Here is a 57671-nt window from a genome sequence, read left to right on the forward strand (position 1 = left end):
CAAATAAAAACCCAAGGCGCTCGTCCTCTACTTCAGGATAATAGGCCTCCTTTAAGGACATGCCTTGTTCAAAATAGCCTTCACTGTAAAAACTAAAGATGAGTTCCTCAATACTTAGACTTAGCTGATCCAACTTGATCTCTCCTTATCCAAAAGAAAATGCACCCTTAAAGAAATCACCTGCACCCTTTATGAGCGAATCTGCGGTTTCTTTTGTTTTTTCTATCCCTTTATGTATCACCTGATTTGCCTGATCAATGGTATCATTCACTGCTTTCACACCTTGACCCGCCAGTTCGAATGCTTTTTTCCCTTTATCCACGACCGCATGAATCGGGTCCTTTAATTTCACTGCCATCTGTTCAGCAAAACCGGATGTCAGCTTGGCGACTTTTTCTCCAATAAATCCACCTACTGCTGAACCAATGGCTCCGCCAACAACGGTTCCAATCGGACCTGCAAAGCTGCCAAGAGCACCGCCGACAACGGCACCTGCGACAGAACCGCCAGCGATAAAGACCGTATTGTTCACTGCATTTCCAACAGCCTTTGCATTTTCACGCTTAAGGACTTCGGGCTGATCGCCGAATTCTGCATAGTTCTCGGCAATTTTCAATCCACAGCCAACCGTTTCTGTTGCACCAGTGACAACCGTTGCAATGATGGCATTTCCTTTCGCAAATCTTGCACCATTTTTCAGAACAGACTTAATCGCAGCCGTGTCCTTCCAATTAATACTTCCTTTTGTAAAATCACGAACGCTGTTTGTGAACGCAACTGTATCGTCAGGATAAAATTTCGTGAATTTCTTATGGACCAAGTCAGCCATCGGCCAATTCGATCGTTTTAATAATTCTTTTTTACTCAGCCAAATCCTTGCTAACCGGTCAAATCTCGTTCCTTCTACCCGGCTGGTCAGATCAAGCAGCAGCTTTGAATGCTGCGCTGCATATCGGCCATTCTCTTTAATGAAAGTCGTCATCCCAAGCCCGTAATATTTCGCCTGCATCATCACGATACCAGCTAAGCTCGTGAGTGTACCATATTGATCATAGATGCTGTACAATTTCCGCAATATATCATCTGCTTCGACCATTTTATCCGCTGCATGACGAATGGCAATATCATCACTGCTCAATTTGCTGATTAATGCCTGTCCTGCTCCCCATGCATCCCCGACACCAGAAAAACAGCTTCTATACCGAGGATCGCAGCCTAAAATCAGCCCGTCCAGTTCACTATGTAAATCGCGGTGCTTCGTTTCAATGGCTGACAGCTCGCCTACAAAATCATTCGCCAGCCCTGTCAGCTGATCTGGATCAACCACAATGTCACGTGCCATCACATCATCTCCCTTCTCGGTTTCTTTCTCTCCGTTCTTCTCGTCTCTTTCGCTCAAGCTCTTCCATTCTGGCAATTTCAGCTTTACGCTCCTCAATTTTAACCGCTGCATCCCGCAGTTCCTGACTTGTTTCAAGCAAATCTTTTTCAAATTGATCGTAGCGTGCCGTTGTTTCTTCAAAGCTTTGATCAAATTTATCCCTTGCTTCTCCCTGCCAGCCTGATCCTACTGCCTTCAGCCGATTTTCCAGCAGCTGCTTGGACTGCCGAATCTCATCAGCCGCTTCCTGAAACTTTTGAGCGAGCGCCAGCGTTTGACTAGAATCCAACTTTCGCACCCCTTTCTCCCAATTTAACGTACAAATGGATGATTTTATATGTCCTAATTATAAATAAAAAGACACCCAAAAAAATCACCCTAAAGAACCATTCAGCACATTACCTAATGAAAGTAGGCCTTTTTCCTCTCTAATTGCCAGAGAAAGTCTTTCTTGTTATGAAGCGCATTCAAGACGTGATAAAATGGACGTATTCTACAAAAGGAGTGACGTATAAATGAAAGAGGAAATGATTCAGCGTTTCACAAGTTATGTGAAAGTAGATACGCAGTCAGATGCAGAAAAGGAGAGCTGCCCATCTACTGAAGGACAATTGAACCTGGCGAGACAGCTTGTTGAAGAGATGAAATCCATCGGGATTCAAGAAGTGACAATGGATGAAAACGGCTATGTCATGGGAACGATCCCTTCTAACACAGACAAAGACGTGCCGACCATTGGCTTCCTGGCTCATATCGACACAGCCACTGACTTCACCGGAAAAAATGTAAAACCGCAGCTTCATGAGAACTATCAAGGCGGCGACATTACCTTAAATGAAGATCTACATATCGTTTTATCTCCACAACAGTTTCCAAATTTACAAAAGTACCAAGGACATACGCTGATCACAACAGATGGCACAACCCTGCTTGGTGCAGATAACAAAGCTGGTATCGCAGAAATTATGACAGCTATGCATTACCTCATCGAACACCCAGAAATCAAGCATGGAAAAATCCGCGTCGCTTTTACGCCAGATGAAGAGATTGGCAGAGGGCCGCACAAGTTTGATGTTGATGCCTTTGGCGCTTCCTATGCGTACACAATTGACGGCGGACCGCTTGGCGAGCTGCAATATGAAAGCTTCAACGCAGCAGGCGCGAAAGTATCCATTAAAGGAAACAATGTCCATCCAGGAACAGCAAAGGACAAAATGGTCAGCGCTGCGAAAATTGGGATGCTCTTTCACAATAAACTTCCTTCTGACGAATCTCCAGAATATACAGAAGGCTACGAAGGCTTTTTCCACCTGACGAAATTTGTAGGGGAAGTAGAAGAGGCTGAGCTGCAATATATTATCCGTGATTTTGATAAAGAGAAATTCAACAATCGCAAGGCACTGTTTGAAAAAATAGCAAATGACTTAAAAGCCACATACGGAGAAAACAGCATCACCCTCAGCATTCAGGATCAATATTATAATATGAGAGAAAAAATTGAGCCGGTGAAACATATTGTGGACATTGCTCATGAAGCCATGGAAAATCTCTCAGTAACACCGGTCATCGAACCAATCCGCGGCGGCACAGACGGCTCCCAGCTTTCATATAAAGGTCTCCCAACGCCAAACATCTTTACTGGCGGGGAAAACTTCCACGGTAAATATGAATTTATTTCCGTTGAAAACATGGTGAAAGCAACCGAAGTTATCGTTGAAATTGCCCGTTTATTTGAAGAAAAAGCATAAACTTGTTTACAACCGTTCCTGTTCGGGAACGGTTTTTTAATAAAAGTTTACAATTTTCTGAAACTTTTATGACACTTATCCGTACTAATAGAGACACCCCCAGAAAAAATTCTTCTTGACGAGTGAAATAACTGGAAATATAATAGTTAAAAACAACCAGTATTTTAGGCCTAAAATAGCAGATCGAATGAACCTTAAGAACTAAACCAAGTCTGCTGCTTATTTTCAGTTATAAACATCACTCACCCTGTCTACACTTAAAGAATAGGATGAATTGGAGGAATGTCATATGATGATTTTATTGATTATCGCTTCACTTTGCTGCTACTTACTATTCTCTTTCAAAAAAGATAACCGCACCCAAAAAAGAAAAAGCGCAGAGCTTTCGGAGTTTGAAATCTTTCGTATGCGCCGCCACTACAACGGAAAACGCCGTCACCCACTAAACAATGCACCTAAACAAGTATAAATCCAAATAAAAGAGCCTCATGAGGGGCTCCTTTTGTTTGCATAAACAGCAAAAAACGACCAGATTCAATGGTCGTTTTTCTTTTTATTTATATACCTTCGCAGGAACTTGAATCATAGGAATTCCAACATAGTAAGGTGAAATCTCATATGGCTGGAAGACAACAGCAATTCCCTTTTTCGTAAAGTAATACTGCGTGTTGTAGTTGATTTGAATGTCACTTTTTTTCAAGTTCGCATGGAATTTGCTTTTATGTTTCTTTGTGTAGTTATAAATATAATCTCTTACTTTCGTACGCTTTTTCTTTGTTTTCACAACGTCTGTCAAGAACAGCTGCTTTGTTTTCTTCTTTGTTAACACATAGTTCATGCTGGAAACCATCGTGTCTCCGTGCATTCCCCCATCATTCATGTAATCATAGTTTAAGATACTTAATTTCTTCCCATTGTTAAATTTCGTTTGAAACGATCTCTCGTACGTGATCTTCCCAAAGCCTTCTTTTTTCGCTTCGTCCTTTAAGTACAAGTAAGTAGAATAAGAAAAGGCGATATCTTCTTTTAAATCACGATTGATGGTTTTCATATGCGTCTTGCTTAGATTTTTCACCTGTGCATATTTGAACGTTTTTTTCTTCTTATAATAGTGTGTGCTTACTTTTGCTTTTTTTGCTTGTTTGGCATCAGCAGATCCAACTGGCGCAAACAAGGAAACAATCAGTGAGAAAATGAGCAGGCTGATCGTTAGGCCTTTTTTCATTGTCATAGTAAAAACCCCCATTTTTGTCTATTACCAAATGAGTATACCATGACAAAAGAACCAAAAGAAGTATTTTTTCCATATTATTCTTCATTTTTCCACATCGGGTTTGTTTACCGTTTTCATAAGTTCCTGTATGCTTAATGTAGAATGCTAGATGAAGTGTGGTGTTTATCATAGAAGAGAATATTTTTAGTCACATTCGGACAACGTTTCATAGTTTGTCCCCAACCCAGAAAAAGATTGCCAATTACATTTTACAAAACCCTCAGAAAGTTGTGCTTCATTCTATAAGTGCACTCGCTGCTGAATGCAGCACAAGTGAAACGACGATCTTTCGGTTTCTAAGGAAAATTGGCTATGAATCGTATCAAGTGTTTCGTGTTCATGTCGCACAGGATATCGCGACCAATACACCTCAATCCATATACGGTGAGATCGAGGCAACCGATAGTGTAGCTGACATTAAACATAAGGTCATAGAGTTAACAACAAACTCTATACAAGATATGAAGCATATTTTAGAAGATCATGCCGTCACACAATTCATTGAACACTTGAAACAGGCACATAAAACCGTCTTTTTTGGAGCAGGCGCGTCCAGCTTTATTGCTGGGGATGCTTATCATAAGTTCCTGCAGCTTGGTTTTGAAGTGAGCCTATGCAGTGATCCGCATATGATGAATATGATTGCAACACACGCCACAGAACACGATTTTATCGTCGCAATCTCCCATTCAGGAGAGAGCAGAGAAATTCTTGACGCCGTACAGTTTGCAAAAGAAAAAGGGGCAAAGGTTGCTTCTATCACCAGCTATCCGAAATCTGAGCTCGCAAAGCGGTCTGACTTTCATCTGCTTAGTTCTTCAAGAGAGACAACCTATCGATCAGACTCCATGATCTCCCGTATCAACCAGCTTGTGATCATTGATGTACTATACGTTGCCGCTGTTTTAGAGCTAGGATCAAATGCCATTGAAAACGTGAAACGATCTCGATTAGCCGTAGCTAAAAATAAAACATAAACACAAAAGACCGGAGCTGATTCCGGTCTTTTTTTGTGACTTTTTTCATATTTTCCGTTGACACGTTCCTATCACGTCATGTACATTAAATGAACAATAGTTTATTTCCTACTATTAAATTTAAAAGATAGTATATATACTAACAAAATGAAAAGAAAGCGCTTTTTGTAAGGGTTTTCTATATAGGAGGCGGACAACGTGACAAAGAAGATTGGATTCATTGGACTAGGTATTATGGGAAAACCTATGGCACTCAATCTATTAAAAGCTGGTCATGCTTTGACAGTTTTTGACCTAAATGAGGAAGCGATTCGATCGTTACAAGAAGCCGGAGCAAAAGGTGCTGTTTCAGCAGCTGAGGCAGCTTCTGAAAGCGACATCATCATCACAATGCTTCCTAAAGGAGAGCATGTAGAGGCAGTCGTTTCAGGTGATCAAGGTATTTTAACGACAGCTGCACCTGGCACTGTCATCGTAGATATGAGCTCAATTTCTCCTGTCACCTCCAGGGCTTTAGCTGCTCTTGCCAAACAGCATCAGGTGGAATTTATCGATGCACCTGTCAGCGGCGGAGAACCGAAGGCAATAGACGGAACACTTGCCATCATGGCTGGCGGCGAAGAATCCATCTTTGAGCAAGTGAAGGATGTCCTGCTTTCAATGGGCACTGAAGTCGTATTAGTTGGGGCAAATGGCAGCGGGACAACAGCGAAGCTTGCCAATCAAATCATCGTCAACTTAAATATTGCGGCCATGTCCGAGGCGCTCGTTCTAGCTGCTAAATCAGGCATTGCCATTGATAAGATGTATGAAGCCATCCGCGGCGGACTGGCAGGAAGTGCCGTGCTCGATGCAAAAGTTCCTCTCATCTTAGAACGAAATTTTGAACCTGGCGGACGCATCGACATCAACTTGAAGGATTTAACCAATGTCATGGAAACTGCTCATGATATCGGTGTTCCTCTTCCGCTTTCTAGTCAGCTGCTCGAAATCTTCCACGCCCTCAAAGCGGACGGAAAATCCGGGCTTGATCATGGCGGCATCGTTCAATATTACGAAAAAATGGCTCATGTCCAAGTAAAGAAAGGATGAGATGGTCATGAAACAAAGCACTGACATACTGAATGCCATTCCGAAAGCAGATTCAAAGGCCATTCAATCAGCATACGAACAAGCACTGAGCAGCTTTCAGCATAAAGTTATTGTATTAGACGATGATCCAACAGGGATTCAAACCGTACATGGCGTCTCTGTTTTCACCGATTGGTCAGAAGAAAGTATTGAGGCTGGTTTTCTTGAAGACAGACGCATGTTCTTTATTTTGACCAATTCTCGCAGTATGACAGAGAAAGAAACTGCCGCTGTGCACGAAACAATCGCAGCAACCATTGTAAAGGTGGCTGAACGTCTTAATCAGGACTTCGTCATTATCAGCCGAGGGGATTCTACTCTTCGCGGACACTTTCCGCTTGAAACCGAAGTACTCAAAATGACCATTGAACAGCAAAGCTCCCGCCATTTCGATGGTGAAATCCTTCTTCCTTTTTTCCAAGAAGGTGGACGCTTTACGATCGACAATATTCATTACGTACAGGAAGGACATGAATTAATTCCTGCTGGTGACACAGAATTTGCAAGAGACCGCACATTCGGCTTTCAATCATCACATCTTGGAGAATGGATTGAAGAAAAGTCAGAAGGAATGTTCACAAAAGAGAACACGACCTACATTTCGTTAGCTGATCTGCGGGCTTTACGCATTGATCAAATCAAACAACAGCTCATGAGTGTGAAGGATTTCAAAAAGGTGGTTGTAAACGCGGTGGATTATGATGATGTCAAAGTCTTTGTCACCGCTCTCATTGAAGCCATTCAAGCAGGACAGCAGCTGATGTTCAGAAGTGCGGCGGCGCTCGCAAAAGTACTTGGTGGTATAGGGGATCAAGCCTTATTAACAAGAGATGACTTGATACAAGAAGAAAGCCCGCATGGTGGTCTTATTATGATCGGTTCTCATGTGAAAAAAACAACAGAACAATTACAAGCGCTTGAGCAAAATAAAAAGATGGCTTTTATTGAATTTAATACCCACCTCGTGTTAAAGCCTGATGCCTTTCGCGAAGAAATTAACCGCGTCATTCAACAAACTGAAGCACTGTTGGCAGCTGGTCAATCTGTGGCTGTTTATACAAGAAGAGAACGGCTTGATCTTGGAGATGATCGCCAAGAGGAAGAATTAAAGCTCTCTGTACAGATTAGTGATGCTGTGACAAGTATTGTCCAGCGTCTCACCATTCGTCCTAAGTATCTTATTGCCAAAGGTGGGATTACCTCCAGCGATATTGGGACAAGAGGCCTTAGCGTGAAACGTGCGACCGTGGCAGGTCAAATCAAACCAGGTATCCCTGTTTGGCAAACGGGAGAAGAAAGTAAATTCCCTTTCATGTCTTATGTGATTTTCCCGGGAAATGTTGGGGCAAAGGATACGTTAAAAGAAGCTGTAGACATACTTGAAGGATAAGGCATAGGGGGTGTTGCACCCCCTTATGCACCACAAAGGAGGAAAGATCATGTCATTAGTGTTTATTGGACTTGGCGTTTTGTTATTGCTGTTACTTATGGTTGTCTTTAAGTTAAACGCTTTCATTTCTTTGATTATTGTCTCTTTAATTGTTGCTGTGTTAGAAGGGATGACACCACTAGAAGCGATCGCTTCCGTCGAAAAAGGACTTGGCAGTACGCTCGGACATCTGGCACTCGTTCTCGGTTTTGGAGCGATGCTTGGGAAATTGATGGCTGATTCTGGCGGAGCTCAGCGGATCGCGATGACACTTATTGACCGATTTGGCATCGGAAAAATCCAATGGGCGACGATGCTGACTGGGTTTGTGATTGGAATTGCTCTATTTTATGAAACCGGATTCATTATCTTAATTCCATTGGTCTTTACGATCGCTCAGGCTGCAAGACTTCCTGTGCTGTATGTGGGTATGCCGCTCGTCGCTGCACTCATCACCACACATGGCTTCCTCCCTCCTCACCCAGGACCGACTGCCATTGCGAATGTCTTTCAGGCAAACATGGGACAAACCTTATTGGTTGGGATTATTTTAGCGATTCCTGCTGTTTTAGTAGGCGGACTTCTTTTTACGAGACTATTTAAAAAAGAGCAGTTGCACGCACATATCCCAAAGAACTTATTTAATCCAAAGGAATTCACAGAAGAAGAAATGCCTAGCTTCGGCATTAGCATTTTCACCGCTGTTTTGCCTGTATTACTTATGACATTCAGAGCATTTCTAGAAATTTTCTTCCCATCCTCCCCATTGCTGCCAACTGCTGAGTTTTTAGGCGAACCGGCGATTGCACTATTAATCTCAGTGCTGCTTGCCATCTACACGTTTGGGCTTGGAAGAGGAAAGAGCATGCAGGATGTGATGAAGTCCATCACGGATTCTATCGGCTCTATTGCTATGATTCTATTAATTATTGCAGGCGGCGGTGCCTTTAAACAAGTGCTCATTGATAGCGGCGTCGATCAATACATTGCAGGGATCATGCAAGGAAGCACACTTTCTCCCCTGCTTCTGACTTGGCTCATTGCTGCTGTCCTTCGTGTCTCTTTAGGATCAGCCACTGTCGCCGGTCTCACGGCGGCTGGTATTTCTGCACCACTGATTGGCCTGACGGGTGTCAGCCCTGAATTAATGGTGATCGCAACAGGTGCCGGCAGTATTACGTTCTCTCATGTGAATGATGCAGGTTTCTGGATTTATAAAGAATACTTTAACCTATCAATGGCTCAAACCTTTAAAACGTGGACATTGATGGTCACTGTGCTTTCACTTGTCGGACTAGCTGGTGTTCTTGTTGCTGATTTGTTCATGTAGGAAATTAAATTGTAAAAACCATTGACTTTTCCCTGAAAACGTTGAATAATTGTGTTTATTAAGAAAATTGAATCAAAAGGTAACCTTATTAAGAGTGGTGGAGGGACTGGCCCTGTGAAACCCGGCAACCGCTGTTCCTAGGAACAGAATGGTGCTAATTCCTTAAGCAAGCAGATGCTTGTTTGAAGATAAGGCAGAGTTCTCACAGTATATGATGCTCTTCCTTATCTAAGGAAGAGCTTTTTTATTTGATTTTTTAACCTGAAGAAAGAAGGGATTCAGCATGACACAAGTACAAACCATTGGAAAGAAAACAACAAAACCGCCATTCCGCGCAGATCAAGTAGGAAGTTTACTTCGTTCAGAGCGCATCAAGGAAGCACGCAAGCAAAAAGCAGACGGTACGCTGACAGCAGAGCAGCTCCGACAAATTGAAAACGAAGAAATTACACGTATTGTAGAGAAGCAAAAAGAAATTGGGTTAGAGGTTGTCACAGATGGTGAGTTCCGACGTGCATGGTGGCATTTTGACTTTCTTGAAGGACTCGATGGAGTTGAAGGATTTGAAGCAGATCAAGGCATTCAATTCCATAACACAACGACAAAAGCTAGAGGTATCAAGGTAACAGGCAAGATCGATTTTACAGATCATCCAATGCTGGAGGATTATCGTTTCCTTCACAGCATCGCTGGTGATCATACGGCTAAAATGACGATTCCAAGTCCGAATATGCTCTTTTTCCGTGGAAAGCTTGAAGAAGGAGTGTATGACAGCTTAGAGGAATTCCACCATGATGTGGCACAGGCATATAAGAAAGCAATCCGTGCTTTTTATGATGCAGGCTGCCGCTACTTGCAACTGGATGATACGGCATGGGCAGTGTTCTTTTCTGAAAAAGGCCATGAACAAATCAAAGCCTTTGGCCGAAAAGAAGATGAACTTCGTGAATCGTTTGCGAAGACAATCAATCAAGCTGTTGCCGACCGCCCAGAGGACTTGGTGATTACGATGCACATTTGCCGCGGTAACTTTAAATCAACTTGGGCAGCTGAAGGTGGTTACGAATCAGCAGCAGAAACAATTTTTGCCGGCTTAGATCTTGATGGTCTCTTTTTAGAGTTTGACGACGATCGTTCTGGCGGATTTGAGCCCCTTCGATATGTGAAGAACCCAAACCTTCAAATCGTACTAGGCCTTGTCACTTCAAAATACGGAGAGCTTGAGCCAGTTGAACAGATTAAAAAACGTATTGAGGAAGCTGCTCAATATGTAGACATTAACCAAATCTGTTTGAGCCCACAATGCGGATTCGCCTCAACAGAGGAAGGCAACCTGTTAACAGAAGAGCAACAATGGGAAAAGCTGCGTCATGTGATTGAGATTGCTGATCAAGTGTGGACTTCGTAGTCCCTCAAAGACAAAAAAAGACAAACCACAGTATGAGCGGTTTGTCTTTTTCTTTTATGCATCCAAATGTTCCCCATTTGTCGCAATCACTTGTTTATACCAGTCGAAGCTTTTCTTTTTCTTTCTATCTAATGTACCGTTTCCTTCATTATCACGGTCAACATAAATGAAGCCGTAGCGTTTTTTCATTTCAGCCGTTGATGCGCTGACAAGGTCAATTGGGCCCCAGCTTGTATAACCGATCAGGTCAACTCCATCTGCGATCGCTTCTCTCGCCTCTAGCAAATGGCTTCTGAGGTAATCAATTCGGTAATCGTCTTGAATGGATCCGTCTTCTTCTACTTGATCGACAGCACCCAATCCATTTTCTACGATAAACAATGGCTTTTGGTAGCGGTCATACAGCTGATTCAGTGTTGTACGAAGTCCTTTCGGATCAATTTGCCAGCCCCAATCACTTGCTTCTAGATAAGGGTTTTTCACACCTTCAAATAGGTTACCGCCAGTCACTTGTTCAAGGATCTTTGGATCTGTACTCGTTACAAAACTCATATAATAACTGAAACCAATATAGTCCACTGTATGGTTTCTTAAAATGTCTTCGTCCCCTTCTTGGAACTCGATGTTGATGTCATTTTCAAGGAAATAACGTTTCATGTAACTTGGGTAATAACCTCTTGCCTGTACATCTGAGAAGAACAATGTTTTACGGTCTTGCTCAATTGCAGCAAACATATCTTTTGGTCTTGAGCTGTACGGATAAGTTGTCATCGCCGCAATCATACAGCCGATTTTCGCATCAGGAATGATTTCGTGTCCTGCTTTGACAGCCAAAGCACTTGCAACAAATTGGTGATGCGCTGCTTGATATTGAATACTTTTCTCGTCATCACCCTCTTCAAATACAAGTCCGCCGCCAGTGAAAGGCGCATGTAATACAACGTTGATTTCATTGAAGGTCATCCAATATTTCACTTTATCTTTAAAGCGAGTGAACAATGTTTTCGCGTATGTTTCATAAAGATCCACAAGCTTACGGTTTCTCCATCCGCCGTAGTTTTTCACAAGTGCGAGCGGCATTTCATAGTGAGAGATGGTGACAACTGGCTCAATTCCATGCTTATGCAGTTCATCAAATACTTTTTCATAAAAAGCGAGGCCTGCTTCATTCGGTTCCGCATCGTCGCCATTTGGGAAAATACGCGGCCAAGAAATGGATAATCTGAAGCACTTGAATCCCATTTCTGCAAAGAGTGCAATATCTTCTTTATAGCGATGGTAGAAATCGATTGCATCATGATATAAGTTAAGGTCTTTCATTGATTCATCGAATGGGTGCATAATACCATTTGGTGATACATCAGCTGTCGATAAGCCTTTTCCATCTTTATTATATGCGCCTTCAACTTGGTTCGCTGCAACAGCGCCGCCCCATAAGAAACCTTTAGGAAATGTTTTTTCTAACTTGTTCATGTTGAATACCCTCCTCTTTTTCTTCTACACTGACTGTAAGCAGTGTCTCTTTCACTGTAATCGTTCCATCTGTTTTCGCATCAACTTGTGCAAAATCGTTTGTGTTGGTGACAATAACAGGTGTGGTGACATCATAGCCTTCTTGCTGAATGCCCTCGATATCAAAATCAATGAGCACATCTCCTGCTTGAATCAGATCACCTGACTGCACATGACTTGTGAAATACTTTCCGCCAAGTTTTACCGTGTCAATCCCGACATGAATGAGAAGTTCTGTACCCTGTTCACTTTTCAAGCCAATGGCATGTTTTGTATGGAAAATGGTTTCAACCTTGCCGTTGAATGGTGCTACAACACGTCCAGCTGTTGGTACAATGGCTGCTCCTTTACCCATGATTTCATTAGAGAATGTTGCATCATTTACTTGATTGAGCGGCTTTAGTTGACCTTCAAGCGGGCTTTGTACCACTTCATTTTGAAGTGATGCTGTGTCTTTCTTATCTTCTGGTTTGTCTGCTTTTGTATCATCTTTCACTGGTACATCTTTGAATCCTAGAACAAGTGTCATGATCGTTGCTACGACAAAGGCGATTACTAAGCCGATGATAGAGTAGACAAATGTTGGTCCAATGAATGTCGGGAGACCTGGGAGACCTGCTGATCCAGATACCACATATGATTTTACTTTGAAGATCGACATGAACACGCCGCCTGCTGCTGCACCAATGAGGGCTGCAAAGAACGGTTTTTTCAATCGCATGTTCACACCATACATAGCAGGTTCAGTAATACCCATTAAGGCTGTGATGCTTGTAGACATCGCCAATGATTTGAATGTTTTGTTTTTTGATCTTAAGAAGACACCGAGTGCTGCGCCTGCCTGTGCCATATTCGCTACAAACATCATTGGGAGAATGAAGTCAAAACCGTTTAATGTAATGTTGTTGATCATGATTGGAAGCAGTGCATAGTGCATGCCCGTAATGATCAATGGTGACATGAATCCGCCGATCAAGAGTCCTGCTAAAATACCTGCATGTTTAAACAATAAATCAATTCCACCTGAAAGGCCATTTCCGATAATCCCGCCAAGCGGTCCAACCGCGATGAGCATAATTGGTACAACGACAAGAAGTGTGACCGTTGGAACAAGGATGATCTTTAGTGATTTCGGACTATATTTTTCTGCGAATCTTTCAACATATGAGCCGAGCCAGATGGTGAGTAGAATTGGAATCACCGATGAAGAGTACACAACGGCAACCACTGGCAAGCCTAGAAACTCTGTATTTCCCGCGCCTAGTAAAGCGGTTAACTGCGGGTGCAGTGCTGCTGCTGCAATGGCAGCCGCGATATACTGATTTGTGCCAATTTTTTTGGCTACGCTTACAGCAAGCAGAATCGGTAAGAAGTAAAAGGCTCCATCTCCGATGGCTGTTAAAATCGCATACGTACTGCTTTTATCTGATATCCACTGGAATGTGAGCATCAATGCCAAAATCCCTTTGATCATACCGGCTCCAGCGATGGCTGGAAGAATCGGTGTGAAGACACCAGAAATAAAATCGAAAAGCTTTGATATCACATTTTGTTTTGACGCTTCTTCTGTACCGCCTGACTTTACATCAGATGATAGACCTGAGTCAGCGATCATCGCTTGATAGACATTTGAGACATCATTGCCGATAATGACATGATATTGGCCTCCGCTTTGATTCACGCCCATGACGCCGTCTGTTGATTGCAGCTTCTCTTTATCCGCCTTGCTTTCATCGTATAAGTTGAAGCGAAGTCTTGTCATACAATGCGTGACGTGCTTAACATTCTTTTCACCGCCGACAAGTTCTAGCACTTCTTTTGCTGTTTGTTTGTGGTTCATTGTGTTACCCTCCAATCGTTGATTTAATCTTGATATAGAAAAAACCTAAACATCCATTAATGTCCGAGAAATAGCGATTCAGACATTAATCGATATTTAGGTTTTGCCTGCTTAACCAGTAACAATCCTTCATAGCGATTGATCGTTATTTAATTTTTATAAGTCTTTAGATATAAAAAAACCTAAATCACGCCTTATCAAAGATAGGGACAATGATTTAGGTTTTGCCTGCTTGACCAGTAACAATCCTAAAAGATTGTGGGTTATTTTGTTTATAGTTATAAATTATCATGTTAATTTTGTGATGTCAACGCTTTCTTTTTTAATTTATTTTCTTTTTATTACTCTGTCTATATGCAAAGTTAAATATAGCATTTCATCTTCTATGAGACTTCGGTTGTATTCTTTTTGAACATAATCGTTAATTTTTTCTGCGCACTGAAAAGCTGCGGTGTTTTTCTCTTTTACCACTTCATACAGAAACTCATTTTGATTTTCCATTTGTGTTTCGTTAAACAGACGCTGACCAAAAAACTTCAAATGCGTAACAAAACGGAAATAATTTAATGATTCTTCGTCCAAATCAATTTGGAAGTGATACTTAACGATGTTTAAAATGTCTTGAATGAGTTTGGTGATTTGAATAACGTTTGGCATTTCTTCATTGAGCTCTGCATTGACAATATGCATGGCAATAAAGCCGGCTTCATCCTCAGGAAGATGGATGCTCAGCTTGTCCTCAATGATCCGAATAGCTTCTAAACCGCATCTGAACTCATCTTTATACAGCCGTTTGATTTCCCAGAGCAAGGCATTTTTGATGTCCATTCCTTTTTGATGACGTTCAATGGCAAAGGTGATATGATCCGTCAGCGTCACATAGATGCTGTCATTTAAATTTTTGTTAAGAGTTGTTCTCGCATGCTCAATAATCGCCTCACACACTTGCATATACTCGATTGGAATATCATAAAGCAGGGTTTTGAATTTTTCTGATATATCTTTATTTTGAATAGAAAATACTTTTTCGATTCGTTCTTCATCAATCGGGTCTCCGCTTTTCTTTTGAAAGGCGATCCCTCTGCCCATAATGACCAGCTCATGCTGCTCGTCATCATACGCACTGACAACATTATTATTGATTACTTTAGAAATGATCAATTGATACCCCCCAGTACTTCCGCTTTTTCGAGCATTTTATCGTTGATTCATATGTCATTTTATTATTATTTTCAAAAAAGAGGACTTTAAGATGATTTTACATTTTTTTTTGATACGGTCAACTAGAAAGAATGACATATTACCTCTCAAAAATGACGAAATGGGGGCAAAAAAGTCTAAAAACACACTTTAAACACTCTAAAAAGAGTGTTAAAGTGTGTTTTTTACAAAATCAGGAGCAGTCCCAATTATAGACGACATTCTCGAAATTTTTTCGTTTAAGGTCTTCCGGTTTGATAAAAAAGTTGGCAATACCGCAATCTCCCCACATCAAATCTACTTCATCATCTGAGTCAATTTGTAATAACAGAACGGTATGTTCTTGATCTACATAGGTACGCGGGTCTTCTTGTGTAAACCCTGGATACCCGCCCAATTTGTGACCAAAGCCACTCGCTGTTTCATAAAATTCATCTAACAAATCATCTGCTTCATCACCATCAATACCATCTGCATCTTTGAATAGGTCCCAGCTTCGCTTTCCTGTAACTTTTTCAAAGCGGAAATCTTCTAAACTGATCGTTTCGCTTGATAATTCACCTGTAATCGCGCCTTCCTTCGTCACAGGAAAATAAAAATCGTCTGGAATTTTCACAAAAGAAAAATCAGTCATTAACTCTCCTTCTGACAAGAAAGGTTCCTCAATAAATTTGATGCGAAAATCTTTTTGCTCTGTTTTATGGTCAATATTCATCCCATAAAGATCATCATGCACAGAAATAAAAACTTGCAAAAGTCCTGTTTCGGGATAATCCTTCAGCTTCGGCAGCTGGCCGAAATTAATTTGTGCCAAAAGTTTCATAGGATGTCCCTCGCCGTCAACTGGATATTCGTCGCTCTTCGGGAAGTAAGGATCACCAGCTATTTTGCTGTCGTATGGCCCTGTTTTTCCTTGTTTCATCTGCAATTGAATCATTGGTTTTTTAGTTTCATCTAACAACGGACGGTAGGGTGCAAGTATCTCCTGCAGCTTCGCTGATTGTGTCACGATGATCTCCTCCTTATGTATAGGTCTAATGACAAAACTTGTCTCTCTTTTTCTATCATACAGAAGTGTACACTGCCTGTCAGTGATAAATCGGTCAATATCCTAACAAGTTTCTCCTCTTAACATGTAAAAAAACCTCCGATTCAGCTGGAGGTTTTGTCTTTTTTTATTTTACTTGGTAGTTTACTAAGTCGTTTGCTAATGCTCTCATCGTTTCGTTTGTTTCGTGAAGACCTTCAATAATTTTTGTGAAAGTACCTACTAGCTCTGCCTGATGCTCAGAGGAAGCGACAATTTGCGCAATTTCTTCTTCCATTCCTTTGATCGATCCCTGCACATCTTTTAGGGCTGTTTCAATATCAGTCGTCGCCTGTTTCGCGTGAGTTGACAGCTTTCTCACTTCTGTTGCGACCACTCCAAAGCCTGCTCCTGCTTCCCCTACTCTTGCAGCTTCTATTGATGCGTTGAGCCCAAGTAAGTTCGTTTGATCAGAGATACCTTTGATGAGATTGGACACTTGATTGATTTTAGAGGAATTTTCGACAGTAGTTTTCGTATTTTGTAGAATTTGTTCACTTGTCGCTTGTAGTTCCTCTGAATGTGCGGCAACCTGCTGTACCATAGCAACTAGTTTTTCGGAAGCTTCGTTGCTTTCCGTCATGATGTGATCTAATCGTTGTTGATTCGTTTGGTCATAGGCCACACAGAAGGCAGCAACCACTTGACCTGATTCATCAGTAATTGGAACGGCTACGATATCCATTGGAAGCCCGTATACTTCTTTCGGAACTTGGAAAAACGACGGTTCTCTTCCATTTTTCAACATGCCAAAGTTGTGGAATCCAGCATCTACTGGATCACCAGCTTTAAATCCTAAATTAATATTCCCATGCTGCTGATAATAAAGAACCTTCTCTTTCCCTAAAACAGAAAAGGTTAGCTGCTCTCTCATAGCAAGTCCAATGATTGGTAAAGCGTCTATTATGTTATCAATTCTCTGTGACATTCGCTCACGTTCATCCTCTCTTTTTCTCAGTATACCTTCTTTATCGGTTCGTTATATGATCCATTACAGCCTGTAATGTGTACTAATATCAATCAAATGACCTAAGACATATAAAAAGCCCACATTCTATCAAGAGAATGTGGGTGTTTTTCAGACAAAGTAAATGCACATAAAGACACTGATACCGATGAGAAAAAAATACATATAGTCAATCCATGAGGTGCTGATAATATGATAATACGTTCGCTCTCTCGTCCCTGTGAAGCCCCTGGCTTCCATTGCAATTGCTAAGCGTTCTGATTTTCGTACGCCTTGTGTAAAAAGGGGCAAGGCATAACGCATAAAGGCTTTCCAGCTATTTTTTTGCTTGTATCCTCTGATTTTATGTGCAGCTTTCATTTGTTTTAATTCACTTTGAAATAACGGAATAAATCGGAAGCCGGCAAGCATTCCATACGCCCATTTCGGGGACACTCGGCATTGATGAATCAGACTCATCATAAATGCCGTCAAATCTGTTGTGGACGTAAAAAGGAGACCAAATGTCACAAATCCAAGCATTCTAAAAGAGATGGTGAGTCCATTTCTTAAACTCTCCTCTGTGATATGAAACCATGCCCACTTCCAAATAGTATGATCCCCCTTGCCGAAGGCCGCCATCATCCAGAACACGAGAATAAAAAAGAGGAGATATGGGACAAGCCTTGTAACGAGATACTTCATATTCCATCCACCTAAAACAAGTCCAATGCCAAGAGCAAACAGCCAGATGATAAAGGTTGTTTTAGGATCAGATATCGCCATGAGGCAGCCCATCGCAAGCATGTGAGCGAGTAATTTCATGACTGGATTCACAGTGGAAAGAAAGGAGTGATTACTTTGCAATCGTCAGCACGTCCTTTCTTTCTGCCACATAGCGATAATGTAAAGGAACTCTCAGCTGATAAGCATCGACAAGTTCTTGATTTGAAAATAAATCATAAGGGCTGCCATCATACACATGCTTCCCTTGATGAAACAGAAGCACTTGATCGGCACACTCATCGACAAGCTCCATATCATGTGTGACCATCACAATGGTAGTGCCTTGGCGCTGACGCTCTTTTAAACGAATCATTAATTCCTTCGCCGTTTTTTCATCCTGCCCAAAAGTCGGTTCATCTAACAGCAATACATCTTGATCAAAAAGGAGCATCGTGGCAACACTCAATCTTCTTTTTTGCCCTAAACTTAAGGTGAAGGGATGTGCTTTTGCATGCTTCTCTAAACCGAACTCTTTCAGCAGCTGTACCGTTTTTTCTTGTACGACTGATTCTGGCCAGTTTCGTTGTCTGCCGCCAAAGGCAATTTCATCGAATACTGTGTCTTGAATAAATTGAAGCTCCGGATTTTGAAACACAAAGCCTGCTTTTTCATAGAGTAGTCGGTCAGACCATTTTTTAAGGTCTATTTCTTTTAAGAATATATGACCTTTTTTAGCTGGCTCTAAGCGGATCAAATGTTTGAGACATGTACTTTTTCCGCTCCCATTTTCTCCAATAATCGCCACCCAATCTCCTGCTTTGATATCCAGCTGAAGGTTACTCATAATCCTTTTTTTCCCGTAGCTTAATTGAAGATTTTCTGTACGAACCATTGTCTTTCGTGCAATTGATGGCACTTTTTCACGCTGCTCTTTTCGTGCTTCAAAGGTTTGCATAAAAGTTTGACTCAGTGGATGAAATGGATCTTGAATGATCGTAGACCATTTCTCGGGAAATAATTTGGGCCGCCAAATGCCAGCCTCTTTCATTTCTTCCTCATATGCCGCGAGCACATCTTTTGGAGCTCCATCTGCTAAAATGCTGCCTTGATCATCTAATAAAATCACCCGGTCCATCCATTCGATGACACCATCAAGCACATGCTCTACAAAAATCATGGTCTGATGCTGATCAGCTGCAAGCTGCTGCAGCAGTTGAAATATGTCCATTCTACCTGCCGGGTCAAGCTGTGCGGTCGGTTCATCAAAGAATAGAACATCCGGCTGTAATGCGAGTAGACAAGCAAGTGCCAATCGCTGCTTCATGCCGCCAGATAAAGTATGAATCTCTGTTTGCGGATCGACATTCAGTTGGACTTTTTGCATGAGCTCCTGAATGATGTCATCCATCTCTTCACGAGGGACAGAACGGTTCTCTAAGCTAAAGGCAATTTCTTCATTGACGCGGTGCATACAAAACTGAGAGTCTGGATCTTGAAACATGACGCCTGTATGTCTTTGCAGCACCACTTCACCCTGCATGTCTGCTTCCACATGCTCTGGAATGATTCCAGCCAGAACCGAAATGAGCGTGGATTTCCCGCTTCCGCTCGGTCCTAAAATAAGCACCCTTTCTCCTTTTTGTACCGTAAGGGAGATTTGATGCAAAACGGGCTTAGGCTGTTCATAAAAACGGACAGAGAGTTCATTGCACGCGAGAAATGAATTCATGCTGTTCACCTTTGTTTCGTTTTTCTTTCATGATGGCATATTGATTTAGTACACCTGTTTTGGATAGTGCGTCCACCACCACTTTCGCAAGGCAGCCGCCAAGTATCATTCCACTGATAATTTGAGTCACAAGAGTCATAAGTAAAACTTGAGGCGTGTAATAACCAAAGCCATTTGCCACGAGACTGTACGCCATCGCTCCGATAGCGGCAAAGGCACCAGACAGCATCAGTGTCCACATGCGATATCGTTTATAACCAAAAAGAGCGAAGGCGATTTCTGCCCCAAGCCCTTGGCATACACCAATCAGCAGAGCTGAAAGTCCAAAGTGGCTGCCTGTCAATAATTCCACAGCCGCGGCGGCTGTTTCCGCAATCAGAGCAGCCCCTGGCTTTTGAATGATATATGCAACGATTGGACTGGCAATGACCCATATTCCAAACATGATGTTGCCTCCTGCTGGGCCCACAAGTGCTGTAATCGGTAAGTATAGCGTGGACCATCCTAAATAGATCACACCACACGCAACGGATAAAATGACCGCAAGGACGACTTCTTTCATCTTCCATGTCATGATGAATGCACCTCCAGTTGAACTGGCCACTCTTCAATAGTAAAGGCCATTTCCCAAAACTTGTACTCGAGCTGGCAGCTTAAGATAAAGTGCTGTTTCATTTTTTCCTTTTCCTTCTCACTTGCTGCTTCCGCCAATTGATCGAGCCGCTTGCAAAGCTCACCTGTGACAGAATCAGTTAATCCTCCATAAAACGTGATCCACTCATAAAACGGATGTGACGGGTCTGGCTGCACATCTGTAAGCATTCGTTTCCCTATTTCCCAATATGTCCAAGGACATGGAAGCAGGACAGCGATGATTTCACCAAGCGTGCCCTCTTGCGCAACTTGCAGCATGTGATGAATATAGTGGTGAGCACTCGGAGCCAAAGAAGCACCTTGGAGCTCATCATATGCGACTCCTGCCACTCGGCAAAGGTTTTGATGAGGGTGCGTCTCACTATCTAGTACAAACGCAATCTGCTGATGGAAAAACGCAATATCCTCTCTGTCTGTACATCTGCTGAGTGCTGCTGCATAAATTTTAATGAATGCTTGTAAGTATTCTGCATCTTGTTTGACGTAATGAATGATCTGTTCCTTTTCCAGCTTTCCTGCTGCCAAGCCTCTGACGAACGGATGCTGATAAATGGCTTCAAATAACGGTTCTGCTTCTTTCCTTAATTGCGTAGAAAATGTCATAAAAAAAGCCTCCTCTTCTTCAGTTGAATAAATGAAAAAGCCACCCCAAATGGAGCGGCCTTCTTATCGATTCAATCATGAATAAGACAAGGTCCAGCTCCACTTCCCTCCGCTAGTACGAACTAGATCAGGTTCAAAGGGTCCAAGATTTTCTCTTGTCTCAGTCATACATGACTCCCCTAGTGGACTTTTGTCATTTAATTATCTTTACTCTACACATGTGGCGATTTGATGTCAACCGCCTTTCTTAATTCAACGTTCTGATTGTTGGCAGCTTCTCGATCCCTGCAGCATAGTAGAAATTCAGCACACTGAAGAAATCAATCGGCTTTCCTGTTTTTAAATCTACAGCTAAAATATGATCACCGTAATTTGTCATATCATCAATATCTAAGCGTCTTGGTGTTGTCTTCCCGAGTGTATCAACAAAGCTACTATGGTAGTACTGCCCGCTAGCAAACGATGATTCATGATACATAAATAAAGTCTCCACATCTAAGTAGACGAGAATGGCCTCAGAGGAACTGGCATATGGAGCGGAGCAGAATGAGTTCTCTGTTCATATTTTCCATCATATGAGAAGTAAAACACACGCTCCCATTTATAATCGGCGGTCTTTGTTTGCTTATTGTATACTTTTGTACCATTTGCGAAAACATCACCGTTTGCATACTCAGCTACAAAATATTGCAAGGTGGACGAAAGGGATACAGCCCCCGTGAAATTGGGCGGGTTTTTTGCATTCACTTGTATCGTGTAGGAGTCTCCAAATTCTCCGCCGCTTGTAATACCGAATGCATAATCACCTGCTGGTAAATTGGTCAATCCAAGCAGGCTGCCTGCCGGTTGAATTAAATCTGTCGGGTAGGCTTGTCCTGTTTCATAATCAACAACAAATAATTGAACAAAATAATCAGGGTTTGAAGAGGTAATCCGGCTGATGAGTGCCTGAGGTGAAGATGTGCTTAAAAACCATAAATCAACTGGGTCGTCCTCTGTTAAGACAGCCGATTGATTAATAGCTAGTCCATCAATGGAGCGAACGGCAGACGTGCGCATTTTGCCTTCTTTAGCAGCTTTTCGTTTGATACTGATTCCTTTCTTCTTATTCACTTTAAATGATTTTTTCACTTGCTTCTGTTGAATAGCGGTTCCTTCATCCTGCTTCAAAAACGATTCTTGCACTTGCTGAATCGCTTTTTCTGTCAGTGGTGATATTTTCCCTTCTGATTTCGGTGCTTCTTCTGCTTTTAATGCTGGTGAAAACAAACCTGTTGCGACGAGTAAAACAGACAGTAAAGCTGCGGTGATTTTGACATAAAATGCTCTCACAGGAACATCCCCTTTTTCCTCATTTGGTTTTTTTACCCTGTGATTATTTTACCATTATTCTAATTATTGTTTTGGTCTTTTTTGGGACATTTTTATAACAAAAAAACCAGCCGCATGAGTTACGACTGGTTTTTGATCGTTTTATGCAATGGTTTTGACAAACAAGCGTGCTGTTTCTGCACTTGATCCCGGGTTTTGTCCAGTGATGATTTGTCCGTCAACGACAGCAAATGGCGCAAAGGCATCTCCTTTTTCAAACGCTGCCCCCTGCTCACGAAGTTTTGTTTCCAATAAAAATGGAACTTTTGATGTCAGCTGCACGGCTTCCTCTTCTTCGTTTGTGAAGCCTGTGATTTTTTTGCCTTTGATAAATGATTTGCCATTTTGGTCCTTCACATCAACGAATGCTGAAACACCATGACAAACGGCTCCGATCGCACCATTTTTATCTGAAACCGCTAAGATCGCATCCGCTACCAGTTGATTAGACGCAAAGTCGATCATAGGGCCGTGCCCTCCAGCAAAGAAAATGCCGTCATAATCTGCGGGATTCACATCTGTAAGCGCCTTTGTGTCTTGAAGTAATTCATATACATCTTGATATTGCGCTGGGACACCTTCAGGAATTGAATTTTTGTCAATTGGTACAGTGCCACCTTGAATAGAGACAATTTGTACTTCTAGTTCATTTTCTTTAAAAATATGAAATGGCTCTGCTAACTCTTCTAGCCATAAGCCTGTTGGATGTCCATTCATTTCCGGGCTGCTTGTCGATACTAATAACACTTTCTTACTCATCTTGATCATCCTTTCGATTTATCCTGTGGCTATTTTATATTTTGCACAATTAAATATCAAGCAATATGACTTTAGGCCAGCTCATTATGTTATACCCGATTTTCTAAAAAATATGGTATGACTCCAAATCTAATCAATATGTCACATTCTATTGGTAGGGAATTTCATGTAAAATTGTCATTGAGTGATATAATATGAGGAAAGATTGACAGTTCTCTCGTCACATGAGGGGATTTTTAAAGGAGTGGAAAAGAGATGAAAACCTATTCGATTGTGATGATCATCATCACGCTCTGTATTATATTGGCCGTCTTTTTGATGAACCTAACGGGGGTCATGTACGGAAAAATCATTTTGGCCGTTGCCGTAGCCCTTTGTCTAACATCCATTATTCGTTTGATGGGTCTTCGAAAAAGATAAAAGCCGCCCTCACTAGGGGCGGCTTTATTTAAGATTAGATCGCCAGCATCAGTGCAATGAGTGCAAGCAGTGCTGGTACTCCTTGTTTGATGATAATTGATTTATTGGATGTTACACCGCCAAATACTGCGGCGATGAGCACACAAAGAATGAAAAACAGCTGAATCATATATCCAACGTTATTCGATCCAAGAATGAGCCCCCAAATGAGTCCTGCAGCTAAAAACCCGTTATAAAGCCCCTGATTGGCAAACATTACTTTGACATTTGGATCTTTTTTCAAGTGTTCTGGCAGTTTAAAAGACCGCTTCGCCATCTTTGATTCCATAAAAAACATTTCTAATAACATGATGACAATGTGTTCTAATGCGACAATTCCTACTAAAATGATTGCTAAAATATTCAATTTAGTTAATTCCTTTCTGATAGACGTTCACGAATCTCTATTTTGTCCGTGTATAAATCAAAGTCTTGTATCAATTCTAGCGCTTCTGTAAAGCGACTTTGTGGAATGTCTTTCATTTTTCTCACACCGAATTCCTTTTTAATAAAAGCCATGATGGTATTGATATGAAGCTTACCGTGGCCAGCATACTCCAAATGGCTGCAAAAAGTCTGCATCGTCCCTCGAATCACCTTTAATTGCTTGGCAGTGACACAACTCATTGGTAACGCTCATCCTTTCCTTTGTTTTAACAGCTAAAAAGAATCATGGTTGAAAGAAAAACCTTCCAGTGTCTATTATATAATGGTTTCATTCGGATATCAAAATAAAAAAGAACAGACATTCGATTTAAAAAACAATCGTGCCCTCACAATCCTTTTCTCACATATCAAAAAGCCGGATTCAATGGTAGAATCCGGCTTTCTATTTAGTTACTTTTCGAAATTAACACCTTTCCAACAGAACGATCCTTACTTTGTCCAACGACTTTAAAGGATAACCCATATGTCGGTACATCGCGTCCTGCATCTGGGTTGTTTGGATTCACATAGTTCTTTTTATCACTAAATGTACGAGCCGGGCGAATGTAGCGATCTTGCAAAGTTAAGCCCGTTGTTGCTGTATAATCTATATTCAGCTTCGTACTTGGATTCAAAGAGAATGCTGCATCATGTACTTGGAACCCTGTTGCGGCAATGGAACCGTCACTCCATTTTAATACTTGCTGATCTGCATCTACTACGCCAAGGAAGCCGTTCCCCGGATGTTTTCCTACCCAGTTATCACTGTATGATTGATCGACATACCAAACGACCAACCCGTTATTATAGCTCATCAGACTTGCCCCGCGTTTAATATGCTTTAAGCCTTTATCGACATCAGCATAAGAGCGCCACTCTAGTAAATAGTATTGTGCTGCATATTGTTTTCCATTAGATTTTGAGAATCCATTAAAGGTAAAAGTAGACGTGCCCTCGGCATCATCTGACCATACTTTCGTTCCATCTGCCGTGATGTTCAGGTCATCTACGAATAAGCCTGGAAGTGAATAGCCTGCATCAGTTGTGTAACGGAATTGCAGGTCGATTTTCTTCCCTGCATAAGCAGACAGGTCAAAGGCTGCATCTACCCAGCCGTCTGATTTTCCGTCGATGCCATTGCCTTCGTTTGCACCTGCTTCATTTCGATCATTCGTGATGTTACCCGCGATGGTCTTCCATTGATCAGTCCCTGTTTCACGCACTTCGACATACGCATAATCATAATCTTCTTCAATATCGTACCATGCTTTAAATGTCAGCTCTGCTTTGCCTTCTTTTGACAAATCAATACCTGTTGTCGTCATGGTTGCATTCAAATTGTCACCCGTTCCGCTGAAGTACGAATATTTCCCTTGAGCAGGTGTCGTGACGACAATCTCTTTATCTGGTAAATCGACTCGAACGGCATCATGATTCGTTCCTTTTGTTGCTGCTTCATCAATTAATACTGTTTTGCTTTTCTTTAATGTTTTACCATCGATGGTTTGTCCAGAAAGCCAGTTGCCTCCATGCAAATTTTGAAGCATTTCTTTCGCATATGGGCTAAAGCCTGTTGGTTCCGTACCAGGAACTTTACCTGCCCAGCTTCCGCTTGACATGATCGACCAGTAAGAAACGGGCTCTCCTCTGCCTGTGTACTGTGTATCGTACTCGTCAGGAAGACCAAGATCATGTCCGAATTCATGTGTGAACACACCTGCTGCGCCATCTTCAGGCTCGATGGTGTAATCCAACGCGCCTAATTTCCCGCCTTGACCAACTTCAGATTCAGTATCCGGAATTTCAAATACATCACCAAGTGACCAGCGGTGTGACCAAATCGCATCAGCGCCAAGTTGTCCACCGCCTGCTTCTTCACCTACGCCGGCGTGAACGACCATCAGATGGTCAATGATGCCGTCTGGCTCATTATAAACACCGTCGCCATCAATATCATAGCGGTCCCATTGATCATACTCGCTTAGATCAATATTCGGATCTTTTGCTGCTGCTTCGAGTGCTTCTTTCACCAATTCGCGCGGTCTGCCGTCACTGCCTGAATCGTCAGGTACGTTCCCGCCGTAATAAGCTGCTTCATGCTTCGCTGTATACCATCCTGCAACTGTTCCACTAACTGTGTAACTGCCGCCGGACTGCTTTTCATAGTATTGCTTCATGGATACTTTCCGTTTCCCATCTGGACCGATGTAGCCATTTTTTCCGAAAAGCATATCTTGATAGTGCTGTTGATCGTACTTGTCATAGTACATATCAGTCTCTTCTTTTTTGATACTATTATGCTTATAATCTTTAAAATCTACTAATAAAACCAATACTTTATCATTGCGGACGTCACCTTTATACTTTTCCTTTTTGACCGGTTTTACTTGATTGCTTTCTTTTCCTTTATGCTTCTTTAATTTTTTCTTTTTGGCAAGTTTGTTATGTACCTCTTGTTTGTATTCTTTCAGGAATTCAGGCTCTTCTGTTAAGGTGCTGGCACTTTGTTTCATTGCTGATTCTTCTTTTTTCTTTAGATAGTTCTTTAATGCTTTTTGGGTTTCTGCCTCATTGGCATTCTTTTTGATCTTTCCTTGTTTTTTCAAGGCTTTGACAAGACGGTCTTCATTCACGACACTTGAGTCAAATGGAATACCTGAATAATGACCGCCATCAGAGGATGTTGATTTTTCTGTGGTGTGGGCAGATAGAGGGGTGCTGAAAGCTGTCAATGTGCCTAAACTTAGGACAGCGGTTAGTGCCATTTTCGTCCATTTCCCTTTTTTCATATTGGTTCCTCCCTATTTTGGTAATAAATAATATCTAATTCTAGCATATTCCAATATAGTTAAGTCGAAAAACATTTTATTTTCAGAAATTTTGTGGAAAATGCACAATACGTGAATGAAATGGGTGGAACCATGTGTCGAAAATAAAAGAACCCTAGGCGTTAACCGCCTAGGGTGTTTGTTGTTTTTCTATGAAAGCTGCTGGCCTTGAAAGGCAACCACGTCAAGTGGAGCGGCTAAGAATTCTTTTGCCTTCGCTACGAAAGCCTGGAAATGAGCACTTGCATTATGGCTCTGAACCGCAGCGTCATCTTTCCACACTTCTACCATTAAAAAGGTATTTTCCTTTTCTGTATCCTTGAACAGCTTGTAGGAAACATTGCCTTCTTCAGCCTGTGAAGCTTTCATTAACTCATTGATTTCTTCTAAAAATACGTTTTCTTTTTCTGGATGAATGGTCATTCCTGCATGAATAATAATCATTTGATCGTCTCCTTTTGAAAAGATATTATTTCCACTCAGCAATACGATCAACCGGTAAGCGGTAAGATGCATAGCCTTCGTCGGCTGCTTTCCCAATTGATAGCAGCATGACTGGTACATAACGTTCTTTATCCCATCCAAATGTTTCAGCGATGACTTCTTTATCATATCCGCCAATTGGATTTGTATCATAACCGTGTGCACGTGCAGCAAGCATAAGCTGCATAGACACAATCCCACCGTCAATTAAGATGGTTTCGCGGTTCACTTGCTCTGGAAGAACCTCAAAGTGTGCAGTTAATGCAGCAATTTGTCTTTCTTTCACTTCTTGCGGCATGTAGCCATGCTCTACTGCTTTTGAATAAATTTCTTCTAAGTATTCATTGCTTTTCATATCTGCAAATACTGCAATGACAGCTGCTGATGTTGACACTTGAGTTTGGTTGAATTTTGCAAGTGGTGCAAGCTTTTCTTTTCCTTCTGGGCTGTCAATAACCATGAAGCGCCAAGGCTGTGCATTTACTGATGATGGTGCAGTTGTTGCTTCTTCTAAAATCTCTGTCATTTCTTCTTTGCTGATTTTCACAGATGGATCATAGTTACGAATAGAGCGGCGCCCTTTCATAATTTCCATAAAATCGTTTGTTTTTAATGTTGTAGCCATGTGTAACACTCCTTTAGGTTGTTTGAATCTTTTCGATGTTTTGTTGTATACGGATGAGCACATCAGTGAGAAGCCTTCGTTCTTCTTCACTTACGTTTTCAAGCATTTCTGAGATAAATCGTTCTTTTTCTATTTTAGAAGCTTCGATTCTCGTTCTGCCTTCTTCTGTTAAGCGGACAAGTGTGACTCGATTATCTTCTGGTTTTCTTCTGCGTGTGACCATTCCTTTTGTTTCCAGCTGTTTTAAATGACGCGTCACAGCTGCACTATCAATATTTACTTTTTTCTGCAAATCTGATTGGCTGATTTCATCGGCTTGGAATAACAGCGATAGCAACTCAAGTCTTGATTGGCTGATGCCCGTGCATGCTTCGAACTTCACGCCCATCATACGGTTCACGCACTGCAAACGATATAATACCTCTGCCTCTTCAGAGCAAAATGCAGTCAATGCCATCCCCTCTTTTCTATTCAGAAATCAATTACTTGATATATCAATCATTGACTCGTCAATTAATATACACCCATTGTTTGATGATTGCAAGAGGTTTGTTTCATAAAGTGAATTTTTTTATTTCAATAGAAAATGACAAGCATAAAAAAAGACAAAAGCGACGAATCACTTTTGTCCTTTTTCTTTATTCAGTAATGACTGTGTGGATCAATGTTGGTGCATCGGCATGATCAGCAATGCGGATGTTGTCATAAATTTTCTCCATGACATTTGCAACATCTTCACGATTCGCATGCAGAGTCACAAGTGAATCTCCTTTTTCAACACGATCGCCCACTTTTTTGTTCAGCATGATGCCGACAGATAGGTCGATATCGTCCTCTTTTGTTGCGCGTCCTGCTCCAAGGATCATCGCTGCAACACCGATTTCGTCCGCGACGATTTCAGCTACGACACCTGACTCTTTTGCAGGTACTTCGATTTTGTAAGGTGCTTGCGGCAGTTTTTCAGGCTGATCCACAATTGAGCTGTCTCCACCTTGGTTTTCTAAGAATTCCTTGAATTTCTCAAGCGCTTTGCCGTTTTTCATCACTTCAATCAGCTTTTCTCTTGCTTCATCAAGTGTGTCTGCTTTTTTCGCAAGAACGACCATTTGACTTCCTAATGTGAGCACAAGCTCGTTTAAGTCTTCAGGACCTTCGCCTCGAAGCGTATCAATCGCTTCTTTCACTTCAAGAGAATTTCCAATCGCTAATCCTAGCGGCTGAGACATGTCAGAGATGACCGCCATTGTTTGTCTGCCAACGTTGTTTCCGATGCGAACCATTGCTTTTGCAAGCTTTTCTGAGTCTTCTGGTGTTTTCATGAGAGCACCTGCGCCTGTTTTCACATCAAGTACAATCGCATCTGCACCAGCAGCAATTTTCTTACTCATAATGGAGCTTGCAATAAGCGGAATTGAGTTAACAGTTCCTGTCACATCACGAAGAGCATACAGCTTTTTATCAGCTGGTGTCAGGTTGCCTGATTGGCCAATAACTGCTACTTTATGACGATTCACGAGCTCGATGAATTCGTCTTTTGTTATTTCTACGTGGAAGCCTTTGACCGCTTCAAGCTTGTCCACTGTACCGCCCGTATGCCCAAGACCGCGCCCTGACATTTTCGCAACAGGTACATCTAGTGCCGCAACAAGAGGAGCGAGTACAAGCGTTGTTGTATCGCCTACACCGCCTGTTGAGTGCTTGTCTACTTTAATACCGTCAATGGCAGACAGGTCAATTGTATCTCCTGAGTTCGCCATAGCGAGTGTTAAGTCTGCACGTTCTTGATCCGTCATATCTTGGAAGAAAATCGCCATAGCCAAGGCACTTGCTTGGTAGTCAGGAATTGTTCCGTCCGTATAACCTTTGACAAAGAAAGAAATTTCCTCTGAAGTTAATTCTTTTCCGTCACGTTTTTTCGCAATGATATCTACCATTCTCATTGTTTTCACCATTCCTTTTTTTAAATTAGTAAATCAAACCGACAACGCCTGCTGTTAAGAAGCTGACAAGAGTTGCACCGAATAACAGCTTTAATCCAAAGCGTGCGACTACGTTTCCTTGCTTTTCGTTTAAGCCTTTGACTGCTCCAGCAATGATACCGATAGAAGAGAAGTTCGCAAATGATACAAGGAATACAGAAATGATCGCTTCTGTACGAGCACTGAATTGGAAAGCATCACCGGATAGAATTTGCATTGCCACAAATTCGTTAGATACCATTTTGGTCGCCATAATGCTTCCTGCTTGTACCGCCTCGCTCCAAGGAACACCAACAATGAACGCGAATGGAGCAAAGACATATCCAAGTACATCTTGGAAAGAAACACCGATGGCAGCTGTAAAGATACCGTTAATCATCGCAATTAATGCAACGAAGCCAATTAACATTGCAGCAACAACAATCGCTACTTTGAAACCATCCATAATGTATTCGCCAAGCATTTCGAAGAAGGATTGTCTTTCTTCCTCGACGACTTCAAGCATGTCTTCATCCTTAGAGACTTCATATGGATTGATGATTGATGCGATAATAAATCCACCAAATAGGTTCAGCACAAGTGCTGTAACCACATACTCTGGTTTAATCATTTGCATGTACGCACCAACAATCGACATCGATACCGTCGACATTGCAGATGCACATAATGTATAAAGACGCTGCTGAGGTAATAATCCAAGCTGTTTCTTAATAGAAATAAAGACTTCTGATTGACCTAAAATCGCTGACGCTACTGCGTTGTAAGATTCTAGTTTTCCCATACCGTTTACTTTACTTAGCAAATATCCGATTCCGCGTACGATAAGCGGAAGAATACGCCAATGCTGCAGGATACCGATTAACGCCGAGATAAAGATGATCGGCAGTAAAACATTGATGAAGAAAGTGGACGCATTATCATTCATTAACCCGCCAAATACAAAGTTGATTCCTTCGCCGGCATAGCCTAGAAGCATTTGGAATCCTTTTGCAAAGCCTCCGACTAGAAAGTTTCCAACACCTGTATTGAGCAGAATATAACCTAATATAAATTGCAGTACAATCATAACAATTACTGGACGGAATTTCACTCGTTTTTTCCCATTACTAGCCAGCCATGCAATGGCGAGAATCACTAGCAAACCGATGATACCAATCACGTATTTCATGTTTTTCCTCCTTGAATGAATTCGTTTACATTAATGCGCTTGTATGGGACAAACCCTATTTCGCAAACAAAACGCGGAAGAAATTCCCAGAAGTGAGTTCCTTCCGCATATGACTTTTTCATCATTTATGAGTCATGAATGTTATCCTACCATAGGATCGTATGAATTAATAGTCTTTCGAAGGAGCTGATTGATCCCCTTTGATAATGGAAACGCCTGCACTTGCGCCAATACGGGTAGCACCTGCAGCTGTCATTGCCTCAACGTCTTCTTTTGTTCTCACGCCGCCTGATGCTTTCACACCGATGTCAGGTCCTACTGTTTTACGCATTAATGCGATGTCCTCAGCCGTTGCACCGCCTGTACTAAATCCAGTCGATGTTTTCACAAAATCAGCGCCTGCTTTCACTGAAAGCTCACAAGCTTTGACTTTTTCTTCATCAGTAAGTAAACATGTTTCAATAATGACTTTCACTAATGCTTTGCCTTTTGCTGCGTCTACAACTGCACGAATATCTTGTTCCACCACATCATGTTCGCCGTCTTTCAATGCCGCAATATTGATGACCATGTCCACTTCTGTTGCACCGTTTTCAATGGCATCCTTTGTTTCGAATGCTTTCACCGCTGTTGTGTTGGCGCCTAACGGGAAACCGATGACTGTACATACATCAACACCTGTTCCTGCTAGTTCTTTCGAAGCTAGAGATACCCAAGTTGGGTTTACGCAAACAGATGCAAATTGATGAGTCTTTGCTTCTTCAAGTAACTGCATAATTGCAGCTCTAGTTGTATCTGGTTTTAGTGCTGTATGATCAATGAGCTTTGCTATCGTCATGCTTCACACTTCCTTTGAATTATGATACTTTCATCATATATGACGGATGAACAATTGTAAACATGGTTATGAAATTTTGTTCATCTATTTTGTGACATTTAAAAGAGCCCTCGCTGTGTGCTGATCGATGATCAATACATTCGCATATTTTCCTCTTAGTGCGCCGTGTATAGAAGCCACCTTTCGATGACCGCCCGCGACAAGAATGGATCGTTCTTTTGCCCTTAAATCATCTAGCTCCACGCCAATTGTGCGATTGTTAATGGCTTCACTGCAAATGCGTCCATCTTGATCATAAAAACGCGAGCAAATGTCTCCAACACTGGATTCCTTGAGGAGCGCTTTTTCTTCTTCACGGAAATAACCTAGTCTAAACAAAAGTGCCTCATCTCTTACCGTTCCAACAGTAAACACAGCGATATTCGCCTGCTTGCCCATTTCGATAATTCGCTGAATATGTCTGTCCTGCTCAACCATCTCCTTGACGGCAGCACTATCAAATACAACAGGAAGCGGCAAATAGCGCGGTGCTGTTTGAAAGGCCTCAGCAAACAGCTGGATGGTTTCCGCAGAATATGTATTCACATGAGAATGGCTGATTCCGCCCTTGAGCTGGACAACCTCTACACCTTTTACCTGTTTAGGTTGCATCTTTTGTGCGATTTGATACATAGTCGTTCCCCAGCTCACGCCAACGATATCGCCGTCTTTCACCGTCTCTTGCAAGTAATCTGCACCAAATCGGCTCAAATAATCGGTGATGGTTGGATAGTCGTCCTTTGGTGAAAACACCACATGAGCTTCGAGCAGGTCATATTTTTCCTTGAGCAATGAAGAAAGCTCATTTAAATCCTCAAACGGATCCATCACCGTAATCTGGACGTACCCCTTCTCTTTCGCATATTGAAGCAGCCGAGATACAGTCGGTCTCGACAGGTCGAGCTGTTTGGCAATTTCCTGCTGGCTGTAATCAGACAAATAATAAAGCCTTGCCGCTTCAATACTCAGCTGTTGTTTCTCTCGATCCATTCATACGCCCCCTTTTTTCTTCTATCATAACAAATTGTTCACCTCATCATGCACAAATGTTCATTTAAAGAAAATTGTATAAGCAGCATGAAATGTCTCATTCTTTTCTAATGTTTGAATGCCAAACTTCTCTTTGTACTGTCCATTCGTCCCTTCCCTATCGGCGATGCCATACCACGGCTCAATACAAACAAAAGGAGCCATCGTTCCTTTTTCTTGATCATAAGGCGACCAAATGCCAACGAAAGGAAAGCCGGTGAGATCGACCTCAACTCCGTGATCTGCCCCTGAAGTCAATGACACTCGATTGATATGGCTAAAGATCATCGCATCATGCTGAAAAAGCTCTGGGCAAAGCTGGATCGGTTCAAGCTGAATGCCTTTTTCTTTCTCCCTGACAAGTGAATTCCGCAGTTCATATTGCACAGGGAGATGTTCAGTGGAAGATGTCAATGTGAGTGAATAATCTGATGTTTGCTCGCCTTCAACAAGCGGAATACGAAATGCTGGGTGTCCTCCAATGGAGAAATACATCGTATCCTCTCCATCATGCTCAATTTCCCAGGAAATCTTCAGTCCATTTTCCAAAAGTTCATAACGAATTCGCGCTGTAAATTCATACGGGTATTGCTTCACGTGCCGGCCTCTTGATTCATATTGAAAGGTCACCGTATGCTTCGTTTCTTCATATAAATCAAAATTGACATCACGTAAAAACCCATGCTGCGTGAGCTCAAAGGTTTGATCGTCAATTTTGTATTGATCATTCATTAATCGCCCAACAATCGGAAACAAGACAGGCGACACCCTGCCCCAATAAGCTGGATCACCGGACCACATATAGTGACGCCCGCTTTCCTTGGCAAGCACCTCCCTGACTTCCGCTCCTTTTTCATGAATCTGAACCAATAACTGATCATTTTCGATCGTTTTCATTCAATACATCCCCTTTCCTTCTTCTTTTATTATGACAGGGATTTTGATTTTGAGTATCAAATTCGACATCTCTTAACCCTCCAATTAAAAAAATTTTAAAAAAGACAGAAATTCGCCAACAAAATGTAATGCTGATTCGTCTAATCTTATATAAAATAAAAGAATCTGCTCTTTTGAATGAACAACAAAAAGAAGCGTTTGACATTGATGGGGGATTCATTTTCATGAACAGCAAGGAAAATCGTTTTCGTTATATTTTAGGATTAGATGGACTAAGAGCTGTTGCTGTATTGGCAGTCATTGCTTATCACTTACATATCGAACCCGCAAGCGGCGGGTTTCTTGGCGTTGATTTATTTTTTGTCATTTCTGGTTACTTGATCACAACGATCTTGTTACATAAGCAGGATTTAGGCTATCAAGAGCTTTTGCCATTTTGGATAGGACGGATCAGGAGGCTTCTTCCAGCCGCTTACATCATGATTTTTATAACCGTCAGCTGGTGCGCAGTTGCTGGATCAAACGCATTATTGTCCATTCGTGGCGATGCCATATCGTCCTTTTTTTATGTCAGTAACTGGTGGTACATTTTTCACCAGCTTTCCTATTTTGATAGCTTCAATGCTCTATCTCCACTGAAAAATTTGTGGTCTCTGGCAATAGAAGAGCAATTTTATATCATTTGGCCGGTACTGTTGATTGCAGGGCTGAAATGGGTAAAAAACAAATCCCATCTGCCTATGATCACCTTTGGACTTGCGCTTGTCTCTGCCTTATGGATGGCGATTCTTTATTCACCAGATACCGATCCAAGCAGGGTTTATTATGGAACAGATACTCGTGCATTTGCGCTCTTGATTGGATGCAGCCTGGCATTTGTGTGGCCTATGCAAAGACTATCCAGCAAAAAATTACTTCCTGTTGGCAGACGTATTTTACATATTGCCGGGTTCGGTTCGTTTGCGATTTTCCTTCTTTGTGTTTATGCAGTGGACGATTTCGATGCCTTTCTCTATCAGGGGGGTATGCTTTTATTCTGTCTGAATGCGGCCATCTTAATTGCGTGCGTCTGCCACCCTGCAAGTCTTATAGGGAAATGGCTGTCCTTTCAGCCGCTTGTCTGGCTCGGTAAGCGGTCTTATGGTATTTATCTGTGGCATTATCCCATTATCGTACTGACCACACCGGTTATTGAAATTGGACAACCTTCCATAGCGCGTGTCACATTGCAGCTCATCGCCATTTTACTAGTTGCTGAAGCTTCCTATCGCTTCATCGAACAGCCGATCCGCCAGCATGGCTTCAGACAATATTTTTCCTCTTGGTCTATTTGGAAAAAAGGAATCAAACAGTGGTCTACATCTAATAAAGTGTTCCTTGGGATCACCGCTGCTCTTTTGATCTTATTTATCATTGGCATGTCCAACTCGTCCACTTCCTCCCCACATGTGAAGGAAGTGACGCAAATTAAGACAGCACCGAAAAAAACAGCCGAACCATCGGAATCAAAAGAGAAGAAAAAGAAAGAAAAGCACGAGAAAAAAGCAGCTGATCAAAAACAATTTCACCAAGTTCTTGCCATTGGTGATTCTGTCATGTTAGACATTGCGCCGAATCTCGAAAAAGCGTATAAACAAATCACCATCGATGGGAAAGTTGGCAGACAGATGAACGAAGCCATCGGCATCGCCCCTCAATACAAATCATTTAATCAATCTGATGCCGCTGTTATCATTGAACTTGGCACAAATGGTTATTTTACTGAGGACACGCTGAAAGCATTCATTCAAAACTTTTCAAAGGCACATATTTTCTTAGTGAACACGAGGGTTCCTAGATCATGGGAAAATGATGTAAATACGGTAATTCAGCGAGTGGCCGATCAAGATCAAAATGTCACCTTGGTCGATTGGCATTCAGCCGCTACTGGACAGCCATCCTATTTTCAGCCCGATGGTGTTCACCTTTCAAAAAAAGGTTCTGACACATTGACACAGCTCATCACAGCAAGCATTAAGAAAAAAGGGGATGTGTCGACGTCATCATAAAGAGACTAGCAGTATGCTAGTCTCACAGACTGTTGACAAAGGGCTAAAATGATTTTTATTTTAGCCCTTTGTCTTCTTTTCAGCGTGATAGAAAACCTTTGCAGTCTAGGAAGGGCGAGTACCGGAGCGGAGCGAATTGAAACATTCGTGAGCACCGGAGCGCAGACCTGACAACGAATGCGAGGGTTTGTCTACACGCTGAAAGACTAGCAGAATGCTAGTCTCAGACTGTTGACAAAGGGCTAAAATGATCTTGATTTTAGCTCTTTGTCTTCTTTTATGCCGTCAAAAGGCTGGCCCTTATCGCTAATGTCTTCTCTTCCTTTGTTTTTTGATCCGCCAAAGCAAAATGCCCGTTCTCATATGCTAGTGAAAATAATTGTTCAATATGAAAAACTCCTGACTGAAACCGTCTGTTCAATAAATGCAGAGCCGCAGCACATGCGACTTGAGCTGTTGCTTGAGACTCGTCGTGTCCTTTTATACCAAGCGCTGCATGATGAACCTTTTTCCCATCCGTCCCTGCCGCTTCCACTTTGACTGCATATAGATCTGTTCCCACTTGAGAAGATTGAATCATTGAAATGGCTCGATCCTTCATCTTCCGTAATGTAAGGAACGACGTCAGTCCAAGGCTCCTTGTGAAGGCCAATGCCCCCGTCGCGAGCCGTGAATCAAAACAAAGCCTTGTCGTCACAGATGGCACATGAAGTGTGGAAGGCAATGTCTGTTGATCAGAGAAGGGGAATCGATAGGCATACCGCTTTCCAAGCTGTCCACCAAAGTTGACCTGTCTGCCTCCAGTAAAGCTTTTCACTCTTTTCCGCTGATCATGCTCAGTGAGTTCATAATCAGTATGGACATGATCAATCGTCCATTCAATCGCGGCTTTTCCATGCTGATCCCCCAACCCAAGCATAATCCCAATATCTATTTGATCCACTGATGAAAGCATAGATGCCGCTTTCGCAGCTAATAAATTTGTAAGGCCGGGCGCGAGACCTACACTGAGCAAAGCCGTTGCACTGATTTGCTGTTGATCCAGCTGTGCCATTTGCTCCATATACGCCCCCTTTGCAGAAATATCGATATAATCAATACCTGCCCGCAGAACGGTTTCAGCAAATGACGTGTCATCTTGATCGAGACACATGATCACCAGCTTTGTTTCATCCATCCAGTCAGAATGTAATGACTGACTAACATCTAGTTTGTAAGGAAGGACTCTTCTTTTTGTCTGCTGTGAAAATTGTTCGGCCTTCTCATAGCTCCTGCCCGCCGCAACAATTTGCCCTGGATACACTTCACTTAACTGAAGACATATTTGCTGTCCGACATGTCCATAGCCGCCAATCACCATGACCTGGGATCTCATCTCTCATCCGCCTCTCTACGGCTTCGCTTGCAAACAAGCCCTTTGATCATTCCTGCCTGAAAATAAGGTCTGATGTCTCGAAACCCCGCCTTAATTAAATGTCCTCTCATCTCCTCCTCAGGCACAGGATATGTTGCACGTCCCAGTCTGTCATTAAAGGACGAAAACACTTCTTTTCCTAGACCTTGCCGCTTCATGAAAAGAGACAGCATATGTAGCTCTTGCTGAAATGCGCTGGAATTCATCTCTCCTTGTATAAATGCGAGTACAAACGGGGCCCCTGGTTGAAGCCTTTGTGCAATCTCCTGTAAAAATGACAGCCGATTTTCTACAAAATGAATCACAAGCAGGCTCACTGCGGCATCGTAAACAGCTTCAGCAGACACCTTGTTTAATGCGGTCTCATACCAAGTGACACGCGCCTCCATCTGGAGCTGTGAAACCCGCTGTTTCGCCATATCCAGCATAAATGCAGACGGATCGACTCCTGTGATGAGCCAGTCTTCTTTTCTCTGAAGCATGTTGATGATCTCTTCACCCCCACCCGCTCCGACAGTTAGAATAGAGGACGCTCCCTTTATTTCAGTTTCTAATACATCTACTGTTAACTCATGCAAAAGGTGATAGCCGGGGACTTTATGTGAAATCGTTGCTGCGTATGATTCAGCAACAGGGTCGTGCCAATGCTGGTTTCCTTTCATATGATTCTCCTCCAGTTCCTTTCCGCTTTCCATCGTTTCCTGTACACTAACGATATGACATCTTTATTGTAAAAAGAGGCACCAGAAAAAACGATCCCTAAAAGTGGGGGTTTTTGAGGAGGAGATCATGTGGTCAATCCAGCCACTCATTTTCAGCAGCTAAGGCAGCACATTCGGGACGAGCTTGCTGCTGTCATTGATTTTGATGCCGCTTGTATCACAACCATCGATCCAGCCACTCTCCTCTCGACAGGTTCCTACACTGATGAACCGATTGAAGAAATTCATGACCAGCTCTTTCAAAATGAATTTTTAAAAAAGGACGTGCATCAGCATGAGTTTCTAGCCAAAGGTCCTACTCATGCTGCGAGTCTCATTCAAAGCGGGGCATATTTGAACAGTGAGCGTTATCAGCATATTTTGTTACCTAACGGTTGGTCTGATGAATTGCGGGCAGCCCTTGTGGTTCAAGGAGAATGCTGGGGTATCGCCAGCCTTTATCGTGAAAAGGGCAAGGAATCTTTTCAGAAGCGAGATATACAAGCAGTCATCGATCTAACACCGTCACTTGCAGCCAAGCTGAGAGATGAGCTTTTCAAAAAAAGAGACACTGAAGATGAGGATGCGGCAGAGCAGCAAGGATTTCTCATTCTTTCAACTCATTACAAGCTTCTTTATGGAAATGAGACAGGGCTCCATTGGCTTCATACATTTCAAGCCTTTGAGCAAATCCATGACCAAGCCGTCATGCCGCGCCCGTTCAGAGCATTAGGCGCTAAGCTTTTATACGGCGGCACCGATCAAACAGCAGCAAGCATCACAAAAATGCCTACGGGAGTCTTTCTTTCTCTTCAAGCCTTTCGATTGACGCAGGTTGCTGACAGGCAGGAGGAGGCTGTCATGATTCACATCAAACGAGCCCAAACAAATGATATTCTTCCTTATGCAGCGAAAACGTACAGGCTGACAGAAAGAGAGATGAACGTCCTCGAGTGCTTATTAAAGGGCCAGTCGACAAAGGAAATTGCGAGTACGTTATATATTTCACCCCATACCGTTCATGATCATGTGAAAGCGATGCTGCAAAAGACAAATTTAAGCAGCAGACGTATGCTTGTTTACTTTTTCTCCAATATATAAAAAAGCGGCTACCGCACTGGGGGACTGACCCCATAAGATGAGACAAATAAAAAACACCTTCAAGTTTGAAAACGGATCGTTGTGATCCGATATAAAACATGGAGGTGTTTTTCTATGGGGACAAGAGTGAGTTATCCGGTTGAAGTCAAACAGAAGGCTGTAGACATGAGATTGGCAGGCGTACCTATGAAAGAGATCATGCAAGAATTGAATATCAAAAATAAAACGCAGGTTCAAACATGGGTGAGGTGGCATAAGGCTGGGGATACACACCGGTTCGAACAGCCTGTTGGAAAACAATATACCTATGGAAAGGGTCCCGAGTACTCTTCCGAATTAGAGAGACTGCGGGCAGAAAATCGCTATCTGAGTCAACAGAATGAAGTTTTAAAAAAGTACAACGAATTGGAAAGGAAGTTGATAAGGAAACGTCAATCAAACTGGTAGAAGAATTGCGCAAAAAGATGACAGTACAGGACATCTGTGTCCATTTAGGCATCTCACGCGCTTCGTTCTATAGATGGAAAAAGAATCTGACTCAGAATCATTCTAAAAGACAACTAGAGAAACAAATCGGCACGTTGTGCCGAGAGCACAAGTATCGATATGGATACCGAAAAATTACAGCCATACTAAAAGTGGGAATGCGTATTAACCATAAAACTGTTCAACGTATCATGCAGAAAAACCAGTGGCAATGCCGGGTTAAAATGAAAAAGCGTAAGAAGAATGGGCAACCCTATGCCGTGGCTGGTAATATACTCGATCGGAACTTTCAGTCTGATCGCCCTCTTGAAAAACTAGTAACGGACATCACGTATTTGCCTTATGGACAGAAACAATTGTACCTTTCCAGTATATTGGATTTATATAATGGAGAAGTGATTGCTTTTACGATTGGTGATAAGCAGGACACAGACTTTATCTTAAACACACTTGATCAGCTCCCAGCACTGCCTGAGAACTGCGTGTTACATAGCGACCAAGGTTCTGTGTATACATCTTACGAGTATCAGAAAGCTGTTCATATAAAAGGCATTACCATGAGCATGTCCCGTAAAGGGACACCCGCTGATAATGCCTCCATCGAATCGTTTCATTCCTCACTAAAGTCTGAAACGTTCTATCTTAACAGCATTGATCGAACTACGACCAACATCGTAGAACGCACTGTCAAAGAATACATTTATTATTATAACAACATTCGTATTCAAACGAAACTAAACAACCAATCACCGATAAACTATCGGCAATTGGCTGTATAAAGGTGTTTTGATCCCTGTCTCAAAAACGGGGGTCAGTCCCCTGGCAGACCGCTCTTTTCTTATTTTCCTAAAACCAGCTCATGCAGCACATGTGCTACTCCGGCTTCATTATTAGATTTTGTTACAACATCTGCTACGGCTTTGACATCATCAATGGCATTTCCCATAGCAACGCCGCAGCCCGCAAACTCTAGCATTGAGACGTCGTTCCCGTTGTCCCCAATAGCCATGACTTCTTCACGAGGAATTCCCAGCTCCTTCGCTAGAAGCTTCACGGCATTTCCCTTACTCACATCAGGATGCAGGATTTCAAGGAAGAAATCTGTACTTTTCACCATCATATACTTTTCCTTCACTTCAGACGGGATGGCTTGTATCGTTTTTTCCAAACGTTCTGGCTGATCAATATACATCATTTTCGGAAGTCTCATCGATGAATCCGCCTCTTCAACAGGCATATATTTCAGCGGCAGTTTTGTTAAGTAGGATTCAAGCACTGTGTATTCACTAATATCGCGATTTGGTGTGTATAAATTGGCCGAATCGAAATAATGCATCGGCGTGTCCAGCTGACGGCTCAATTCATATAACGAAGTTAAGTCATCATAGGATAATGTGAGCTCTGACACCACTTCATTTGTATGGCTGTTTTGAACAAGCGCTCCATTATAGGCGATCACATAATCTCCCTCTTGATCAAGCTGAAGATCAGCTAAATAGCGATTTACCCCGCCAATTGGCCGGCCTGTACATAAAACAATTTTAATTCCTTCTGTCTTAGCCTGTTGAATGGCTTCAAACACTTCATCCGGCACCATATGTTGATCATTTAATAACGTACCATCCATATCAATTGCGACTAATTTATACATTCACTGGTCCCCTTTTCTCAGCAAAAACGTGCTGTCACTATTTTGAGCCACCAATACGATGATGACTGGTTATTTCATTACTATTTACCTATTTTAGCCTATCGTTTTTTCTTCACGCTGTCTACTTTTGTTCACATCTGTAACAAATATCACATGAGTCTACTCTATTATAACGCATTCTATTCATCGTGCTGATCCCCCATTTGAAACAAGTAGAACAATTGTCCACCACTATAGAATGTTTTGAAACGAGCAAATCTAATTGTATGATGAATAGCAAAGAAAGGAGGTGCAGGGAATGATTACGTTTACGAGAGGTAAATTGTCAAAAATGTCTGGAGTACATATTGAAACCATTCGTTTTTACGAAAATGAAGGGGTGCTCCCAGAGCCCAAAAGAGCGCATAACGGCTATCGTCTATATGATAAAAAATATGTACTCATGCTGTCATTTATCACCGAAGCGAGAAAGCTAGATTTCTCACTTAAAGAAATTCGTGAAATTATCAAATCACTTTTCGAAAAAAAGTCAAAAACAGAAGCTGAACAGCTGCTCGAGCAAAAAGTCGAAGATATCCAGCACTCTATTCAAGAGTTAAAAAAAAGGAAGGCAGCTATTCAATTGTTAACAAAGCAAACATTAGCAAATATCAGCTGATTGTAAGGGCTGCCAAAGTGTACCGGTGTTGATCACTGGCACACCTTCGCTCAGATATCTCAGTACACGTTCAATGAAAACATCGGTTATACTAGAGTCAGCTTAAACGAGTGGAAGGGGTTTTGAGAATGAACATCGCAACCATCGGAACAGGTATCATTGTGGAAAGTTTCCTGCAAGCGATTGAACAGCTCGACGGTGCTTCTTGTCACGCTGTCTATTCAAGAAAGGAAGCAACGGCAAAGAAGCTCGCAGACAAATTTGGGGTGCAGACAACTTATACGGATCTAACTGCTATGCTAGAAGATCCTCACGTAGAAGCCGTTTACATCGCATCACCGAATCGTTTACACAGCGAGCATGCAACGAAAGCATTGAAACACGGAAAACATGTGATATGCGAAAAGCCTTTCACCTCTAATGTGAAAGAGCTGGAAGCCTTAATCGCTCTCGCAAAGGAAAAGCAGCTTCTCCTATTTGAAGCCATTACGACCGTTCATATGCCAAACTATCATTTGATCAAAAAGCACCTTCATCAATTAGGTAAAATCAAACTGGTTCAATGCAACTATAGTCAATATTCCAGCAAATATAATCAGCTGCTAGCCGGCGAAACGCCAAATGTCTTTAACCCTGAGTTCTCTGGAGGAGCGCTGATGGATATTAATATCTATAATGTCCATTTCATCATGAACCTCTTTGGATCACCAGAGCAAGTCCGATATCAGGCAAACCGCCATCCAAACGGTATTGATACATCTGGTGTTTTGACGTTCACTTACAATGATTTGATCGCAACAAGTGTCGGCAGTAAGGATACAAGCAGCATGAACTTTGCATTGATTCAAGGAGAAAAAGGCTTCATTCATGTGAAAAATGGGGCGAATGGGTGCGAGGAAGTGCTGCTGCATGTTGATGACAGGGTCATCTCACTCAATGCACAAACGAATCCAAACCGTCTGTATTATGAGGCAGAAGCTTTCCAGCAGATCATTGAAACAAAAAATCATGAACAGTGCTATGCATGGCTTGATGAAAGTCTCTCCGTGATGAAAGTTCTTGATGCCGCAAGAAAAGATGCAGGTATTGTTTTCCCAGCAGATCAGTTTTAATGAAAAAACCGCCTTCTATGAGAGGGCGGTTTTTGACGATTAAATACTCTTTGAATACGCCACAAGACGCTGAGACATGTGATTCACTTCATCGACTGCAGCATTCACCTGCTCTGTTAAAGCAGCCTGAGTTTGCGTAAGAGCTGTCATATTCGAGATATTTTCAAGAATTTCATCAATTTGTTTTTTCATTTCTGTTAAACTAGATTCGATATTTTCCGTTGCATTGGCACTATGCAGTGCCAGCTTCCGTACTTCATCTGCAACGACAGAGAATCCGCGGCCCTGTTCACCAGCTCTAGCTGCTTCAATTGCAGCATTTAGACCAAGCAGGTTCGTTTGGTTCGCCACTTCTTTGATTAAGTCAGAAATATTTTTCGTCTCATCAGCACTATTTTTTGCTAGATTTGCGGCAGACGTTGACTGCTCTTGAGCAACAGCAAGCTCCTGTGCTTGATTTGTCACAGAGCTAATGCCCGATACCATCTCACTAATAGAACTTGAAAGCTGTTCTACTTGTGACGCCATTTCATTCGCTGTTTCCTCTTTGTTTTTTTCTAACGTGATGTCACGAATGGTTCCTGCCACACGAAGAGGAACGCCTTTTTCATCACGAATGGTTTCACCACCCGCATGATACCAGCGGTACTCCCCATTTTTGCGCTGTAATCTGTAATCAATATCAAACGGTGTGCGTCCAGAGTGATCATTTAAATGATCTGCAAAGGCTTGAAGAGCTATTTCTTGATCTTCAGGATGCAGGCGGTCGCTCCAGCTGCTCAGAACATTTGGGAAATCTTTTTCATCCGTAAAGCCAAGCGTTGATCTGAACTGCGGAGACCACCAGAATTCGTTATTTGGATTGACTGGATCACCAGCTTCTACTACCATGTCCCAAGGAGCTTCAACAAGCGCACGATTGATTAAGTCATATCTTGTGACGAATGCTTGCAGCTCTTCTTCTTTCAATTTCTGATCGTGAATATCAAAAAGAGCTCCCGCCACACGAAGAGGGACACCATTTCGGTCACGAACGGTCGTTCCAGTTGCTTTGAACCAGCGATAATCTCCGTTTTTTAACTTTAAGCGATATTCGATATCATACGGCGTACGCCCTGAATGATCCAATAAATGCGAAGAGAATGCATCTAATGTATATTCTTGTTCATCCGGATGTATTCGAGATGCCCAGCTGTCTAATAGATTTGGAAAATCGTGCTCATTTTGAAAGCCGAGCATTTTGCGGAAATCATCCGTCCATGTGAATTCATTCTTTGGGTTGACCGGGTCTCCAGCGATAACGACCATATCCCATAAGCCAACTTGAATGGCTTTTGTCACTAAATCCATCCGCATTTGAATATTTTCATTTGCATCCTGCATCTTTTGCAAAGCTTCATTCATTTGTGCCACTGCTTCTATCGTTTGGCTAGAAGAAAATGCAGCAGTATCTAATCTTGCTGAAAGGTCTCCTTTTTCGATTCTTTCTATTAATTGGCTGCTTTCTCTTAGAAGGATTTCAGCAGATGAATCATTTGCTTTTCTCTTAAACATCTTTTATAACTCCTTTCAACTCTAACGTTCTTGAAATATTTTACATTTACAAACAATTCTTTATTAGGACTTTAGTAATACAAATGATATATCGACAAAAACCGAAAATTGTTTATGTCATAAATAAGGCAAATGTTCATTTATTTGAAGTTTCATTTTTAGAATATGGATGAAATAAGGGAATAATGGATATAAATATTTGTTTTGATAGAATCATCCTCTATTTTTGTCTGAAAAATCTCTTTTTTTATATTGACACTGACGTCTTGAAAAAAGAAAATGGAACATAAGCATTTTTAAAAAAGGAGAACGTCATGAGCGTGAATCAGGAGCAACAAGAATTAAAAAAGCTTTTATCACCGCGTCACATTCGCATGATTGCGATGGGCGGGGTCATTGGTACAGGAATCTTTAAAGGAAGTGCCGATACAATTGGTTTAGCAGGTCCTGGGGTCATTTTTTCCTATGTATTTGCCGGATTGCTGCTCCTTATTGTGATGGCAGCGTTAGCCGAAATGGCCATTGTGTATCCGGGAAATAATCTTCGCGACCTTATACAAATTGCGCTTGGTCAACGTTTTTCATTTGTTGTCGGCTGGGTTTACTGTTTCATGTGGCTCACTGTATGTGTCATTGAGATTATTGCAGCTGGCAGTCTGCTTCAATATTGGCTGCCGAACGTACCGTTATGGTCATTATGTTTACTTTGCTCACTCTTAGTCATCGGAATTAACTTGAATAATGTAAAATACTTTGGTGAAATTGAGTTTTGGTTCGCTGGAATGAAGATTTTCGTTATTATTGTCTTTATTATTCTTGGTGCAGCATTATTATTTGGGATCATTCCAAACGAACAAAGCACACCAGCACTTACCAACTATCAAAACTTCGTCCCGAACGGATGGGGTGCGATCTTTGCATCACTTTTAGTGGTTATTTTCTCTTATGGAGGCTCTGAATTGATCGGGCTGACCATTACTGAAACAAAGGATGCGGAGAAGGTCCTGCCTGGAGTAGTCAAAAGTATGATGTGGCGGATTATCTTATTTTACACATTGCCGATTTTGATCATCTGCGGCCTTATTCCTTGGAATCAAATTGACCCAAATAACAGTCCTTTTGTCCAAGTCTTTTCTGCTGCTGGTATGCAAGGCGCCTCTCACTTCATTAATTTCGTCTTGATTACAGCCGTTCTATCTGCGGCGAATTCCGGTATTTATGGAACGACGAGAATGATTCATTCTCTTTCTAAATCAGACGGCGGTCCGAAAAAACTGGCACGGGTCAACAAAAGAGGCGTACCCATTTTAAGTTTATGGGTTACCGTTCTATTTCTTCTCATCGGAACATTTTTTGCTTACTTATATCCAGACCAAATTTTCAGCTACATGCTGGCTATTCCTGGTTTTGCTGTTTCACTCATTTGGATCAGCATTTGTCTGGCACATCTGAAGCTGCGTCCAAAATATCCACAGGAGCCGTATTTCAAGGTGTGGCTGTTTCCGTATTTAACTATATTTGCAGGTCTTGTACTCAGTTTGAGCTTTGTTTTGTTCCTATTCAGACAAGAAAACCTGCCTAGCTCCATTATCAGCATCGGCTTCTTAGTCGCTGCCATCATCGCTTCATTCTTAATGAAAAAGAAGGCTTAAACGCCAAAACCCGCCGGAATGGCGGGTTTTTCTATGAGCTGCTATCTTCTGTTACCTCAAAATCAACCGACGCTTTTGGAATACCGTTGATGATAATCGTTAAAGTATGGGTTCCCTCATAGTGCTTTCTCGTCGTCATATTTTGAAAGGACTGTGACCTGACGAATTCCCTATGTAACACTAAACTTGTTTCAAACTCTGTGATCTTAAATACCTTTTGATTGCGGGTACCCCGAGCTTTGACATAGTCTATGGCATACTCTACACGCAGCTTTAGTGGCTTATCCGCCTGAAGTGTAAATTGAAAGGTCATTTTCTCTCCAATACGAATAGGGTCTTTCATTACCTTCAGATCTGTTACTTGAACAGATGGATCATCCCCATAGCCAAACAAAGCCATGATATCCGGATCGCCTTTTTTTAGTAAGGTACGGGAAGCATGTTTGATGATCCAATTCGTATGTTCATTCGTTCCATACCAGCTTTTAGCCGTCTTCTTCATCAGATCAGGCTGAATCGCAGAAATGTCATTTAAGTGGTTCGCTACACTTTTTTGCACATAGCGCGCTGGGTCCGACTTCAAGTTTTCTAAAATAGGCAGCGTAACCGAAGGATCCTTTTTAAGTGCAGGAACAGTTAATCCCCATGGCAAACGTGGTCTGCACCCTTCACTAGCCAGCCGCCGAATATGCTCATTTTGATTCTGTGACCATACAAGCATTTGCGCCAGCATTTTGTCTTGATCCTGAATCAGAAAAGGCCGAACGGCAAATTCAGAAGTGGAAAAAGCCGTAAAGAATTCGAGTGCCTTGATCGAGATATCCCAATGTGCTAGGCCGTATGTTTCGACGTAGTCTGGAAATACAAGCGCACTAAGCCCTGAAAAATGCGGGGCTGCCTGACGCAGCACCTCCATGGCCTGCTCATAATCCTTAGGCAGACAGGCATGCATTGATTCAGTGACTCTTCTCATTCTGCCTTTTAACTCAAGCTGCTGCCAATCCTTTTGAAACACAAGCCGATGGAATTCTCCAGCGTCAAACCCCGTCGACGCTTGTGCAAGTGTCTCCGCTAATTCTTCTATAAATAATTCATGATAAACGTGTTTTAATGGTTCGATCGTGTCCGCCTCCGCTTCTCAATATCTTTATTTTACCCCAATCTGACAAAGGTGGTATTGCCAAAAACAAAAACAGCCCAATTCCGAAGAATCAGGCTGTTGCGTTTCACTATATAAACATATTAATGATCATAATAAATGCAATGGCACAAACGGAAATGATCGTCTCCATAGCCGTCCATGTCAAAAACGTTTCTTTAATAGTCATCCCAAAATACTCTTTGATCAGCCAAAAACCTGAGTCATTGACGTGAGACAAAATCAATGAACCCGCCCCTGTAGCTAACACTAGAAGCTCTCTGCTCACATCCGGCATAGATGCAGCAATCGGTGCGACAATACCAGCTGCGGTCATCATGGAGACCGTAGCAGATCCTGTTGCCACACGAATAACCGCAGCAATCAACCAGCTAAGCAAAATTGGCGAGATCGGCGAGTGTTTGGCTAAATCTGCAATATAATCACCAACACCCGAATCGATGAGCACATTATTGAAAGCCCCGCCTGCTCCAATGACAAGCAGAATAGAAGCAATCGGTCCTAAGCATTCATTACTAAAGGAAAGCACCCGGTCACGGCTCATTCCTTGCACAAAGCCCAGACTGAAGAAAGAATACACCGTTGCAATCAGCAGTGCTGTAATTGGATCTCCAATGTACTTAAATACCTGATACCAAATATTGTCCTCTGGTAAAATAATATCCGCCAGTGTGGCAAGAAGCATTAGAATCACTGGCACCAAAATCGTAAACATCGTATTTGCAAAGCCGGGAAGTTTTCGATCTTCATTGCGTTCAGTAAATTGCTTTCTCAGCAGCTCTGGAACTGGTTTATGAATCCGCTTTCCAATCCACTTTCCATACAGCGGCCCAGCAATAATAGCGGTCGGCAAACCGACAATAATGGAAAAGAAAATGGTTTTCCCCACGTTGGCATGATAGATGCCGACAGCTGCCATGGCAGCTGGATGAGGCGGCACAAGACCATGAACGACAGACAATCCAGCAATGAGCGAAATCCCAATTGTCACGAGCGAGATGCCCGTTTCAATCGCAATCGTAAACAATAAAGGAATGAGAAGAACGAATCCGACTTGGAAAAAGACAGGTATTCCCACAATAAAGGCAACAAACATCATCGCCCAATGCACATTTTTTGTCCCAAACCGGCCGATTAATGTGTGAGCAATCCGCTCAGCTCCGCCTGATTCAGCCATCATTTTCCCAAGCATGGTTCCAAGCGCTAGAACGATGGCCAGCAATGATAACGTATTGCCTAACCCCGTTTTGATGGATTGAATGATTTCCTGCAGATCCATCCCTGTGGCAAAACCGACTAACATAGAGGTAATAATTAAACTCACAAACGGATTCAACTTAGCAACTGTTATGAGGATGAGTAAAAGGACAATTGCGGCAATCACGATGAATAAAAGCATGCTCTCCCACCTTTTCCCTGATGTTTAATGATTTTGTTTTAATTGAAGCGCACTAATGACATCAAATTCATCCTTCAGTTTGTCATAGAGGCGCTCATATAAGTAAAACAGTTCTATGTATGTTTCATTGTTCTCCATATTTGGTTCATGACGGGCAGAGATTCGGATCCAATCTTGAACCTCTTCTATCTCTTTCATATAACCTAAACTATGAAGTGCGAGCACAGCCGCCCCAAGTGCTGATGCCTCGTAACTTTCTGGGACAAGTACTTCCCTGCCCATCGTATCCGCTAAAATTTGCCGCCACAGCGGAGATCGCGCAAATCCGCCTGATGCCCTGACATCCTTTGCTGAACCGGTTAAATCCCTTAAGGCAACACCGATTGAGAACACACTCATAATGACGCCTTCTAACACAGCTCTTATAAAATGCTCCCGCTTATGCTGAAGACCGATCCCAAAAAAAGTGCCTCTCGCATTTGGATTCCAATAAGGTGCTCGCTCACCTGTTAAAAATGGCAGAAACAGCAGTCCCTCTGAGCCGGCTGGAACTTTTTTCGCAATATCAATCATCAGGTCGTAAGCGTCCACGCCAAGGCGCTTTGCTACCTCCACCTCCGAGGATCCAAATTCATCCTTCAGCCATCTCAGCATAATCCCGCCATTATTCGTCGGTCCTCCAACCACCCAATGCTTATCAGTCAGCGCATAGCAGAACGTTCTTGATTGTTCATCTGTTATTGGTTTGTCCACGACCGTACGGACTGCACCGCTTGTCCCAATCGTGACAGCCACCTCACCTTTTCCAATTGCGCCCACACCTAAATTCGCTAGTACCCCATCATTCGCACCAATAACAAATGGTGTATCTTCTGCAATACCCATTCTTAGGGCGATCTCTGGCTGCAGCCCTCTCAGCTGATACGTCGTGGGAACAAGTTCAGACAATTGATCAGCTTCAATTCCAGCAATACGCAGCGCCTGCTCATCCCATTGAAGCGTTTCCAAACGAAACAGTCCCGTTGCTGAAGCGATTGAATAATCGACGACATACTGACCGAAGAAATGATAAAGAATATATTCTTTGATGGAAATAAATTTCGCTGCCTTCTTGAAGACATCAGGTGCCATTTCCTTGATCCACCGTATTTTTGAAAGCGGTGACATTGGATGGATCGGTGTACCGGTTCTTTTATACACTTGGAAGCCGTCCATGTCTGAAGTGATTCGCTTCGCTTGTTCTGCACTTCTGTTATCTGCCCAAATGATACTGTTCGTTAACGCCTTGCCATCCTTATCCATCACAATCAAGGAATGCATCGCTGTACTAATCCCGACGCCTATGAGATGTTTTGCATCAAATGCTGCTTTCGTCAACGCACCTCTTACACTTGCAATGACGGCTTCTAATATATGTTCAGGGTCCTGTTCAACCCATGCTGGCTGGGGCTGAATGAGATCATAAGGAACCGAATGCTTTGCTATCACTTTCCCCTGTGGTCCAAACAGAACCGCCTTTGTACTTGTTGTTCCAATATCCAAACCAATTACCGCCTGGTTTCCCTTCATCTGTATCACGCCCAATCATTGATTTGAAATCATATTTTATTGTTTTGATATAGCTGTTAAATCCCATTATAGGAATAATTTTTTCGACATTCAACGTCTAAAAAGAAAAATATTTTCACTTAAAAGCTCAAAATCGTTACCACAACGGCATTTTTCATTAGTAGAAAAATTTATTTTTGAAACCATTACACCCTTTTTTGTGAAATGGTTTCTCTCATTTGTTTTAAATTTGTTAAAGTTTCCTGCTGTCTTAAGTGAGCAAGTGCAAAGTATAGTACGTCAATGACAGTGAGCTGAGCAAGTCTTGCAGACATCGCTTCTGTTCGAAAAGCCGTTTCTTGCGTCGAAGTATACAGCGTGACATCGGCAAGCTGGCTCAATGGAGAGCGCTGATAACTTGTAATACCGATGGTTTTCGCTCCTTTTTCCTTTGCTGTTTTCATCGCATCGAGTAAATCTTTATTACGGCCAGAATGAGATATACCAATTACTGTACTGTGCTGGTTGAGGAGACCGGCAGACATCGCTTGAAAATGAGAATCGGTGTGAACAATACAGTTGATGCCTGTCCTCATAAATTTATGAAAAGCGTCTGTTGCAATGAGGCCGGACCCGCCGCTCCCATAAAACTCTAAGCGCTTTGCTTCATGAATGATTTGAATGGCTTTTTCTACATCCTCTGGATTCAGTAATTGAAAGCTATCCTTTAATGCAGATATATTCGCCTGAAAAACCTTTTGCATAAAAACGGCCGTTTCATCATCAAGACTCATTTCTTCATCTACATAATCAGGCTTTGTTTGATCTATTTCCTGGGCAATTGCAATCTTCAAATCTTGAAACCCCTCAAATCCAAGCCTTTTACAAAGACGAAAAATTGTTGCCTCTGAACTCGCTGTTTTTTTGGCAAGCTCAACAATAGACAAATGAATAATGTCGCCAGGTTCACTCGTAATATGTTCTGCAATTCCTTTCAGCTTTGGCGGCAATCCTCTGCTTGCTGCTCGTATTTTTTCAATACTACTTAAACTGACAGAAGCCAATTGACTTCACTCCTCCCTTATTCATGTGAGCGCATACATTTCCTCATGTTCCCATCTTATAAAAAAGAAGCCTGTTTGCACAGACTTCTTTTTTTATGAATTCATCGTTTTGATCAATAAATCAAAAAAAGCTTCAGCATCTACATCCATACACACTTGGACATTACGCTCTTTCTCCCACTGGTGCTGAAAATCACAGATCATTTGACCGTTACAAAACTCACTCTTCGTCTCCACTTCTACATGAAAAGCCTGTGTGCTTACAAGCTCCTTGTTAATGGCAAGACTTACAGCAAGCGGATCATGCATGGCACACGCCCACACACCATTGCGCTCAAAATAGCGCTGTCGGTAAATGCTTGTACTCTCTTTGATATAAGCTGCCAACATTTCATTTTGAATGGCATCGATTCTCTCATCCGTTAACAAGACCTGTCTCGTGACATCTAACCCCACTTGAGTCAACGAAGGGAACCCAGCATCCAGCACCAATTTCGCTGCTTCTGGGTCTGCATATGTATTGAATTCTGCAACTGGTGTGACGTTCCCCTGCCCCTTCACGACACCACCCATAAAAATGACCTCTTTCACATGATGAATCAGCTCAGGGCATTTTTTTACCGCAAGGGCTAAATTCGTTAAAGGTCCTGTCAACACAAGCGTGACCTGCTTCGAATACTGCAGCACTTGTTCAATGATAAAATCAGGCGCAAAACCAGCATCTGCTGTTTTCTTTGGCCGGACATCCTTTAAAGCCCCGCCAATTCCATCCTCTCCGTGTACCCGATGTTCATAGTGAGGCGCTCTTAAAAGAGGAGTTGCTGAACCTTTGATGACAGGAATGTTATCTGCCTCAACCAGCTCAAGCACTTTACACGTATTCAATGTAGCCGCATCGACAGACACATTCCCGCATACCGTCGTAATCCCCAAAATATCAAACTGCTTACTTTTCACTGCCAGCAAAATCCCAATCGCATCATCGATTCCAGTATCTACATCTAAGATCAATTTCTTTGTATTTGCCATGGGTGAAATCTCCCCCTTAAAAGTGTTGTTAGGTGAATGATAGCATATGCCTGTTTCAACTATTTGGGGTTAATCGGAAATTACTTGTTTGTTATTACTCTTTTTCTCCAATGTCTTTAAGATATTGTTCGCGTTCTTTTTTGGGGAGGCTTTTTAGGAAATTCTCTTTTAATTCCGGTTCATCTTTATATTTTTCCCAATCCCTGAATCGAATTGATAACTCGTATGAATAACTCATTGAACTAATTTCTTTAGTTCTATACTTTAAAGATGCAGAAAAATTGAACTTCTCAGGTTCATCGTTAACGTATCCTTTAACAATAATATAGCCCATAGGACTAATGGTAACTCCCTTTTTAAAAGTTATATCTTTTATAAATTGATGGATGTCCATTTCATGAAGATCTTTTTCTATTTTCGGTTTCATTTTTTCGGCTAGTTCTTCTGCCTTTTGTTGATCACTTTTCTCTTTTTCTTGCACAGTATTCTTTCCTCCTGAATCGCTAGTTTTATTTTGCTTATCATGTTGGATTAAAAGCACTGCCAACGATATGATTATTATTACAATTAGAGCAAATAAAACCTTTAATGTATTTTTCATTAGCAACTATATCCACCTTTTAAAAATTTAAAATATATTTTTAAACTTTATACTCTTTCAATCCCAGATCATAATAGATATTTAATAAACTATATAATATAATTATTATGATAAATATTACAGGAGTGACAGTTTTGTCTAAAAAGATATCAAGAATTATGCTTAGCGACGAAGACTACAATAAAATTTCGGACGAATCCTATAAAATAGAAAATTATAGTGATTCAAACATGATAAAAATAAGTAATGGTAACAACATGTACGTCATTGATTATAAAGAGACGGAAAAAGGGCTCAATGCCTTAACTCTTGTTTCTGAAGAGGATTTCACTCGATCTAATGGAGGCAAAGACCTCACCAAAATCAAAAACGCCGTCATCGCATACCGTGGTTCTGAACCGATTGGTGCAGGCCAATATAAAGATACCATTAAAAAACATGGAAAAAAAGAGTCAGATGATCTTCTTTCTACCATTTTGACGAAGCTGCCTCCTTTTAGTAGATCGAAGGGTTCACAGGAAGTGACGACTAAGCTGACAACAGGCACAACCGCCTATACAAATGAAATTGTTCAAGATTGGGTGGTTTCGGATACAAAGTATCTGATTAAAAATATTCCATTTGAGCATGGTGCAGAGAATCAAATGGTTCAAGCGGATCGATATGCGAAAGAAATACATAAGAAAATGCCGAATGCCAAAATGTATGTGACAGGTCATTCACTCGGCGGGTCAAATGCTTCCTATGTTCTTGTCAAAAACGACTTTATTCAAGGCGGGGTCACATTTGAGAATCCAAATATTTATCCAAATCTATCAGATGGTCTACAAGCTAAAGCATTAAAAGGCGATTACCGCAGCAGATTAACAGAATATATCAATCTCAATGACGGGCTTTCTCTTTTAAATCGCCATACGACAGAAATCGGCCGAGTGAAAGTGATGTATGATGCCGCTCTCCCCGAAGGTGTCGATTACTCCGAGGACTCCTCAAAAGCCGTCCAATTCATGAAAGACCTCCTCAATCGGGCAATGAGTGTGAATCCTTCACTGGATGCGAATTTATTCCTTGAAGCAATCGCTGGCAGCCATGGCTTAGATCGTTATACCTTTTCGGCAGACGGCTCCGTTCAAACCATTGATGATATGTTGAGAAAAAACCCTTCACTTACCACGGCCATGTTACATCAGTTGAGTCAATCAAATGTTGATCCTCATAGTGTGGTGGCGATTTTAATTAAATCCCACGTTCTCATGAACACAGGGCGTAAATTCTCGACATATGCCGATCACCATATGCAGCAAATCATTCGCAAAATCGAGAAACTCGATGACAAAGTGGATCAATCTGTGGAACGGGTACGCTCAAGATATAAACAAATTGTTGGCTTTGGTTCATATGATCAGCTGACGGCTTCAGATGTGGATGCTGTGATTCAGCACTTAAAAACAGAGGGTCTTGAGAATGAGTTCTATTCGGTTAAAAAGTATGATACAGCGATTGATAACGCTATGAATTTAAAAAGATGGCTGGACTCAGTATCAGATGATATGAGCGATCTTGCAAAACAATACCACGATGCAGATACAACTCTGGCAAAGAACATGGGTATTTCTTAAGGAGTACGATAAATGGAATTTTCAAAGAAACAACCAACAGATGCAGATCGTTTTTTGCAAAGAATGACAGATACGCATACAGCAAGCTCCATCTTCTCAAAAGCAAACTTTGACACGGCAGACATGACACCAGCAGAGCTGGCAGCTTTGAAAGCAAAGATCAAAGAAGAACAGAAAACAGCTCTTATCAGAGCCATCCGGCATCAGCTTCAAAATGAATTTGCAGAAGACCGTCAAGAAGCCGAAAAAATTTTAGATCTAATTGATGAGCTTCTGGTCAAAGTGTATAAACATCAAAAGAGCATCCAAAGGCATATGTCTGGTCAAGCCATTGACGCCTTAATAGAAAAAATTGAACAAAGACTCACGTTTTACGAACTAAAAGAAGATGTTCGATCCGCTATCAACTCGATTGGTATTTAGATGAACCTTCCATCCGATGAATCTTTCCCCCGCCTCACTCGTATATACTAAAAGAGTGATTGATTTGAAAGGAGATCTGTTTGTGGGATATATTTTGTTATTTTCGGTTGTGATCGGTCTTGTCTTGACCCTTTTGCTCACACCGCTCAGGTTGATCGTTAGAAAGAAAGGGACAGAACAGCAGGTGCCGCTCATGTGGATTGCAGGCCTTGCTTTGCTGTTTATGATCGGTATTTTTGTTTTCTATTACATCACCAATTTAGACCGTAACCCTTCATCCCTATGGCTGATTGGACTTGTTGTGACAGCAGCAGGCGCCTTTTTGTCAGTTGGATTGGAGCGTAAAATCAAAGGCGTGCTGTTTCTTATTCTATTGCTGCTCGGTGTTTACATGGCGACAGCTTTTCTATTCAATGCGAATGAGAAATTCGATGTCTCCAAAATGGAGCAACAAGTAGAAATCAAAGCATTTGATGAAAAAGAAACACCTGCGAGTGTACCGCCTCAATTTGCTCGGAACAAAATGAAGAAATCTTTCGGACAGGTGCCAAACACAAGCTACTATGAGCTTGGCAGTTTGCAAATTCAGAAGGTCAACGGTGAGTATGTTTACATCGCTCCGGTGGAATTCTCAGACTTCTTTAAATGGATTCGTGCAGGCAGCACGCCGGGTTACTTCACATTAAGTGCGACCGACTCCTCTGCTAATCCAAAATTCGTGAAAACGGAGATGGTCTATACGCCTTCCTCCTATTTCAACAAAGAAATTGAGCGGCATATCCGTCTCCAGTACCCAGATTTGATTTTCTACGGCGGTACACAGCTGGAAATCAATGATGACGGCAAGCCTTATTACATTCAAACGTATGGCGATTTCATCTCTGCCCGAAACGGCTTTAAAGCTTCCGGTGTCGTCGTTGTTGATGCCAAAACAGGTGCGACGAAGAAATATGCTCTAGATCAAGTACCTGCCTTTATCGACGGTGCTGTTTCACCAGAGGCGGTCAGTCTGCAAAACAGCTATTTCGGAAACTATATTCACGGGTTCTGGAACAGTATGTTTGGAAAGTCAGATGTCAAGCTGCCTTCCGATGAAGGAACGGAAGCCAATGTGAGCCCAGTGTTTGATTCAAAAGGAGATATGTATTACTTCACAGATTTCACAAGTCCGAAAGAGGGCGTTGATTCCATGCTCGGATATGCCCTGACAAATGCCCGAACAGGAAAAGCGACTTACTATACCGGAAATCTTGAAGAATCCTACATGGATTCTCAGGGCGCTCTGCAAATTATTGAGAAACGATTCATCGAGAAAAAATGGAAAGGCCGCATGCCGATTCTCTATAATTTTTATGGAGAAGCCAGCTGGCTCACACCTGTTCTCGATTCAAATGGATTCTTGCAAAACTACTTTATCGTTTCTGCAGCCAATCCTGAAATCGCCGCGTATGCATCTACACCAAACGAAGCACTGAGAGCCTATAAGACAGCTCTTCAAAAAGGCGGCGGTACCGTTAACAGTTCCTCTAAGCAAGAAAAGAAAGAAGCAACAGGGAAGGTCAAACGAGTCTACAAAGAAAAGACTGGTGATTATACAACCGTCACCTTCCTGCTAGACGATGGGAAAAGCTACACTATGTCATCTGAAAAAGAACCTCTCGTCATTTATTTAAAAGAAGGCGATCAGGTCACGATGAAATATACAGATACAGGTGAGATTTTCCTTCCAGTCGATGAAATCAAAATTAAAGGGTTATAAAAAAAGACGTTTCTCCTACTGAGGAGAAGCGTCCTTTTTCTCTTTCCTTAACAATTCAACGAGCAATTCCTTATTTTTATTTCCCCCGGTCATCGGTGACTCGACATAGGAGAACTTTCGTTTGAAATCCATGCCTCTCACAGAAATAACAGCCAATTCACCGCCAATGCTGCCTCGCTGGAGGACATATTTAGATAAAACAGAAAGACCCATTCCATGGATCACCGCTTCTTTAATCGCTTGATTGCTGCTAAAAGTCACAAAGGTTCGCGCTTTCAGTCCATTTGATTTCAGGACATGCTGTAAATATTCTCCTGTCCCTGATCCCTCTTCTCTCGTGATCCATGTTTCGTTCTGTAATTGATCAATGGTGACATCTTTTTTCTTGGCAAAAGGATGATCTAATGGCGCCACAATATAAAGTTCGTCCTCTAGAAAAGTTTCTACAGAAAGCTCTTTGTCATTGGTCTGTCCCTCGATCAAACCGATGTCGACATGGAATAAACGGACATGTCTGGCGATTGCCTCTGTATTATCAATGACCACCTCAATATCAACATGCGGATAGAGCTGATGAAACTCCGCCAATATTTGCGGCAGCACATACTCACCAATTGTGAAGCTCGCTCCGATGGTCAGCTTTCCTCTTGCCAGGTGATGATGCTCATAAATGTCCTGCTTCGCCTGTTCATAGAGACGAATGATTTGTTTTGATCGATGGTACAGCATATCCCCAGTTGGTGTAACGGTTAATTGCTTTGGTGAACGATTCAGCAGAACGGTCTGAAATTCCTGCTCCAAGTTCTTAATATGAAGAC

General features: G+C 42.0%; 52 protein-coding genes, 2 pseudogenes and 2 riboswitches (2 of these 56 running past the window's edge). Of the genes and pseudogenes, 17 read left to right on the forward strand and 37 right to left on the reverse strand.

Features of this window, described 5'->3' with window-relative positions:
* The 3 genes in view from M1D81_RS18405 to M1D81_RS18415 are tightly spaced (at most 12 nt apart) and all read right to left on the reverse strand, a layout consistent with a single transcriptional unit that may run on beyond the window.
* Nucleotides 1–133: the 5' portion of a hypothetical protein gene (locus tag M1D81_RS18405; RefSeq protein ID WP_456266083.1), read on the reverse strand. Its footprint begins 626 nt before the window's first position; only the first 133 of its 759 coding nucleotides appear in the window; the start codon lies at nt 131–133; the stop codon falls past the left edge of the window.
* 12 nt (nt 134–145) lie between these two features.
* Nucleotides 146–1342, reverse strand: a complete 1197-nt coding sequence (locus M1D81_RS18410; RefSeq protein WP_456266082.1) for a DUF6861 domain-containing protein — start codon at nt 1340–1342, stop codon at nt 146–148.
* A gap of 4 nt (nt 1343–1346) precedes the next feature.
* On the reverse strand, nt 1347–1670 hold the full coding sequence (locus M1D81_RS18415) for a WXG100 family type VII secretion target (RefSeq protein ID WP_024427532.1): 324 nt from the start codon (nt 1668–1670) through the stop codon (nt 1347–1349).
* Between the two features lie 226 nt (nt 1671–1896).
* Between M1D81_RS18415 and pepT the strand changes: the two genes are divergently transcribed.
* Both pepT and M1D81_RS18425 read left to right on the forward strand, forming a co-directional pair.
* Nucleotides 1897–3129 (forward strand): peptidase T, encoded by a 1233-nt coding sequence (pepT, locus tag M1D81_RS18420; protein WP_456266081.1) that lies wholly within the window; start codon nt 1897–1899, stop codon nt 3127–3129.
* Between the two features lie 289 nt (nt 3130–3418).
* Nucleotides 3419–3598: a hypothetical protein gene (locus tag M1D81_RS18425; RefSeq protein WP_060698795.1), complete on the forward strand. Its 180-nt coding sequence runs from the start codon at nt 3419–3421 to the stop codon at nt 3596–3598.
* A gap of 84 nt (nt 3599–3682) precedes the next feature.
* Here M1D81_RS18425 and M1D81_RS18430 read toward each other — a convergent pair whose 3' ends face one another.
* The gene (locus tag M1D81_RS18430) at nt 3683–4360 is read right to left on the reverse strand and encodes a DUF3298 and DUF4163 domain-containing protein (RefSeq protein ID WP_456266080.1); all 678 of its coding nucleotides are present in this window, start codon (nt 4358–4360) and stop codon (nt 3683–3685) included.
* Nucleotides 4361–4521: 161 nt separating this feature from the next.
* On the opposite strand from M1D81_RS18430, the gene M1D81_RS18435 reads away from it, so the two are divergent.
* The 5 genes from M1D81_RS18435 to M1D81_RS18455 all read left to right on the forward strand — a co-directional run bounded on the left by M1D81_RS18435 (nt 4522) and on the right by M1D81_RS18455 (nt 10677).
* Entirely contained in the window at nt 4522–5379 is an 858-nt protein-coding gene (locus tag M1D81_RS18435) for a MurR/RpiR family transcriptional regulator (protein WP_456266079.1), read from the forward strand.
* 198 nt (nt 5380–5577) lie between these two features.
* The gene (gene garR, locus M1D81_RS18440) at nt 5578–6471 is read left to right on the forward strand and encodes a 2-hydroxy-3-oxopropionate reductase (RefSeq protein ID WP_456266078.1); all 894 of its coding nucleotides are present in this window, start codon (nt 5578–5580) and stop codon (nt 6469–6471) included.
* A gap of 7 nt (nt 6472–6478) precedes the next feature.
* Nucleotides 6479–7900, forward strand: a complete 1422-nt coding sequence (locus M1D81_RS18445) for a four-carbon acid sugar kinase family protein (protein ID WP_456266077.1) — start codon at nt 6479–6481, stop codon at nt 7898–7900.
* Between the two features lie 49 nt (nt 7901–7949).
* Nucleotides 7950–9269, forward strand: coding sequence for a gluconate:H+ symporter (locus M1D81_RS18450; RefSeq protein WP_456266076.1), 1320 nt, complete (start codon nt 7950–7952; stop codon nt 9267–9269).
* 82 nt (nt 9270–9351) lie between these two features.
* A riboswitch (SAM riboswitch) is annotated at nt 9352–9464 on the forward strand.
* Between the two features lie 88 nt (nt 9465–9552).
* The gene (locus M1D81_RS18455; RefSeq protein ID WP_456266075.1) at nt 9553–10677 is read left to right on the forward strand and encodes a 5-methyltetrahydropteroyltriglutamate--homocysteine S-methyltransferase; all 1125 of its coding nucleotides are present in this window, start codon (nt 9553–9555) and stop codon (nt 10675–10677) included.
* Nucleotides 10678–10731: 54 nt separating this feature from the next.
* Here the strand turns inward: M1D81_RS18455 and M1D81_RS18460 are convergent, their stop codons facing one another.
* The 11 genes and pseudogenes from M1D81_RS18460 to M1D81_RS18510 form a co-directional block, all read right to left on the reverse strand.
* Nucleotides 10732–12150: a glycoside hydrolase family 1 protein gene (locus tag M1D81_RS18460; RefSeq protein WP_456266074.1), complete on the reverse strand. Its 1419-nt coding sequence runs from the start codon at nt 12148–12150 to the stop codon at nt 10732–10734.
* On the reverse strand, nt 12122–14029 hold the full coding sequence (locus tag M1D81_RS18465; protein ID WP_456266073.1) for a beta-glucoside-specific PTS transporter subunit IIABC: 1908 nt from the start codon (nt 14027–14029) through the stop codon (nt 12122–12124). Before M1D81_RS18465 ends, M1D81_RS18460 begins: the two co-directional genes overlap by 29 nt.
* A gap of 327 nt (nt 14030–14356) precedes the next feature.
* Complete coding sequence (gene licT, locus M1D81_RS18470; RefSeq protein ID WP_034281373.1) at nt 14357–15190, reverse strand: BglG family transcription antiterminator LicT; 834 nt, start codon at nt 15188–15190, stop codon at nt 14357–14359.
* Between the two features lie 232 nt (nt 15191–15422).
* The gene (locus tag M1D81_RS18475; protein ID WP_456266072.1) at nt 15423–16238 is read right to left on the reverse strand and encodes a YwqG family protein; all 816 of its coding nucleotides are present in this window, start codon (nt 16236–16238) and stop codon (nt 15423–15425) included.
* A 166-nt stretch (nt 16239–16404) separates the two neighbouring features.
* A complete protein-coding gene (locus M1D81_RS18480; RefSeq protein WP_456270888.1) occupies nt 16405–17244 on the reverse strand; it encodes a methyl-accepting chemotaxis protein in 840 nt (279 codons plus the stop codon).
* 150 nt (nt 17245–17394) lie between these two features.
* Entirely contained in the window at nt 17395–18129 is a 735-nt protein-coding gene (locus M1D81_RS18485) for an energy-coupling factor transporter transmembrane component T family protein (RefSeq protein WP_456266071.1), read from the reverse strand.
* Complete coding sequence (locus M1D81_RS18490; RefSeq protein ID WP_456266070.1) at nt 18119–19717, reverse strand: ABC transporter ATP-binding protein; 1599 nt, start codon at nt 19715–19717, stop codon at nt 18119–18121. The genes M1D81_RS18485 and M1D81_RS18490 overlap by 11 nt, the downstream gene beginning before the upstream one ends.
* Nucleotides 19692–20291: an ECF transporter S component gene (locus M1D81_RS18495; protein WP_025093768.1), complete on the reverse strand. Its 600-nt coding sequence runs from the start codon at nt 20289–20291 to the stop codon at nt 19692–19694. Before M1D81_RS18495 ends, M1D81_RS18490 begins: the two co-directional genes overlap by 26 nt.
* Nucleotides 20288–20974, reverse strand: a complete 687-nt coding sequence (tenA, locus tag M1D81_RS18500) for a thiaminase II (RefSeq protein ID WP_024423928.1) — start codon at nt 20972–20974, stop codon at nt 20288–20290. Before tenA ends, M1D81_RS18495 begins: the two co-directional genes overlap by 4 nt.
* An 87-nt stretch (nt 20975–21061) precedes the next feature.
* A riboswitch (TPP riboswitch) is annotated at nt 21062–21165 on the reverse strand.
* Between the two features lie 56 nt (nt 21166–21221).
* Nucleotides 21222–22306, reverse strand: a pseudogene (locus M1D81_RS18505) (hypothetical protein).
* Between the two features lie 141 nt (nt 22307–22447).
* On the reverse strand, nt 22448–23104 hold the full coding sequence (locus tag M1D81_RS18510) for a type 1 glutamine amidotransferase domain-containing protein (protein WP_185853963.1): 657 nt from the start codon (nt 23102–23104) through the stop codon (nt 22448–22450).
* Between the two features lie 255 nt (nt 23105–23359).
* Here M1D81_RS18510 and M1D81_RS18515 point away from each other — a divergent pair, with 255 nt between their 5' ends.
* Nucleotides 23360–23524 (forward strand): hypothetical protein, encoded by a 165-nt coding sequence (locus M1D81_RS18515; RefSeq protein WP_003214630.1) that lies wholly within the window; start codon nt 23360–23362, stop codon nt 23522–23524.
* 34 nt (nt 23525–23558) lie between these two features.
* On the opposite strand, the gene M1D81_RS18520 is transcribed toward M1D81_RS18515, so the two are convergent.
* The 11 genes and pseudogenes from M1D81_RS18520 to M1D81_RS18570 all read right to left on the reverse strand — a co-directional run bounded on the left by M1D81_RS18520 (nt 23559) and on the right by M1D81_RS18570 (nt 33875).
* Complete coding sequence (locus M1D81_RS18520; RefSeq protein WP_456266069.1) at nt 23559–23930, reverse strand: DUF1304 domain-containing protein; 372 nt, start codon at nt 23928–23930, stop codon at nt 23559–23561.
* A 5-nt stretch (nt 23931–23935) separates the two neighbouring features.
* The gene (locus M1D81_RS18525) at nt 23936–24190 is read right to left on the reverse strand and encodes an ORF6C domain-containing protein (protein WP_024427548.1); all 255 of its coding nucleotides are present in this window, start codon (nt 24188–24190) and stop codon (nt 23936–23938) included.
* A gap of 206 nt (nt 24191–24396) precedes the next feature.
* Nucleotides 24397–26778, reverse strand: a complete 2382-nt coding sequence (locus M1D81_RS18530; protein WP_456266068.1) for an immune inhibitor A domain-containing protein — start codon at nt 26776–26778, stop codon at nt 24397–24399.
* 189 nt (nt 26779–26967) lie between these two features.
* A complete protein-coding gene (locus tag M1D81_RS18535; RefSeq protein ID WP_024423933.1) occupies nt 26968–27261 on the reverse strand; it encodes a putative quinol monooxygenase in 294 nt (97 codons plus the stop codon).
* 25 nt (nt 27262–27286) lie between these two features.
* Complete coding sequence (locus M1D81_RS18540; RefSeq protein ID WP_024427550.1) at nt 27287–27925, reverse strand: nitroreductase family protein; 639 nt, start codon at nt 27923–27925, stop codon at nt 27287–27289.
* Between the two features lie 13 nt (nt 27926–27938).
* Nucleotides 27939–28423, reverse strand: a pseudogene (locus tag M1D81_RS18545) (MarR family winged helix-turn-helix transcriptional regulator).
* A gap of 140 nt (nt 28424–28563) precedes the next feature.
* Entirely contained in the window at nt 28564–29865 is a 1302-nt protein-coding gene (locus M1D81_RS18550) for a pyrimidine-nucleoside phosphorylase (RefSeq protein WP_456266067.1), read from the reverse strand.
* A gap of 25 nt (nt 29866–29890) precedes the next feature.
* Nucleotides 29891–31072, reverse strand: coding sequence for a NupC/NupG family nucleoside CNT transporter (locus M1D81_RS18555; RefSeq protein ID WP_456266066.1), 1182 nt, complete (start codon nt 31070–31072; stop codon nt 29891–29893).
* Between the two features lie 166 nt (nt 31073–31238).
* Nucleotides 31239–31910, reverse strand: coding sequence for a deoxyribose-phosphate aldolase (gene deoC, locus M1D81_RS18560; protein ID WP_456266065.1), 672 nt, complete (start codon nt 31908–31910; stop codon nt 31239–31241).
* An 84-nt stretch (nt 31911–31994) separates the two neighbouring features.
* Nucleotides 31995–32939: a sugar-binding transcriptional regulator gene (locus M1D81_RS18565; RefSeq protein ID WP_456266064.1), complete on the reverse strand. Its 945-nt coding sequence runs from the start codon at nt 32937–32939 to the stop codon at nt 31995–31997.
* Between the two features lie 60 nt (nt 32940–32999).
* Nucleotides 33000–33875, reverse strand: a complete 876-nt coding sequence (locus M1D81_RS18570; RefSeq protein WP_456266063.1) for an aldose 1-epimerase family protein — start codon at nt 33873–33875, stop codon at nt 33000–33002.
* Nucleotides 33876–34099: 224 nt separating this feature from the next.
* On the opposite strand from M1D81_RS18570, the gene M1D81_RS18575 reads away from it, so the two are divergent.
* The gene (locus tag M1D81_RS18575; protein WP_456266062.1) at nt 34100–35923 is read left to right on the forward strand and encodes an acyltransferase family protein; all 1824 of its coding nucleotides are present in this window, start codon (nt 34100–34102) and stop codon (nt 35921–35923) included.
* 277 nt (nt 35924–36200) lie between these two features.
* On the opposite strand, the gene M1D81_RS18580 is transcribed toward M1D81_RS18575, so the two are convergent.
* Nucleotides 36201–37298 carry a saccharopine dehydrogenase family protein gene (locus M1D81_RS18580; RefSeq protein ID WP_456266061.1) on the reverse strand — a complete coding sequence of 366 codons (1098 nt, stop codon included), beginning with the start codon at nt 37296–37298 and terminating at the stop codon, nt 36201–36203.
* Nucleotides 37295–37999, reverse strand: coding sequence for a class I SAM-dependent methyltransferase (locus M1D81_RS18585; protein WP_456266060.1), 705 nt, complete (start codon nt 37997–37999; stop codon nt 37295–37297). Before M1D81_RS18585 ends, M1D81_RS18580 begins: the two co-directional genes overlap by 4 nt.
* A 129-nt stretch (nt 38000–38128) precedes the next feature.
* On the opposite strand from M1D81_RS18585, the gene M1D81_RS18590 reads away from it, so the two are divergent.
* Together M1D81_RS18590 and M1D81_RS18595 are read left to right on the forward strand one after the other, a co-directional pair.
* Entirely contained in the window at nt 38129–39139 is a 1011-nt protein-coding gene (locus tag M1D81_RS18590) for a helix-turn-helix transcriptional regulator (protein ID WP_456266059.1), read from the forward strand.
* A 114-nt stretch (nt 39140–39253) separates the two neighbouring features.
* Nucleotides 39254–40404, forward strand: a protein-coding gene (locus tag M1D81_RS18595; protein ID WP_456265364.1) for an IS3 family transposase whose coding sequence is annotated in 2 segments (ribosomal slippage) — nt 39254–39527 and nt 39527–40404 — 1152 coding nt in all. Because the reading frame shifts where the segments join, the coding sequence is not laid out codon by codon here.
* A 59-nt stretch (nt 40405–40463) separates the two neighbouring features.
* Here M1D81_RS18595 and yidA read toward each other — a convergent pair.
* Nucleotides 40464–41276, reverse strand: coding sequence for a sugar-phosphatase (gene yidA, locus M1D81_RS18600; RefSeq protein WP_456266058.1), 813 nt, complete (start codon nt 41274–41276; stop codon nt 40464–40466).
* Between the two features lie 298 nt (nt 41277–41574).
* Here yidA and M1D81_RS18605 point away from each other — a divergent pair, with 298 nt between their 5' ends.
* Both M1D81_RS18605 and M1D81_RS18610 read left to right on the forward strand, forming a co-directional pair.
* Nucleotides 41575–41934, forward strand: coding sequence for a MerR family transcriptional regulator (locus tag M1D81_RS18605; RefSeq protein WP_024423948.1), 360 nt, complete (start codon nt 41575–41577; stop codon nt 41932–41934).
* A 128-nt stretch (nt 41935–42062) separates the two neighbouring features.
* Nucleotides 42063–43046 (forward strand): Gfo/Idh/MocA family protein, encoded by a 984-nt coding sequence (locus tag M1D81_RS18610; protein ID WP_456266057.1) that lies wholly within the window; start codon nt 42063–42065, stop codon nt 43044–43046.
* 39 nt (nt 43047–43085) lie between these two features.
* On the opposite strand, the gene M1D81_RS18615 is transcribed toward M1D81_RS18610, so the two are convergent.
* Nucleotides 43086–44600, reverse strand: coding sequence for a PAS domain-containing protein (locus tag M1D81_RS18615; protein ID WP_456266056.1), 1515 nt, complete (start codon nt 44598–44600; stop codon nt 43086–43088).
* Between the two features lie 314 nt (nt 44601–44914).
* On the opposite strand from M1D81_RS18615, the gene M1D81_RS18620 reads away from it, so the two are divergent.
* On the forward strand, nt 44915–46252 hold the full coding sequence (locus tag M1D81_RS18620; RefSeq protein ID WP_456266055.1) for an amino acid permease: 1338 nt from the start codon (nt 44915–44917) through the stop codon (nt 46250–46252).
* A gap of 31 nt (nt 46253–46283) precedes the next feature.
* Here M1D81_RS18620 and M1D81_RS18625 read toward each other — a convergent pair whose 3' ends face one another.
* From M1D81_RS18625 to M1D81_RS18650, 6 genes are all read right to left on the reverse strand, one after another.
* Nucleotides 46284–47372: a DNA alkylation repair protein gene (locus M1D81_RS18625; RefSeq protein ID WP_456267081.1), complete on the reverse strand. Its 1089-nt coding sequence runs from the start codon at nt 47370–47372 to the stop codon at nt 46284–46286.
* A gap of 109 nt (nt 47373–47481) precedes the next feature.
* A complete protein-coding gene (locus M1D81_RS18630; RefSeq protein ID WP_024427563.1) occupies nt 47482–48810 on the reverse strand; it encodes a GntP family permease in 1329 nt (442 codons plus the stop codon).
* 24 nt (nt 48811–48834) lie between these two features.
* Nucleotides 48835–50379, reverse strand: a complete 1545-nt coding sequence (gene gntK / locus M1D81_RS18635; protein WP_456266054.1) for a gluconokinase — start codon at nt 50377–50379, stop codon at nt 48835–48837.
* A gap of 185 nt (nt 50380–50564) precedes the next feature.
* A complete protein-coding gene (locus M1D81_RS18640) occupies nt 50565–51422 on the reverse strand; it encodes a MurR/RpiR family transcriptional regulator (RefSeq protein ID WP_456266053.1) in 858 nt (285 codons plus the stop codon).
* A 93-nt stretch (nt 51423–51515) separates the two neighbouring features.
* Nucleotides 51516–52451, reverse strand: a complete 936-nt coding sequence (locus M1D81_RS18645) for a nucleoside hydrolase (protein ID WP_456266052.1) — start codon at nt 52449–52451, stop codon at nt 51516–51518.
* 94 nt (nt 52452–52545) lie between these two features.
* Nucleotides 52546–53052 (reverse strand): hypothetical protein, encoded by a 507-nt coding sequence (locus tag M1D81_RS18650; RefSeq protein ID WP_025093750.1) that lies wholly within the window; start codon nt 53050–53052, stop codon nt 52546–52548.
* Nucleotides 53053–53159: 107 nt separating this feature from the next.
* On the opposite strand from M1D81_RS18650, the gene M1D81_RS18655 reads away from it, so the two are divergent.
* The 3 genes from M1D81_RS18655 to M1D81_RS18665 all read left to right on the forward strand — a co-directional run bounded on the left by M1D81_RS18655 (nt 53160) and on the right by M1D81_RS18665 (nt 56853).
* Nucleotides 53160–54671 (forward strand): lipase family protein, encoded by a 1512-nt coding sequence (locus tag M1D81_RS18655; RefSeq protein ID WP_456266051.1) that lies wholly within the window; start codon nt 53160–53162, stop codon nt 54669–54671.
* A 12-nt stretch (nt 54672–54683) separates the two neighbouring features.
* Nucleotides 54684–55094 carry a hypothetical protein gene (locus tag M1D81_RS18660; protein WP_456266050.1) on the forward strand — a complete coding sequence of 137 codons (411 nt, stop codon included), beginning with the start codon at nt 54684–54686 and terminating at the stop codon, nt 55092–55094.
* Nucleotides 55095–55176: 82 nt separating this feature from the next.
* Nucleotides 55177–56853, forward strand: coding sequence for a hypothetical protein (locus tag M1D81_RS18665; RefSeq protein WP_456266049.1), 1677 nt, complete (start codon nt 55177–55179; stop codon nt 56851–56853).
* A gap of 15 nt (nt 56854–56868) precedes the next feature.
* On the opposite strand, the gene M1D81_RS18670 is transcribed toward M1D81_RS18665, so the two are convergent.
* Nucleotides 56869–57671: the 3' portion of a LysR family transcriptional regulator gene (locus tag M1D81_RS18670; protein WP_034281399.1), read on the reverse strand. 97 nt of this gene lie beyond the right edge of the window; the window shows 803 of its 900 coding nt (coding positions 98–900); the start codon falls outside the window, past its right edge; it ends in the stop codon at nt 56869–56871.

The sequence above is a fragment of the Bacillus sp. JZ105 genome (assembly GCF_053903125.1).

Coding starts and splice junctions, on each gene's coding strand:
- M1D81_RS18410 (WP_456266082.1), bottom strand. CDS start 1,342: ATGGCACGTGACATTGTGGTTGATCCAGATCAGCTGACAGGGCTGGCG.
- pepT (WP_456266081.1), top strand. CDS start 1,897: ATGAAAGAGGAAATGATTCAGCGTTTCACAAGTTATGTGAAAGTAGAT.
- M1D81_RS18425 (WP_060698795.1), top strand. CDS start 3,419: ATGATGATTTTATTGATTATCGCTTCACTTTGCTGCTACTTACTATTC.
- M1D81_RS18430 (WP_456266080.1), bottom strand. CDS start 4,360: ATGACAATGAAAAAAGGCCTAACGATCAGCCTGCTCATTTTCTCACTG.
- M1D81_RS18445 (WP_456266077.1), top strand. CDS start 6,479: ATGAAACAAAGCACTGACATACTGAATGCCATTCCGAAAGCAGATTCA.
- M1D81_RS18450 (WP_456266076.1), top strand. CDS start 7,950: ATGTCATTAGTGTTTATTGGACTTGGCGTTTTGTTATTGCTGTTACTT.
- M1D81_RS18455 (WP_456266075.1), top strand. CDS start 9,553: ATGACACAAGTACAAACCATTGGAAAGAAAACAACAAAACCGCCATTC.
- M1D81_RS18460 (WP_456266074.1), bottom strand. CDS start 12,150: ATGAACAAGTTAGAAAAAACATTTCCTAAAGGTTTCTTATGGGGCGGC.
- M1D81_RS18465 (WP_456266073.1), bottom strand. CDS start 14,029: ATGAACCACAAACAAACAGCAAAAGAAGTGCTAGAACTTGTCGGCGGT.
- M1D81_RS18480 (WP_456270888.1), bottom strand. CDS start 17,244: ATGTCACAGAGAATTGATAACATAATAGACGCTTTACCAATCATTGGA.
- M1D81_RS18490 (WP_456266070.1), bottom strand. CDS start 19,717: ATGAATTCATTTCTCGCGTGCAATGAACTCTCTGTCCGTTTTTATGAA.
- M1D81_RS18495 (WP_025093768.1), bottom strand. CDS start 20,291: ATGACATGGAAGATGAAAGAAGTCGTCCTTGCGGTCATTTTATCCGTT.
- tenA (WP_024423928.1), bottom strand. CDS start 20,974: ATGACATTTTCTACGCAATTAAGGAAAGAAGCAGAACCGTTATTTGAA.
- M1D81_RS18510 (WP_185853963.1), bottom strand. CDS start 23,104: ATGAGTAAGAAAGTGTTATTAGTATCGACAAGCAGCCCGGAAATGAAT.
- M1D81_RS18515 (WP_003214630.1), top strand. CDS start 23,360: ATGAAAACCTATTCGATTGTGATGATCATCATCACGCTCTGTATTATA.
- M1D81_RS18525 (WP_024427548.1), bottom strand. CDS start 24,190: ATGAGTTGTGTCACTGCCAAGCAATTAAAGGTGATTCGAGGGACGATG.
- M1D81_RS18530 (WP_456266068.1), bottom strand. CDS start 26,778: ATGAAAAAAGGGAAATGGACGAAAATGGCACTAACCGCTGTCCTAAGT.
- M1D81_RS18535 (WP_024423933.1), bottom strand. CDS start 27,261: ATGATTATTATTCATGCAGGAATGACCATTCATCCAGAAAAAGAAAAC.
- M1D81_RS18540 (WP_024427550.1), bottom strand. CDS start 27,925: ATGGCTACAACATTAAAAACAAACGATTTTATGGAAATTATGAAAGGG.
- M1D81_RS18550 (WP_456266067.1), bottom strand. CDS start 29,865: ATGAGAATGGTAGATATCATTGCGAAAAAACGTGACGGAAAAGAATTA.
- M1D81_RS18555 (WP_456266066.1), bottom strand. CDS start 31,072: ATGAAATACGTGATTGGTATCATCGGTTTGCTAGTGATTCTCGCCATT.
- deoC (WP_456266065.1), bottom strand. CDS start 31,910: ATGACGATAGCAAAGCTCATTGATCATACAGCACTAAAACCAGATACA.
- M1D81_RS18565 (WP_456266064.1), bottom strand. CDS start 32,939: ATGGATCGAGAGAAACAACAGCTGAGTATTGAAGCGGCAAGGCTTTAT.
- M1D81_RS18570 (WP_456266063.1), bottom strand. CDS start 33,875: ATGAAAACGATCGAAAATGATCAGTTATTGGTTCAGATTCATGAAAAA.
- M1D81_RS18575 (WP_456266062.1), top strand. CDS start 34,100: ATGAACAGCAAGGAAAATCGTTTTCGTTATATTTTAGGATTAGATGGA.
- M1D81_RS18580 (WP_456266061.1), bottom strand. CDS start 37,298: ATGAGATCCCAGGTCATGGTGATTGGCGGCTATGGACATGTCGGACAG.
- M1D81_RS18585 (WP_456266060.1), bottom strand. CDS start 37,999: ATGAAAGGAAACCAGCATTGGCACGACCCTGTTGCTGAATCATACGCA.
- yidA (WP_456266058.1), bottom strand. CDS start 41,276: ATGTATAAATTAGTCGCAATTGATATGGATGGTACGTTATTAAATGAT.
- M1D81_RS18605 (WP_024423948.1), top strand. CDS start 41,575: ATGATTACGTTTACGAGAGGTAAATTGTCAAAAATGTCTGGAGTACAT.
- M1D81_RS18610 (WP_456266057.1), top strand. CDS start 42,063: ATGAACATCGCAACCATCGGAACAGGTATCATTGTGGAAAGTTTCCTG.
- M1D81_RS18615 (WP_456266056.1), bottom strand. CDS start 44,600: ATGTTTAAGAGAAAAGCAAATGATTCATCTGCTGAAATCCTTCTAAGA.
- M1D81_RS18620 (WP_456266055.1), top strand. CDS start 44,915: ATGAGCGTGAATCAGGAGCAACAAGAATTAAAAAAGCTTTTATCACCG.
- M1D81_RS18630 (WP_024427563.1), bottom strand. CDS start 48,810: ATGCTTTTATTCATCGTGATTGCCGCAATTGTCCTTTTACTCATCCTC.
- gntK (WP_456266054.1), bottom strand. CDS start 50,379: ATGAAGGGAAACCAGGCGGTAATTGGTTTGGATATTGGAACAACAAGT.
- M1D81_RS18645 (WP_456266052.1), bottom strand. CDS start 52,451: ATGGCAAATACAAAGAAATTGATCTTAGATGTAGATACTGGAATCGAT.
- M1D81_RS18650 (WP_025093750.1), bottom strand. CDS start 53,052: ATGAAAAATACATTAAAGGTTTTATTTGCTCTAATTGTAATAATAATC.
- M1D81_RS18655 (WP_456266051.1), top strand. CDS start 53,160: ATGATAAATATTACAGGAGTGACAGTTTTGTCTAAAAAGATATCAAGA.
- M1D81_RS18660 (WP_456266050.1), top strand. CDS start 54,684: ATGGAATTTTCAAAGAAACAACCAACAGATGCAGATCGTTTTTTGCAA.